This window comes from Pedobacter steynii (assembly GCF_900103665.1).
Lineage (GTDB): Bacteria > Bacteroidota > Bacteroidia > Sphingobacteriales > Sphingobacteriaceae > Pedobacter > Pedobacter steynii.
The window spans coordinates 115,344-173,014 of record NZ_FNGY01000004.1 but is presented as its reverse complement, the minus strand read 5'-3'; the positions used below and the strand labels follow the sequence as shown (position 1 = coordinate 173,014).

Below are 57,671 nucleotides of genomic sequence, written 5' to 3'. Positions count from 1 at the left end.
TACTCATTCTGAAAACGCACACAGCTAAATTATGATTGTCGTCATCACGGCGACTCCTCCTGATAGTAGAAAATGAAAAGTTAATGATAGTTAATTAGTGTTAAATAAAGTTGCAACATAGTGGCTTATTGCGAGTAATTTATATATTCGCCTCATTGTTGCATTAAGTTGGTGCGACTCAAAAAACTCCTGGATGTATCCCGAAAAGGGGACATTCAACTAACATCTAAACTTTAAAAATGAAAAAACTATTCTCTCTTATGATCCTGGTTCTTGGATTACAATCCGTTAATGCGCAGGAAGTCCCGATATTAGATCGGGAGCTCTTTTTTGGAAATCCTAAGATCTCCGGAGGGCAGATCAGCCCCGACGGGAAGTACATCTCTTTTATGAAAGAGTACAACGGCATTATGAACATCTGGGTAAAATCCTTTAAAGAATCTTTCGAAAAGGCCCGCCCCCTAACCGATAGCAAAAGACCACTAGGCGGTTATTTCTGGACGAAGGACGGCAAGTACATCCTTTATACAAAAGATAAAGATGGCGATGAAAATTCAAATGTCTTCGCTGTAAACCCAATGGCGGGATCAACGACCGGTGTACCTGCATCAAGAAACCTTACTCCCCTTAAAGATGTAGCTGCACAGATCTATATGGTAAGCCGTAAAAACCCGGACTTGCTGATGATTGGCGTGAACGATAGGGACAAAGCATGGCATGATCTCTATTCTTTGCAAATTTCTACCGGTAAGCTGAGCAAAATTTATGAAAACAAGGAAAGGATTACAGGGTATGATTTCGACTGGGATGAAAAGCTAAGGATCCTTTACACGACTGACGAAAAAGGAAACACTCAGATTTTGTACAAGGAGGGCGACAAACTCACACCCATCTATGAAACATCGGTAACGGAGGGAGCTTCTATTCTGGACTGGAACGAAGACAATACGAAGTTTTATCTGGAGACCAATAAAGGGGAATTAAATCTTTCTACGCTTTTCCTCATGGATCCTGCGACGAAAAAGCTGACAAAAATTGAAAGTGATCCCAAAGGAAAAGTAGATTTCGGCGGTTTGTCCATAGACAGGAACACGCGTAAGATCATCTCAACTTCCTACACGGCTGATAAAACGGATATCTATTGGAAAGACAAGACCTGGGAAGCAAATTATAAATATTTGCAAAGTAAGTTCCCGGGAAGAGAAGTGAATTTTTCCAGCTCGACCAAAGACTATTCTAAATTTTTAATTGCCGTATGGGGTGACAAGTATGCTTCAGAGGTTTATTTCTTTGATACAAAAACAAAAGAACTGGTGCTTCAGTATACGCCGAATCCTGAACTTAAAAAGGTGGAAGCGCACCTGGCTTCCATGACGCCTGTTTCCTACAAGAGCAGCGATGGATTGGAAATTCCGGGCTACCTGACGATCCCTGCCGGTTCCAATGGCAAGAACCTGCCTTTAATCGTATTGGTACATGGAGGCCCTAAAGGTGTGAGGGAAAACTGGGGATATGATGCGGAAGTACAGTTTTTGGCCAATCGCGGATATGCCGTTTTGCAACCGAATTTCCGCGCGAGTGGTGGTTATGGAAAGCAGTTTCTCAATGCAGGTGATTTGCAATGGGGAAAACTGATGCAGGATGACGTTACCTGGGGTGTAAAAGATCTGATTGAAAAAGGTATCGCAGACAAAAGCCGCATTGTCATCATGGGCGGAAGTTATGGTGGCTATGCAACTCTCGCAGGATTGGCATTTACACCGGAACTGTATGCAGCTGGTGTAGATATCGTAGGTCCGAGCAATATCTTCACCTTACTGGAATCTATCCCGCCTTATTGGGAATCAGGAAGAGCCTTCTTGTATGGCATGGTTGGTGATCCTAAAACCGAAGCTGGAAAACAAAGAATTAAAGAAGCGAGTCCACTGTATAGTGTAGATAAAATCAATAAGCCACTGCTGATCATACAGGGCGCCAATGATCCAAGGGTAAAGCAGGCGGAAGCGGATCAAATTGTAGTTGCGCTTCGTGAAAAAGGTAAAAAAGTAAGTTATCTGTTAGCGGATGATGAAGGACACGGCTTCTATAAACCGATCAACAGAATGGCCATGTATGCCGAAACAGAAAAATTCCTGGCTGAAGTAATTGGAGGACGATATCAGAAAGATATGCCGGAAGCGGTTTCAAAACGTTTGAAAGAAATTACCAGGGATATCAATACGGTAACTCATAAACCTGCTGAGAAGTAGGAATGTAAAAAGAAGGTGTAGTGAGCGCTACACCTTCTTTTGCTAAATGCGTATAAATGATTGAGACCGCTTTATGAAGTATATTTCTTCCGTAAAACGGCGCGCTCTTTCTTACCGATACCCATTTCTTTTTCCATGAAATTCTCAATGCTGCCATATTTTTTTTCAATTGATTTGAAGAATATTTGCAGCAGCTCCGGACGCAGGTCCATTTTCTTTTTGATTTCTTCACTGCTCATTCCTGTAGCCTTAGCCATAGGCTCAAACATTTTTCCCATCATTGGCAACAGGTAAACATTAGAGGCGGTAAAATCAGCTTCAATGGTTTCCTGCGGAACGCCAAGTGTATAAAGAAATAAAGCGGTAGCCATACCGGTGCGGTCGCGACCACCGGTACAATGGTAAAGTAAAGCGGTGGTGTCTTTTAGCTGGAGCAGTTTCTGAAATACAGGTCTGTAACGTTCCCCAAAATAGCGGATTCCTCCATCCCCGTAAAAATTGTCCAGGAAATCACCTTTTTTAAGGTAAGCGATCATTTGGGTGTTAGAAGGAAGGCTGTCACTTCCGGCAGGGCTTAAGGTATAATCAGTACCTTTCAACAGGCGGTCTGGCGCTGCAGCTGATTCCTTGTTTCCCCGTAAATCAACTACGGTATAAATGTGTTTGTTACGGATCGTATCCATATCTGCATCTGTGAGCCCGGCTATAGAAGCACTACGGAAAACCCTGTTCCATTTCACCTGTTTCCCATCATTGGTTTTATAACCGCCTACATCGCGAAAGTTTAATGCACCTTGAAGGTGTACCAATCGTTTAGTGCTGTCTGCCAGTTGGGCCATACTCAGGGAGGGGATTAATAAAGCGATGAATAATGCTGTTCTTTTCATGAGAATATATTTGTTGTTTAATAGTTATGAATTACTTGATGATGTCCCATCTGATCCCTGCCTGTCCGCGACGACCATACCATTCACTCATGGTCAGTCTCCGGCTATCGCCCATATAGGTTTTTACAGGTGCGTTGCTTAAGTTGTTGAGTTCAACAAAAGCTTTCAGGTGTTTGTTGATGGTGTAAGTGGCAGAGGCGTCTATCGTGAAATTGGCCGCTGTCCAGATGTAAAAGTCTGGCCCCAGTTGCTGATTGATTGTTTCTACCGATGAACCACGGTAATTTCCAGCCAGTCTGACCATCATGCGGTCGCGTTCATAGAAAATAATGGCGTTAAATAAATGTTTGGATTGATTGGGCAGGCTCGTTTTGTCTAAGGTGATATTGTTGCCGGTACCTCTTGGCGCATTAACTTTGCTATTGATAAACGTATAATTGAATTCTGTTCCAAAGCCACTCCAGAAACCCTTCAGGAAATCAAAACGTTTATTGATGCCCGCCTCGAAACCAAATAAGGTGGAATTGTTAAGGTTTTTTGCCTGGGTAACCATAAAGTCGCTGCCATTGATGTTTTGCATGCTGGCGTTTGTGAATACGATATCGTTGATCTTTTTGTAGAAAGCCCCGCCGGAGATGATACCGATATTGTCGAAATAATATTCGGCCATCAGGTCAAAATTATTAGAAAAAGTAGGCTTCAGATCAGGGTTCCCCTGACTGATCGCCATTGGGTTTTTGGTATTGTCGACCGATGTTCCCGGTGTCATATCTCCGAAACTTGGTCTGATAAAGCTTCGGGTATAAGCTGCCCTTAAGTTAGATTTTTCATTCAGTGCATACTTCAGGTGAAGCATTGGCAGGAAGGCATTGTAGTTGTTGGTTACGGTGGATTCCGATATCGTTGTTACTGCGGGAGTGCCGGCGGTAACGGCTTTAGCTCCTTTTAATTCCATGCTGGTATATTCGTTTCTGACACCGGCAATGATTTTAAGCTGATCTGTGGCATCGATCTCGGCCATAGCATAAGCGGCAACGACCTCTTCTTTTCCAGTATATAATGCCGTCGGATTTGTTTTCGAGGTAACATTTGTAAAACCATTCGTAGTTAAAAAATCGTTGCTATACAGGTTAAATAACTGGTTTTTAGTTAATGGGTTCATGATGTATTCGTTGTGATTGCCCTCCATTGTACCGAAGAATTTTGATCCAGAAGGGAAATCTTTAGTTTCGAGTTGAGAGAGGCTAACGAGCGGAGGAGAAGAAGGTACACCAAGGGCTGCTCCCGGCATAAATACCATGCTGGACCCATAAGTGCTTTCCCGGTATTTATGTCTGTATTTACCACCCATTTTCAGGTTAATCTTGCTGCTGACATTTATTTTTGCATTCAACTGTGCATTGCGGTCGTGTTCACTGTTATCAAGCTGGGCAATGACCAGTTGTTGTAGCAGTAATTTGTCGGCACTCATGGTTTCTGCAGGGTTCTTCAAACCGGCATCGAAATGCATGGGATCTCCTCCAACACCATTTGGTGAATCAAAACCCCAGTAGCGTTTGCCATCGGAAGAAAGGTTATTGAAACCACCTGTAATTTTTTGTCTGAAGGTAGAAATGGGTAAGCCTTTTGTACCATAGGTAGGAGGGGTTTCCAGGTAATACTTGCTTTTGTAGTCGCTTATTGTCCAGTCTAATCTTAGCCTGCTGTTCAATTGATGTTCTCCGCCAAGTTCAGCTCCTTTTAAAGCCGTCTGGTAATGCGAGTAGCGATAATTGTATTGGTAGCGGCTATTGGTATAATCTACGTACGATTCATAAACAGGTCTGATGTCATTAAATTTATTCAGCATCCCTCTGAAAAACACTTTATTTGAAGCATCAAACTTATATTCAGTACCGAGGTTTACACCCATGGTCTGACGGCTCCCCATGTAGCGCTTGAACATAATCGTGTTAATTGATTTTTTCTGCTGAGGATCAGCGAGGCCGGTATTATAGGAAGCATCAAAAGAGTCGGCACCCCATTGCCTGTCCCATATTGCAGCTGATAGCATGACGCCGAGTTTGTCCTTGAAAAACCTGTCGCCATAGGCGAGGGAGGCATTGTAGGTGCCATTCTGGGAGAAGGTATTGTATCCGCCTGCAGCACTTACATTAAGTTGTCTGACAGTAGGAGCCGTTCTGGTGATAAAGTTAATGGAACCACCTATGGCATCTCCTTCCATGTCGGGAGTAATGGCTTTCGCTACCTGCACGTACTGGATCATTTCTGAAGGTACAGCATCCAATACCGATGAACGGTTGCCCATTACGTTTGAGCTGGGTAAACGGTTTCCATTAAATAGGGTCGATGTCCAGGCAAAAGGAGTTCCCCGTACGGTGGCCTGGTCAGCTTCACCATGGTACCTCGCAACAGCAACGCCTTGCATTCTCTGTACGGCTTCGGCAGCGTTACGGTCTGGCAGCTTTCCAATCGCATCTGCAGCCATCACATCCATAATCGCATTGGAATTCTTCTTAATGCTGTAAGCCTTTGCCTGAGATGGCGCCATACTGCCTGAGATGGTCACTTCGCTCAGGGAGTTTTTACGTTCTGCCATCAATTCAATGTTTCCCTGTGCGTTTACGCCGCTATTCAACTCCAGGTCAACTATCTTAGTCGCATAGCCAATATAGGAGATCGAGATTTTAGCTTTACCTGTTACCTGCGCATTTAGCGTAAACTCACCATTGAGATCAGAAGAAGTACTTAGTTTGAAAGTCAGCCCATGAATACTGGCCCCTGGAAGTGTTCCATCCTTGCTGGTGATCGTCCCTTTGATCACCTGGGCAAGTAAGCTTGTGGAGCTGAACAGGATCAACAATATCATGCCTGTCAGCTTTTTAAGATTTGTAAAAGTATGCATCATGTTTTTTATTTTCCGCAAAAGTCAACTAAGATGGGCAAGGGTTCGACTTAGCCCAACAGCAGGTACCGGTTTCAGGTGTCAGTCGTTGTGCTGAGACTATTTTCTATTGATATACAGTGCTTTATGTGGTGTTATCTAATTGTTATCAATATGTTTACTTACCATTTCTACGAGAAACGAGGCGTAACTTAATATTGTCTTAATATTTGATGACTAGTTTCGTATATCAATAGGGAACGTATAAATGCAGTACATTATAGCCATTGGCATATTTCAGGCGATGATTGTGATCGCGTTGTTGCTGAAGAGCAGATTACAGAGCAATGGTGATGGTTTGCTGATCCTTTTAGTAGCCTGTATCGCTTCACATCTTGCCATAAAGTTTTTCATTTTCAGTTCTGTTGATGATGTACATGTCCGCCAGCAGATGAACACCTTTATCGGTTTTTGTTATGGTCCTTTACTCTATTTATATGCGCTGAAAACGAGTAATAACGAATTTGTGCCTGCGTCCAGGTGGTACTTTTTTCTGCCCTTTATGTTGGGGGCGATCGCTTATTTTACCGTTGGGGGAGTCTTGTTTCTTTCAAAATCATCAGATTACCGCTTATTGACCTGGTATAATAACATCAGTACTTTTGCTTTACTGGCTTCTGAACTTTGTTTTGCCTTTCTGGCATTGCGTGTTGCCCGCAGGCATTTAGCGGAAAAAGTTAAAGAAAGAAAAATGGTGGAGCGCATTGCAGCCTGCTTTTTGTTCATTGCCATATTCAGTGTCCCATTTTTTGTGAGTCCTTACACCAATGATTTGGTACATCCCTTTTTCGTAAGAAGTGTGGTCTATGCGATACTTACCTTTTTATGTATTATGATTGGATATCACAGACTGTTTATCAGTAATCATCAGGATCGGAACAGTTTTGTGATGAAGGATTTTTCGGCAGATAAAGTTTTGGTGGTCAAAGAGCACACCCTGCAGCGAAAGTCTCCTTTAACCGCTCAGAAGCAACAGGAAATATGGGAAAGCCTTGAGAATCATTTAAGAGACCGTAAATTATTTGCAGATAGTGAGCTTAACCTCGATAAACTTGCCCAGGCAACCGGAATCAATAAGTACCACATTTCGGAAACGCTGAATACTTATGCAAAAAAGTCTTTTTATCAATACATCAACGAATACAGGATTCAATATGCCATCAACCAGATGCAGATTCTGCACCGTAAGGAAATCCCTGTAAATGTCTTGTCGTTGGCTTATGATGCCGGTTTTCGTGCCAAATCCTCTTTTAACAGATATTTTAAAGACATCACCGGATTTACGCCCACTGAGCATCTGAAATCTTTACAGTAAAAATTTAATCAGAAGCTATGTCAATTCTGTGATCGTTAATCCGATCCGTTCCAACATAAAAGAAGCGTTATAATTACGACACTCCCCGGGTTTTAAGGTATAGTCAAATGTCGCTTCTCCGTTGTCGATCGTCACATCAAAATAGTGGGTTCTTAAATAATCGGGATACTTGCTGACGAGGGTGGTCAGTTGATGATCGTGTGTGGCTATAATCCCAGCGCTTTTATCTTCGATAAGTCTGTGTATCATTGCCTTTGAGCCTCTGAACTTATCAAGGGAGTTCGTTCCCCTTAACATCTCATCAACTAAGAAATACACCTTTGTTTGCTGAATTAAATTAAGGAGGCTTTCTATGCGATCTATTTCCATTTTAAATGTAGAGGTGTTTTTTTGCAGGGAGTCTTTGATTCTCATATAGGTGAAAATTCTGAAATTTGAGATTTTCATACTTTCAGCACATACCGGTGCGCCACAAAATGCCAGCACTGCATTTATTCCCAATGTCCGTAAAAAAGTGCTTTTGCCAGCCATGTTAGAGCCGGTAATGATGTCTATTTTTCTTTCGTTAACCAAGGAGAATGAATTGGTTACCCTGTTGTTTTCCGGGATTAAGGGATGCGCCATTTTTACCACATCATAAGTATAACCTTCTTCATCTGTCAGCGTTGGTATTGCCCAGTCCGGATTGTTGAAATACAAAGTGGAGAGGCTTAAAAGCGCTTCTAACTGAGCTATGGTATCTAATGCCTGATCAACCAGCCCTAAATGTTCTTTTCTGATCTCTTCAGCCATATAGGTGTTTTTAAGATTCCAAAGAAAGAATCCATTTAAAATGATTGTTCCGAAAGGGTTCTCCGCTTTTAAAAATCTGCTGACCAGTTTGGATAAACGTTCAAAGCTGGAAGAAAAAGAGTCTGACTGCTTATCGGTAATGTTTTTCACCAGATCAATACAATATTTGGATTGAAAATTTTGAGTTTCAATCCTGCTAAACACCTTTTTGAATTGCATCAATGCTTGTTCCATACCGAGAATTTGCTGAGCTGTTTTCCTGATGAGTTTAGAATTTAGCATGTAAATCGTTGTGTTTACGATAAGTGTGATCAGGAGTAAGATTCTACCTGCCGGGAAGAATACCGCAGCAACTACCAGTGGGCCGATAAGGAGGGTAAGAAGGTTAATATAAATCAGATAGTTTTTGCTGATGAGGACAGGTGCTGCCTTTGAGTAACTTACTAATTTTGAAAAGTAGTCTTCGGTGGAATCCTTTGAGAAAAGCAGAAAGCTTTGAAAGTTTTGTCTGAATTCAACAAGAGATGACAATTCTTTCAGCGCCTTTTGCTTTTCCTTAACCTCATTTATTGCAATAGGTTCATTGTCCTTCATTATGCCAGCCAATCTTGCGTTTCCCTGCAAAGTGGAACATCTGTTTACCATGCTGTATAATGATTGCTCTCCAAACAGGTCTAAGTCTGAAGAATAATGGTGATGATCATCGATCCATTTACTTCCATCATTGTAGAAGTTTTGATTGCTCATGATCATCGTCAGCTCATTTTCGTTAATTCGTTTGAAGTCGAGAAAATGATCCCTTTTGGTGCTTTGCTTAGACTGGAGCATAATTAAAAATGCAAATAAAATGATCGTAGCGAAAATGGAAAAAAGCGTTAAAAAGACACTTCCGTAGCCGAGCGTCAGGTAGAATGCCACAGCTGCAACTAAAACAAATATTAACCGCAGTATGGATAGCCTGTTGATATTGGTTTCCAGTAACTTTATTTTAGCAGCGTAGTCGTTGATATTGCTTTGATAGAAGTTGATCCGTTCCTGTTTCTCTATATTCATTTTGTTCTCATAAGCTGTCTTCCTGACAGCGTTTAAGTAAGGTCATGTTTGGATAGAATCGAATAGGTTTTGTTTCAATAGAGATTAAAAAAAATCGGTAGAAGCTACATGCAACTACCGATTCGTAACGTAATACGCCCGTAAGGACTTATGACAGCACAAATATAAAATCAAACCAACCAATGCCGGGTTAACGAAAGTTAACCAGTGTTAAAGTTTAGTTAATGTTGAATTTTATAGCGATGATATAGACCTCTTTTCTTGCTTTCAACAAATGACGATTATGCACTTCTAAAAAAAAATGTATAGCTTTCCAGACCTTTACCAAACAAACCCTTGAAGACAAACGCTTATTACAGCAGCTTAAACGACAGTAATTTACTCGAATGTCTTTTAAAAGGGGATGAGTTGGCTTTTGCTGAAATCTATTCACGTTACAAAACAGTCCTTTTCTTACATGCCCGCCGGATGCTGCAGGATGACGAACAGGCCAGGGATGTGGTCCAGGAAATATTCACTGCCATCTGGATTAAAAAGGAAGAACTGCGTGTCAGCACTTCTCTGAAGTCCTACCTTTTCAGCTCCGTTAAACACAAGATTCTCAATTTACTGCTGCACCAGAAACATGTTGAAAAACATATGCAGGCAATGCTGGGTCTTTACAATGCAGGTAGCTTCGTTACCGATCTTGCCGTGCAGGAAAAGGAAATGGCCCGGCTGATTGAAGCGGAGATCCAGAACCTGCCTGCCCGTATGAGAGAAGTTTTTATTTTGAGCAGACGGGAAGAACTCTCGAACAAAGAAATCGCCCAAAGAATGGGCATTGCTGAAGAAACTGTTAAAAAACAAATCGTTTATGCCTTAAAGATTCTGAGGGTAAAACTTAAGGTGGTTTCCTTCCTGCTGATCCTCTGGAATCAGTCTTAAAAATAAATTTCATTCCGCTCTACCTCTTTCTGATTGGTCAAATGTCTTAGCCTTATATAAGCATCCCTATATGTCGGAAACAGAGCTATCCAAATTGATCGAAAAATATAAGAACGGAACACTTACAGAAGAAGAAAGTGCCTTTCTGAATGCATGGTATATCAAATATGCTGTTGAACAGGAATCCTCATTTGATCCTGCATACTTAGACCAAAATCTGGATCTGATGTGGAATGCTATTGAAGACAATGTAGCTCAGCATGGTTTCCGGACAGAACGTTTAAAACCAGTAGCCAAAACATCGCTCTGGCCACGTATCGCCGCTGCTGCCAGTGTGATCATGGTGATGGGAGCCGCTTTATATTTCTTTAATACAGACAAGACTAAAACACCAACGGCCATAAATATTGCTAAAACGGAGATCAGGCCCGGTGGTAACAGGGCTTTCCTGACACTGGCAGATGGTTCAAAAATCTCCCTGAATGATGCTGCAAATGGCCAACTAGCCAACCAGGCCGGCATCACCATTACCAAAACCAAAAATGGACAACTCATTTACACCATTGCAGATCAGCAATCTGCCAAACCTGGCAATCTATACAACACGATTGAAACACCGAGAGGCGGACAATATCAGATCAACCTTCCTGATGGATCAAAGGTTTGGCTAAATGCGGAGACTAAGCTGAAATTCCCGGTAACCTTTGCGAATAAAAAAGAAAGGAAAGTGGAGTTGAGGGGAGAGGCCTATTTTGAAGTCGCCAAATTGAAAACGGAAGGTATAAAGATGCCTTTCATCGTTGCCAGTACCGGACAGGAAGTTGAAGTATTGGGTACACATTTTAACGTGAACGCATACCCTGATGAGCAGGATACGAAAACTACTTTGCTGGAAGGGCTGGTCCGTGTTTCTGGATTGTTACGCCCCCGTAATGCCATTCTTAAACCCGGCCAGCAGTCCAGCTTAAGCCCAACAGGACTAAGTCTTAAAAACGTAGATACCGAACAGGCTGTTGCCTGGAAAAACGGTCAGTTTATGTTCAGCAATGAGCCGCTTACTCAGGTGATGAAAGAAGTATCCAGATGGTATAATGTAGAAGTGGAGTACAAAGGAGATTTCTCTAATGTAGTGATCGGTGGAAGTGTATCCAAGTTCACCAATATTAAAGAAGTATTGGATGTACTGGCCCTGGCCGGGAAAATCAACTTTAAAACAGTTGGCAATAAGGTGATCGTAAGCCCCTGATTAAACAAAGGAACACCTGATTAAACAAAGCATTAAACAAACCAATATATAAACCAAAAAACCTAACCAAATGAACGAACCACATCAGATCAGAAAAAGAAACTAAGTATCTGGAAAACCGGAACCAGCTGTTGCGCAACTGATCCCGGTTTACAGAGCATTGTCTATTAAACAATTAACGAGCTGTCCTGCAATCCTTGAAAATTCAGGGACAATCGTTTTAACCCTAACCAAATGTATGAACTTTTACTATCACTTAGTGCATGGGCTGAAAAGCTATGTACCCAAACTATTGCTGATTATGAAACTAGCCTTTGTTTTAATGATCACCGTCTTTTTGCAACTGTCGTTTGCAGCAAGGGCCCAGAAAGTTACCCTCCAGGAAAAAAATGCTTCATTAGAACAGGTATTTAAAAAGATCCGTCTGCAGACAGGTTATCATGTGATCTGGAACCAGTCTTTATTAAAAAGGGCTCAGCCGGTAAGCATTAGCCTTAAAGATGCAGATTTACAGCAGGCCATCGATAAAGTACTGGAAGGACAAGGTTTAAGTTTTGTGATTAAAAACAAAACCATCATTGTTCAGGAAAAAAATGAACCCATACCCCAGCTTCCTGTTAAAGAGCAGATCGAGATTAAGGGAAAGGTGACCGATGAAAAAGGCATGCCCATACCTGGTGCAACTGTTAAGGTAAAGTCAACAGGGAAAGTGGCCATCACCGATGGAAATGGAAATTACCTGATCCAGGCAGAAGGAGAGAGCGTATTGCTGTTTTCTTACATCGGCTTTAAGCCAATTGAAGAAGCGGTGAGCAACCGTAAACTCATTAACATTGTATTACTCGAAGACCTTGGTCAGCTGAAAGAAGTGGTCGTTACTGCCCTTGGAATCAGCAAGGACAATAAAAAGCTGGGATATGCGGTAACCAATGTAAACGGAAACCTGCTGAACCAGGCTAAAGAACCCAATGTGGCGAACAGCTTAACGGGTAGGGTAGCCGGTTTAAATGTGAGCGGGGTAAACAGCGGTCCCGGATCATCAGCCAGAATCCTGATCAGAGGGGTTTCTAACTTTTCTTCTGCTTCCAGTCCTTTATTTGTGATTGATGGTGTGCCGATGGACAATACCCAGAAGGGTTCTGCCGGGGTATATGGCGGTCAGGATATGGGAGATGGAATCTCGAGCATCAATCCGGACGACATTGAGACGGTAACGGTTTTGAACGGTTCTGCAGCTTCGGCTTTGTATGGAACCAGAGCCGCTAATGGTGTGGTTCAGATTACCACTAAAAACGGAAAAGGACAAAAAGGAATCGGCGTCGAATACAGTGGGAATGTTAGTTTAAACACCATTGTAGACAATACCGATTATCAAAAAGCATATGGGCAGGGCCTGAATGGAAAAATTCCATTGACAGGTGCGGATCTTGTTGCTGCCAGTTTGAACGGCTGGGGCGCAAAACTAACCGGAGAGCCGGCAATCGGACAGGATGGGCAGATGCACCCCTACGCTCCGGTGGAAAATCAACTGGGGAAATTTTACAGAGATGGCGCAGTATTTTCCAATACACTGGCCTTTTTAGGAGGCTGGGAAAAGGGCAATATGCGGATGTCTCTTTCACAATCCAACAACCAGTCGGTGATTCCGAATAGTGGTTTAAAGCGCTATTCAGGAAATTTGAACATCAACCAGGAGCTCATCAGCAAGTTAAAGCTTACCGCAATGATGAACTTTCTAAATGAAGATGTGAAGTTGAGGTCCAATCTCGGAGACATGAGCCGGAACCCGAATTTTACCATGGGACTATTGCCTGCAAATGTGAGTCCGGATTACCTGAAGCTCATTTATGATCCTGCTACCGGTAATGAAAATCACCTTGGAAATGGTGGTTATATCCCCAATCCCTGGTTTGTGGTTGATAAAGTAATTGCAAACACCCGGAGAAAACGCTTGATTTCTTCTACTGCATTGAGGTATGATTTTACTAAGGAGCTGTATCTACAGACCCGTTTGGGTTACGACTACACTGCTGATCATACGAGAAAGATAGAACCTACAGGAATCGGCTATAATCCGAACGGACAACTCGAGGAACTCTCGGACGCCACAACGACCGAATTGAACCTCGATGTATTGGCCGGATACACTAAAAAATTATTACCTGAGCTGAGCATGGACGCAGCAATAGGTGGAAACATCAGGAAGTTTAATTTTGAAAAGGTGGGTGTTTCGGGTTCACAATGGAAAATCCCAAACTTCTATGATCCTTCCAACCTGACGATTGTAAATCCTTTGTATCCTTCGCCAAACAGGTTGCAAACCAATTCGGCTTATTATACCCTGGATTTTACGTATAAAAACTTCCTGACCATCAGCAATACCGGAAGGTACGATCGTTTCAGTACGACCACAAAAGGCATTTTTACGCCATCGGTAAGTGGTAGTTTTATATTCAGCAACCTGGTTGAAATCCCAGGCTTGACTTTAGGGAAACTAAGATTGGCCTATGCGAAAACAAGCGGGGAGGCCTTGCCCTTTAAGAATGCAAAATATTATACCATTGCGAACGGAACCACTGAGGGTAAACCTTACGTAAACCTGGCAACTGAAATACTGCCGGAAAATCTGAATCCTTATACGATGCAGGAGCTGGAAGCAGGTTTGGAACTAAAAGGATTCGGCGGCAGACTCGGCTTGGTGGCTTCTTATTTCTCCCGAAAAACGAAAGATGAGCTGGTTTCTCAGCAGATCAGTCAGGCATCTGGTGGTTATTCATCTACTTATATCCCTCTGGGATCTACACAAAACAGAGGCCTGGAATTAACGCTGAATGGTACCCCAATTCAGCGTAGTGATTTTAACTGGGATGTTTCCTTTAACTTCTCCCTGGTCAAGAACAGACTACTTAACATTGATGGTGTAGCTACAAGGATCCAGAATGCAAATGAAGGACAGTACAGACCTACAGTAGGGCCATATTCTAATGGTTCTGGTGTGTATGGAGTGGTAGGTTTGCCTCTCGCCCAGATCATGTCTTATGATTATAAATATGACGCCAATGGCAATATTGTGGTCGGAATTGACGGCATCCCGGTAAGGGGAGATTTTAAGCCAATGGGCTCAGGATTACCTAAATATTACGGTGGTTTGAACAACAACTTTAGTTATAAGGCTTTCAACTTTTCCTTCCTGATCGATTATCGCTTTGGAAGCAAGGTGCTTTCGGCAACAGATTTCCTGAGCACGTACTATGGCTTAAACAAGAAGACACTGGAAGGCAGGGAAACGGGTATCGTAGTGAAAGGGGTAACGGAAGATGGAAAGGAAAATACCAAAGTAGTATCTGCGCAGGACTATTATCCTGGCCTGGTGAAAAATGTTTCTTCTGTTACAGTGTATGATGGCAGCTTTATAAAATTACGTCAGGTAGTGTTTGGTTATACATTGCCAGTCAGCTTGTTAAAGAACGGTCCTTTTGCGGCTGTGAACATCAGCTTTGCGGCGAGAAACCTGCTTACTTTAATGAAGCACACCAAAAACTTTGATCCTGAAGATACTTTCTCCTCACTAACAGGAAATGCAGGATTGGAAGGTGCCGGATTGCCACAGACCCGTAATTATGGACTGAGCCTGAACATTAAACTTAAATAGTATAACAGTTAAAAAATATTAAGGATGAAAAAGATAGCTTTTTATTTATGCCTGATGGCAATTCTAACCATTGGTTGTACTAAAGGTTTTGAGGAATTGAACCGGGATCCTACAAAAGCCAATGAAGGAAATATGGATCCGAACTACCTGCTGACCTCAGGGCAGCTGAACTATGGGAACATCACAGAATTTCAATTGTATGAACTGGCACCAATGATGCAGGTCCTGGCTTCGACGGCTACACAAACTTCGTATAGTGCAGGAGATAAGTACAGCTCCCAATTGTTCTCTTACAATGACCGCTTTTTTGCGGATGGACAGATTGCAGCGGGTTTATTTGCCGAAGCACAGGAGCTTGCAGAAAAGAAAGATCCGGTAAAATATGCCAACCTGATCCAGGTGAGTCGCATTATGCGGGTGATGGCGATGCAGCGCATGACCGATATTTATGGAGATATTCCTTATTCCCAAAAAAATGGTACGCTGTATCCGAAGTATGATTTGCAAGCCGACATTTATAAAGACATGCTGGCTACGCTGGAAGACGCAGCTGGGAAACTGGATAGAACTAAAGTAAAGATGACCGGAGATGTGTTTTATGACGGCGATATTGATAAATGGACCCGGTTTACCTATTCTTTAATGCTGAGGGTAGCGATGCGCCTGACCAAAGCACATCCGGAGATGGCACGTGCCTATGCAGAGAAAACCAAGGATAAAACTTTTAAAGATTTTACAGACAATGCGATCCTGAGGTTTAACGGAACAGCGGAAGAACGCAAAAACAAATCGGGGAATTCCTGGTTTGGGGATGCGGTGACCTTCGGACAGGTGAGGTGGTCTAAGACCTTTATCGATTTCCTCAAAAACAACAATGACCCAAGGTTATATGTGATCACCGAAAAGTCGGATACCGGAATGGTGTTCAACAACGACTTAACCAGACCTGCGATTGGATATACGCAAACCAAACCAGCACCTCCGGGAAAAGTCAATGAAGTACCAATGGGCATGCCAAATGGTTATGACATCAATGGGGTAAGAAGCATAGAAACGGCACCGGGATATCCGGGAGCAACAGGTAAAGGCAACAATGCTTCGCCTTTAGGGAACTACGCAAGGCCATTGAGTAAAGTATTTGCGCAACCAACTTTCCCTGCATTTGTAATGACTTACGCAGAAACGGAATTGTTGCTGGCTGAAGCAAAAGCAAGGGGTTGGGATGTAGGTGGAGTTTCCGCAAAAGACCATTACCGGAATGGGCTGGTATCTGCGATGAAATCTTTGGAGCAGCTGAACGGGATGTTGACGATGGGAACAGAGGTGGAAACCTTTGCCACCGCACATCCTTTGGATGAAAGTACCCTGGAGAAATCTCTGGAGATGATCAATATGCAATATTGGGTAGCCACGCTGTTTAATTTCCCTGAAACATGGGCCAATTACCGGCGCAGTGGATATCCGGTATTGACACCGGTAAACTATCCGGGCAACCGGACCAATGGAGTAATTCCAAGGCGTTTGAATTATCCGAACAGGGAAGCTTCCTACAATGCGGCGAATTATAATGAAGCAGTAGCCAGGTTGGGCGGAAACGACCTTGACCTGAGCAAAAGAGTGTGGTGGGATAAATAACAATGCTTAAAATATAGAGTTATGAAAAATATATATATAGTTGCTTTTTTACTATTGATCGCGGTATCATCGTGTCGCAAAGTAAAAACAGAACAGGAATTCCCGGATATCAAGAATAAACCGGAAACTCAACAGGATGGCTGGACAGCGGAGCGAATTGAACAGATTGCCAAACAGAAAAAAGATTCCATCGAGCTTGCAAAATTGCTTTCCGGCAATAAAGACGATAAGAATTCCCTGGCCGGCAAAAAGAACCTGCTCATTGCCTACGTAGAGGTAAACAACAGGGCCTTTAAAAACGTGACCTGCTTTTTAAATGACGAAGGAAAGCCGGTAATTGACCTGGCCTGGGTATTTGCACCAAACATCAATATAGACCCTTCAACAAAAAAGGTAAAGATCACTTATAACAGACAAGTGCAGGGGCTAATTAACAAAGGTTACATTAGGTATGTGCAAGGCAAGGGGATTAAAGTCGGGATGACCTTACTTGGCAATCATGACGCTGCGGGCTTCCGGAATTTCAGGAACCTACAGGAGGCGACCGAATTTGCACAGCATGTGGCCATAGAAATACGCCGTTTAGGACTGGATGCCATAGATTTTGATGATGAATATTCTGAGAGTCCTGCCTACGCCAATAACGAGTCTTTTGTGATGGTGGTTTCTGAAGTGAAACGCCTGTTACCGGATAAGTTTGTGCATTGTTACATCTATGGGGGTGCTACCTCGTCTTCATATCTTGGCAAACGCATGGGCGATGTAGCCGATGCCGGTTCTTCTGCCTATTATCCGGAAACCCCATCTCCAGGATCAGCAGGTTTTCCTGTAGAAAAACTTATCCCAAGCACCAAGCCTTTTTCGGGAGGTGGATATGATGAGGCAACACTCAGGGCGAGGATGCAGCAAGGCTATAAAGGGATCATGATGTTTGATTTCAATATGTTTCCAAATGATTACCTGAATAGGCTTAAGGGCTATGTAAAAGGGGTGAAGGAGCAAAACGTGGTAGAAATACCTGGCTGTGTAGACCGCAGGGAAAATGACGATGTCAACATGTAATATCTTATACTTTTAACTTATTTATCATGAATATAAAATTCATAAGGATTTTCTTTTTGCTGGCGCTTTTGCTGCCGGCGAAAGTAATCATGGCACAAAAAAATATATTCCGGGCGGGCGATGTAACGATTACTGCATCGGCAGCCCTTTCTTCGGGTACTTTTAGTAATTTTAATGATGAGAATCTTTCTAATTTTTCCTATTTCTCAAAGCCGGCATCAGACCAGATTGACATTACATTTCAGTGCCTGACGCCTCAAAAGCTTAGTGAATATTCAATTGTTTTTTTTGCGCCTTCTTACTCGGCTAAAACAGTGGTATTATCTGGTTCTGCTGATGGAACGGCATGGACAGTTTTGGATACCAAAACTGGTTCAGCAACCGCAATCAATGCAGCAACAACCCATACTGCAAGTTATATGTATTACAAGTTTACTTTCAAAGGGTTGGAAGGCAGTCTGTTGGTGATTAACGAAATATCAGCCTATGGTGATGGGCTTAGTGCACCAACACTTACCGCTACGGCAGGCAGTGTTGGCAATTTAGCCAATCTTTCATGGACAAAGGAGATCAGAGGTGTAGGGAGTTATGAACTGGAACGCTCTACAGACCGGGTCAACTTTACCTTGCTTAAAACTATGGACGAATTAGTGCTGACTTATGCGGAGGAAACTTTACAGCGTAACACCGCTTACTGGTACAGGATCAGAGCGAAAAAAGGAGAGGTGTATTCGGCATACTCTGTGGTAAAAGAAATTATTACGGCCAATGACGTGATTGTCGCAGCACCCTCATTGACCGCAACCGCATCGACAACCTTAAGCTCAACGGCAAATTTATCATGGGCTTTACCTATTGGTGGTCCGGGTACTTTTGAACTGGAAAGGTCATCGAATGGTACTGATTTTACGCTTTTGCAAAGTGTAAGTAAAGCAGTAACGACCTATGTAGATGCCACGTTAGCCCACAATACGGCTTATTGGTATAGGATAAGAGGGAAAAATGACATCTCGACCTCGCCATATTCTACGGTTCGTAAAATCACCACAATCAATGATGCACTCCTGACTGCCCCTGTATTGCAGGTGACAGCACCTACAGGAACGCAGGCGATGCTGTCATGGACACTGGCTTTCAACACCGAAGGTGGTTTTGAACTGGAAAAGTCAATTGATGGAACGAATTTCACGCCAATGGGTAAGGTCAATAAGTCGGTCTCGGCTTATACTGAAGAATCCTTAACGCCAAATACTGCTTACTGGTATCGTGTAAGGGCTTATAATTATACAGGAACTTCGCCTTATTCTGCGGTCGTAAAAGTAACAACGAATAGCATTAAGGGGCTTCCGGCCGATATTACCGATGATGGTGGAAAGCTGACCGTCAGTGCGGAGAATACTGGCGGCGCAAATGGCGGGGAAGGCTCTTCCAAATTTATCGACAATAACATTGCTACCAAATGGCTGATCTTTGCGGCGCAGACAGGACAAAATTTATCGGCAGTATACGAGCCTAAGGGCGCATATGTGGTAACTGGTTATACGTTGAGCACGGCAAACGATGCTTCGGGGAGAGATCCTAAGAACTGGAGATTTGAAGGTTCAGACGATAACGCAGCATGGACGGTATTGGATACGAGAACCAACCAGCTTGGCGCAGCTGCGGAAAGGATCACCACCTACAGCTACCAGTTAAGCAGTCCCGGAACAAAGGCTTTTAAGTTTTATCGCATCGCCTTTACCTCAAATAACGGCTCTTCGGATATTGTACGTTACCAGATGTCGGAATGGCAGATCATGGGGCTGGATCCGGGCTCTCCGGACATTCCTGCTAATTTAGCGGTTACGGGAAGTACTATAAATACGATCAGCCTGAGCTGGACACAAGATAAAACGATACCAGTAAAAGAACTGATTTTACAGCGTTCACAGGATGGACTGTTTTATGAAGCGATTGATACGCTCGAGAGCACCGTCGCAAGTTTTACAGACCAGCATCTGTACGACGGTGCTACTTATTATTACCGTTTAAAGGCAGTAGGGGAAAGAGCAACTGCAGTATCCGGATGGTCGAATGTAGCCACAGGTAAAACACAGGCTACCGCTGGCTTGCCATTGATTCCGGCAGATTTAATCGCCACTGCGATAAAAGATACAGAGATCAGCTTGCAATGGAAAGACCGCTCCGAAGATGAAACGGGCTTCTTGCTGGAAAGATCCAGAGATCAAGTTTTGTTTGAGGAAGTCAAAACGTTAGCAGCCAATACCAGTACATATATTGATCAGACGGTATGGCCGGGAACGTATTTCTACTATAGAGTCGCTGCGCTGAAAGACAAAACGAAATCTGCTTATTCCAATGTGTTAAAAGTATTGACAACAGGGATCAATACCGCGCCGTTAACAACTTCCCCGCTTATTCCACGTAAAATTTGCACAGGAACAGGGGAATATAGTCTGGCCTTTAATGGCGTTTCACCTGGTCCTGCTTTTGAAAAGATTCAGAAACTGACGGTAACCGGGGTTAAGGCGGGTGATGAGGAGAGTAAGAAATTCTTTTCTGCGTATTCCTTTAATCCGGTGGTAACGAATGGCATCGTCAATTATAAAGTAACGACAACCGGACTGGCTGTTCCTGGTGATTCGGCTCTGGTTATGGTTACTGTTAAAGATGACGGAGGGACGGTAGGATTTGCGTCAGACAGTACAGAGTTCCTGGTGAAGGTTTATTTTACGCCATTTACCGTTAAAATAGCCTCCGATAAAGGCACGGGTAACTTGTCCAGATACACCTCGGTGAATTTAACGGCAAGTACTGATTTTCCTGATCAGACGCGGTACGAATGGGCGGATGCAGATGGAATTGATGGGGCAAGAAACGGGATTAAATTGTTGGTAAGGCCTAAACGCACAACCACTTATACCGTGACTGCAACGACACCAACAGGATGTACAGCAACTGCCAGTATCGTGTTATCGCCACAGGATTCTTTGGTGGTCGCAAACGTGCTTACGCCAAACCGGGATGGCAAGAACGATACCTGGATGATCTGGGGAATCGAAAAATTAGCAGATAATGAAGTAAAGGTAATGGACCGTCAGGGGCGTCTGGTATTTAGCAGAAAGAACTATAACAACGATTGGGATGGCAGTTACAACGGTGCTGCTTTACCGCAGGGCGGATATTATTATGTGATTGAAACAAATGACGGCAATAAGCCAAAAACTGGTGTGTTAACGATCATTAAATAAGAATGGAAATGAAAAATCAAATTCAAACTATATTATTCCTGTTATTGCTGCTGGCCATGGCTTTTTGTGTGCCGATAGCAGCCTATGCCCAGACCAGCAGTTTTGGGACAGGATATTTTCAAAATCAATACCTTCTTAATCCTGCAATGGCGGGGTTAAGGTCAACTGAACTCAACATCAATACGGCATATAACAGGGAATCAACCTCGGTAAGCAATGGGGCTAAAACCATGTCCTTTACCGCTGATTATGGGCTGAGCGATGCCGTTGGAGTTGGATTCAATTTATCACTGGATAAGATTGGGGCCTTAAGCACGACGAGAATCATGGGGAGTTATGCCTATCAGGTAAAACTAAATCAGGAAAATCAAAGCCTTCATTTTGGGATCTCAGCAGGGGGGATTCAGGAACGGTTTAATGCCAACCAGATTATCGGTGATCCTTCGGATGAAATGCTTTACAACTTTAATGACCGTAAAATGCAGTTCGAAGCAGACTTCGGCGTTGCTTTTCAGTACGATGGTTTAACGCTTCAGGCGGTAAGCCCGAATTTGGTTTCTACGTTAAGGGATAAGGAAAAAACGGTATTGAGTCAGGGTACTTTTATTGCTTCTGCGGCTTATAAATTGGGCTTCGGTAATGCCAGCGATCCTGTTCATCTGGAACCTAAAGTTGCCTTTCGTAGTTTTAAAGGAATGAAAAGCATTATCGATGCGGGTGCAAATGTAGATTTTGTGCAGCATACGATTAATATCTATGGCTTGTACCATTCCAATAAAAGTGTAACCGCAGGAATTGGCTTTAAGGTGCTGGATGCTTTTCAGATTTCCGGCGCTTACAATTCAGGGAGTGATGGTTTTAGCGGAGGTACGCTGGGCAGCTCGTTTGAACTGGGGCTAAGGTTTTTTACGTCCAGGCGCTAGAAATTCAGTTTAATGTTTTAAAGGGCGTATCCTGATTTAGGGTACGCCCTTTTTTACTAAAGCGCTATTACATTTTCATAAACTCCCCCAAATATGCCCAGGCCATTGTTGATATTGCTTTGCAGGCCGATATAGGAATTCGCCCCATTGGAGTTATTGTTTTTCAGGTATTCGTAATCATAAAGGTATTTGTAATAGACCGGTTCCACAGATTTGACATGTACCCTGAATTTTCTCAATCCATTTTGATATTCGGGAGAGAAGACCAACTGTTTGATTGTTGTTTTGGCAGGGAGAAAAAGCTTTGAATAAGGTGCAGGCAATTCCTGGTACCGAATATTGTCTGTTGCTGCATCTTTACATTTCATGTTCACCTTTTCCCAGTTACTCAGGTAAACGATATTTGTGCCTTCCATGCGGTAAGTCCTGGCTTCCATGGTAAGGACAAGTGGGCTGAGGTTGGGTACAGGCAACTGAAGTGTGATGGTGCTTTCGTTCTGATCATCACTCCGTTCGGCACTCGTTGTAAATGAGGAGGGAACTGTACATACCGCGTTAACTTCCCGGTTTTTTGTTTTTACATTTAGCTGATAGGTTTTACCCGGTTGCGCCTGGAAACGTTCATTTTTCCAATATCCATCGCTCAGCGGCAAACAGGAAAATATTTCTTTAGTCTGCACATCCTGAATAGATACTTCCGCATTTTCAATCGTTTTTGGGCTTTCCTGTTTGTTGATGTTATTTATTTCAACTATATGCAATACAGGAGCTTGTCCTGAAGTAAGTTGAGCTGTTACGGCTATTTTGCTTTCTTCCGGAAGCTTCGGCGTGATGGTTTCTTCACAGCTCATAAGAAATACTGATATCAACAGTAATAAAACCGGCCATTTAAAAAGAATACGAGTAGCCCACATATGGTAATAATTTAAAGGGTATGATCTGCGTGACATTTATTTTGTTGTTTTCCAGGCTTGCATTCACTTGAAAAGGCCGGGGTTTTCCTAAAATATTATTGATTCCAAAATGTAATCTTCCTTGTTGTCTTGCCCGGAATTTGGTTTGGTATACTGCGCCAATGTTCAGGCCGTAATTTGCCGGAAGCCTATAATTATTTGGTTCGGTAGCATACAAATAGGTTGGGGCATCTTTTGCTGTTCCGGAGAGTACATGGTCGAGGTCAGGCAAGGCGTATCCGGGTAGGGTAATCAGCATTCCGCTGCTATACGTAAATAGCGTTGAGCAGCTCCATTTAGAACTTAAATTTACCGTAATTGCCGTGTTGAACTGGTTCCGGATGTCGTGTGGCGCTTTAAATGCTTTTCCATTGTTGACCTGATCAAAAATAAACATCGTTTTAAAGAGTGTATAGGAGGCCTGAACAGAAAGCCATTTAAAGTCCTGGGCATATTCAATCTCGACGCCCTGACTATGACCTTTTCCACTGATCAGGCGGTCTCTCCAATTACCGGCCAGTTGCCCTTCTAATGCATTTTGTTGTGGCCTGTACATCAGGAGGTTGGAAAAATCTTTTCTGTAGAACTGGATACCGATTCGTCCTGAAGAAGGGAGATGGTTCAGGTATCCTATTTCATAGATCGCCGATTGCTGAGGTGGCAGTTCGGCAGTACTTGGCGCCCTGAATTCGTTTGGAAGAGAGAGGGCATTGATCGTAATCTGGTGATAGAACTGCGCCATGATCGCGTATGATGCGTAAAATTGATGCTGATCATTGGCGGTATAGGTTAATTTTGTGCGGGGCTGAAAAGAATGGTAGGTTTTTCCGCTGGTGATGAAAGCAGTATAATGTAAGCCGGCCCTTAGTTTGAGTTGAGGCAAAATATCGACATCGTTGTCTGTATAGGCTTGTAGATGTACAGAGTGTTGGTCCTCTATATCGGACTGGAGTTCAGCGTCTGGTGCCGACTGAAACCGGGTCAGTTTTGCCTTGATTCCGAAATAGCTTTTTACGGTATTGTTCCAGCTATAACTCAGGTCGTTGTCTATGCCGATGTCAGTTATTTTGTTGAACTGACGATCTCCATTCTGATCCTGATCTTCCAGCTGATTTTTGAATTCGCTATAGGAGAGTGTGCTGTTGTGAAACAACCTGGGGCTATGTACTTTATTCCACCTGAAGGAAAGCAATTGATTACTCCAGTTTAAGCCGATCGCTGATGTTTTATCATCAGAGAGATTCAGCCTGAACCGGTCGCTGCCCTTGTAGGCACTCAGATAAATACGGCTGGTCGAATCAATCCAGTAATTGATTTTGAGGTTCGCATCGTACAGGTAATATTTTAGCCCATTGTCTCCTTTGGTCAAAAGATAGGTAAGGCCATCAACCCAGCTTCTTCTGAAACTGGCTAAGAAAGAGATCTTATTTTTGATTAATGGTCCTTCAATCATGGCAGAGCTGGTCAATAAACCGATATTCACGGCACCATGGTATTTTTGCATATCTCCGTCTTTGGTCTTTACATCGATTACCGATGATAAACGGCCTTCGTAACGGGAAGGAAAGGCTCCTTTATAAAAGTCAATGTGTTTTACGGCGTCGTTATTGAAGATAGACAGGAGCCCGGTGAAATGGTTGTAATTATAAACAGGTATGCCGTCCAGGAGCACAAGATTTTGATCCGGACTTCCGCCACGTACGTACATATTTCCTCCTGCTAATCCGCCGGTTACGCCAGCTTTTAACTGGATTGCTTTCAGTGGGTCCGTTTCTCCCAATGCCATGGGCAAATCACCGACGGTCTTCAGGTTGATCGTTTGCAGCTCTGTTGCTCCTTCAGTAAGTTTAGGCGCGCTAATCTTCACTTCGGCCAGGAATAATCCGGGTTGAAGACTGAAGTTGAGGACTTTTGACCCGCTGATCTTAATGGTATCCCTGAGGGTACGATATCCTGAATAACTCAGCTGCAGATAATTGATGCCTGTTGGCAGTTCGATCGTATAAAAGCCGTATTCATTGCTTTGCGTTCCAAGATTTGTTCCGGAAATTCTTATTGATGCGTAGGGCAATGCTTCCATGCTATCGCCGGAATAAATGAAACCACTAAGGGTATGGGAGCTTGCGGCTTGTGGCTGTGGAACATAGAGGATGATCTTATCGCGTTCTGTTTTGATTTCCACTGGATAAGTGGACAATAAGAGACGCAGTAGCTGAGCTGCCTTGTAAACGCCCTTGTTTAATTTGATTTTGTCGGCCAGCGGGAGTTGGTTACTGCTGTAGGATAGATTTACACCCTGGGCGACAATCGCATTCAGGTATTGCCCGAGTGTGCCTTCACTTATCGTTATCCTGATTTCCTGATCAGCGAGGCCTTTCTTTTCCTGGGCATATATTTTTTTATGTCCCGAAATGAGAAAAAGAAAAAGGAATAAACAGGATAAATATTTAAGCATTTTAGCGGCATGTTATTGCTGAAATACTAACTGTATTGCCCTTCGTTTTGTGGTTAAATCCGAAAAGTAGTTCCAGTTCTTTTAGCACATCTTCCAATGTTTCATTTTTAAATTTGGTGGTTACTTTACAGTTCGATGGATGAGTACCATCTGTGGTAATCCTGACATGATAGTAGTTCTCCAGTGTGCGGAAGACTTCCGCTAACGGAATATCAGTAAAGGAAAGTTCCTTTGTTTTCCAGGCGAGGTAGTTCTCATCGCGGAGGGTTTGTTTTTGCAGGGCTCCGGATACCAGCTGTGCGCCTTCGCCTCCAAGTAGTGTGAGCTGATCTTTGCTCCCTATATTTTTTACAGCGACCTTACCGCTTTTGACATTAACGATTATGGTGTTTTCAATACTTTTCACCAAAAAGGAAGTACCTAGCACATTCACAAGGAACTGTTTGGTTTGGACTTTAAAAGGCCTTTTTACATCGTGTTTCACATCAAAAAATGCTTCCCCTTCGAGTTCAATATTTCTTTTTGAGAAGAAATAACGGGGATAGCTGAGGCGTGAATTTTCATTTAAGGTTACCGTGGTTCCATCACTTAAAGTAATGTTTTTAATTTCAGCCAGTTGGGTGCTTAGGGTAACAGAAGAAGTTGCGTAAAAGAAAAGGGCAACGGATATGATGGCAATTATCGAAGCTGCAGCGAGCCAATAACCAGTCTTTTTGCGTTTAACTAAAGGCAGAGCCGATTGCTCACCGAAGCCGATTTGGCCGGCTACTTTTCCCCAGCTTTTATCTGCTGAGAATAGTTGTGGATGCTGCGCAACATGGCTATCGGCCCAAAGGATTTTTAGGGAGAGGTATTCCTCAGGATTGGATTTGATCCATTCCAGGACAATCAGCTCTTCTGCAGTGTCTGTTTCCTTCGCGAAATGTTTTGCCAACAAGCTGTTGATTTCTTCTGTTTCCATATTGCTACTCATTAGTTAAACCCCGATCGACTAAAAACCCCTATGAAATTAATGAACAATTTGATCAATACTGCTACAACAAGTGAAAGGAGTGGATTCTGACTAATGAAATTACGCATGTGCTTTATCGCTTTTCCCATTTGATTTTCTACTGTTTTAATAGAAATGTTCAATTGGGCTGCAATCTGCTGATAGGTTAAATTTCCCATGCGGCTTAGTTTGAAAACTTCCGCGCATTTGGGTGATAAGTGCTCAAAAGCACGTTCAACAAGATGATCTACGTCTAGTTCAGGCTTTTCTGTATAAACGGTATCCGCAATCTCAATTTCATTCTCTTCGGTCGACAGCATGTAGACCTTTTTGCGCAGCACATTGATACATCTGTTGCGGACTGCTGTTAACAGGTAGTATTTCGCTGCAGGATCATGAACCATTTCTTTTTTGAGCTCCCAAAACCTGATCATTACGTCCTGGACGATATCTTCACTCTCATCCCGGTCGCCAAGGTATTTAAATGCATGATTACACAATTGCTGGTAATCCCTGTAATATAACTCCTTAAATCCTGTATGGTCTCTCTGCATTCCTTCCTGGTAAGAATGGTCCAAACTTACAAACTAAAAAAATATTTTAAGGCATAGGGGTATTTATTCTTTCTGCGTATTAGAATTGAAACCTGGGTAATACAGGTGTCTATTGAAAAAAACAAAGATTCAAATGAAACATCAAATTTTAAAAACAATGAAAAAATCAATTGTCGTTTTGACCTTAATGATCTCAGCATTTGCCGCAACTGCGCAGGAAACAGAAAAACATGAAATACGTGCCGGAATTAGTGATGCAGCAGGTATAACTATTGGAGAGGGACTTGTAAATGCGTTTTCGAATGCAATCGTTAGCGGATTGACTGGTGTTAAGATTAAAGACACCAAAAGTAAGTCGCTCGGCATGTTTGAGCTTGGATACCGATACCGCCTTTCTGATCGTGTAAAAGTTGGTGCAGACCTCAGCTACCTGCAAATGGATAGAAATTATCAGACAACGATTGCTGAAACAACGACAAAATATACTAGAAGGGGAGAATACCTGTTGGTCTTACCCACAGCAGAATTTGCCTATATAAAAACACCTTTGCTTACTTTTTATGGTACTGCTGCTGCGGGTGTATTAGTTGCCAGAGATAAAGAGCTGTCTCCTGGCAAACGCTATGGCGACAATTCCCTGTCATTTGCCTTCCAGGTGAATCCGATTGGATTAAGGGTAGGGAAAAAAATTGGCGCATTTGCGGAGTTGGGTTATGGTTATAAAGGCATTGCCACAGCGGGGATCAGTTTCAGATTTTAAATCATAATTTTGCCGGTCGATTTAAAAATCATTATTGAAATCGTCAAAAAGAACTGCATAATGAAAAGGAGTATAATGAAGAGGGTGTTTATGATTGTATTCACTTGTGTATTTTCTTATGCTACCGGATTCGTCATATTTCCCTATTCCTATTGGCAGGAGTATGTGGCGATGCCAACCTCAAGGATCCTCTCGGACATTCTGGTAAACCTGTTGTTTTACGCGGCCATAGTGGAGTTGAACCTCTTCATAGACAAGGGATTGAATAAGCGGATTTCCTGGATGGTAAGCCCCTTAAAACGCTTACTGATCCAGGCGTTGTACCAAACCCTGGGCGTGTTGTTTATTATCATATGCCTGGTTATTGTCTTTCTGATATTTGCGGATTTTTTGGCCATGCCTTCACCCTATGTAGGTTTAAGAGAAGGAGCATACACCCTGATTTTAATCCTGCTTTGGGGTTTGATGATCTCTGCACTAAACACGGGTGATTTTCTATTGAAGAATTGGAAAACCGAGGCCCTGAAGTCGGCCGAATTTGAGATAAAAGCTGCTCAAAGCAAGCAATTGGCGGCCGAAATAGAGTTGCAGGCCCTTAAGTTGCAGCTTGATCCACATTTTGTTTTCAATAACCTGAGTGTACTTTCGGAATTGATATTAAAGGACCAGCAACTGGGATATGAGTATACCTGGAATTTTGCAAAAGTGTATAGGTACCTGCTGATCAATTCCAAAAAAAAACTGATCAGCCTGCGTGAAGAACTCAGATTTTTAGAAGCCTACCTTTTTTTGATCCGCAATAGAATGGGGGCTGGTACCGACTTTAGGATTGAGATTGAAGAATCCAGGCTCGATATGATGATCCCGCCGGTTACGCTTCAGCTGTTCATTGAAAATGCCATAAAGTATAACCGTACGGAAGAAGAAGATCCTTTGGTGATCAGCATTTATTCAAGCGATGATGAACTGGTCGTATCCAACAACTTATTGCCTTTGATAAAAATGCCCGGTTCTACAGGGCTGGGCTTAACAAATATCATCAGTCGTTATGCCTTATTAAGCGATAGAAAGCCTGTCGTAGAAAAAGACGACAAAACATTTACCATAAAAGTACCACTCATCAAATGAATGGCATAAAGAAAATATTGATTTTGGAAGATGAGCAGCTCAATTCAGACCGTATACAAAGGCTGATGCTCAAAATAAGACCTGATATTGAAATTGCAGGTGTTTTGCCCAGTGTTAAAAAAACGGTCGACTGGTTTGACAAAAACGAAGCGCCCGATCTGATCCTGATGGACATACAACTGGCTGATGGGCTAAGTTTCAACGTCTTCGACCTTGCGGATGTAAAATGCCCGGTGATTTTTACCACGGCATATGATGAATATGCAGTTAAGGCATTTAAATACAATAGCATAGATTATCTGCTTAAACCGATTGAAGAGGTAGAACTGGAGACTGCGATGATAAAGTTTGAAAATTCTCTACAGAAATCCTATCAGCAATCCCCCCTGATCGAGGAGCTCATCCGCCATATGCAGCCAAAAGAATACCGGACCCGTTTCTTCTTGCCATACAGGGATAGCTATAGAAAAATCAATGTGGAGGATATTGCCTTTTTTTATGCTCATCTGAACGTTACTTATGCAAGCCTGATGAATGGAGAACAAATTGTGGTACCACAGACCATGGAAATATTGGAAAAGGAGTTGGAACCCAAAAATTTCTTTAGGGCAAACCGTCAGTATATCTTACATGTCAACACTATTGAAAAGGTCCATAATTTTTTCAATGGTAAGTTGAAACTCAAACTGAAAAATCAGGAAGAAGAGGAGGTGATCGTCAGCAGGGCAAAGGCACCTTTATTTAAAATCTGGTTGGATTATTAATTTCAAAATCGTTTCAATACAGCCCATCTACATTTCACTTGTCATTTTCGTTGTTTCGCTCAGGATTCAATTTTTAACAGCCTGAGTTCATTATAATTTTGCGCTATCAAAGTCATAACAAACAACATAGAAAAATGAAAAACACAAACACAAAGAAGTTTGAAGGAGAAGGTAGTATGATAAAGAGTTTATTTGCTCTTTTTGTTCTGGTGGCGTCCACACTCAGCGTTTCTGCCCAAAAAACAGCAGTATTGGATGCCTTTTCTAAACACGGTATTGATGCTACTATCCTCAATCCCAACAATGTTCAGGAACCGGATGATTACGCCTTCGACTTCAGGCAAACGACAATAGCCGGAGGGAAAACGAATGTGACCGTTGCAAAGTTTGATCCAGACCTTCCAAAAGAAGCACAGTGGACCGTAGTTTCTATGGATGGAAAATCTCCATCAAATGGAGACATTAAAACCTTTCGCAAAGGAAAAGTTAAACCGGAATCGTCAAACAAGGCTGATGAGGCGAGCTACAGAATTGAAAATGAGTCTGCAGAATGTCTGGTGGTTAGTTATAAACCAGATGCCCTTTCTCTTCCGAAGGATGCTGCTTTTATGAAAGACTGCAGGTTATACATGACCATTAATCTCAAAAGCAAGAAACTGGAGCAGGTGCAGGCACTGAATGAAAAGCCACTGAAAATTAAAATTCTCAATGCTGAAAAGTTAGAGATGACGACCAAATACACACGGAATGAGGAGACGAAACGTTACTTTCCGGTAAACGAGGACCTTAATATTCAAGCTAAATTTATTGGACAGGCATTAACTGTTCAGACCATCACAGAATACTCAAACTACAGGAAAAAGTAGGAAATGTCTTTCTAATCGTTAAAAATTTAGTGTAGTGGAGAAGGGGCGTACATCTGGTACGCCCTTTTTATCGTTTTAAAGACTGGCGCTGATGGATGCTGTAACTTGTTCCAGTATTTCGAAAGCAGTTTCAGCCATTTTGTTTCCTTTGTTGTCCAGCAATGGGTTCACCTCCACAATTTCAAGACACAAGACCTTTCCTGAAGAAATGATGGCTTGAATAATGGCAATGACCTCTTGCGGATCAAATCCTTTGGAAACCGGGGTACCCGTACCTAGTGAAATCAGATCACAGTCCATACTGTCGACATCAAAGGAAATGTAAATCATCTCACAGTCGCCCAGTTTTTCTAATGCCTCTTTTACACATAGTTCCAGGCCTCTGAAACGTACTTCTTCTACTTTATAATTTTTGATCCCTAAACTTTGAATGAGTTGGTCTTCCTGTTCTTCCGTATCACGGACACCAAAATAGATCAGGTGTTCGGGTTTCAGTTTAGGTTGAGGAGTGCCGATGGTTTTCAAATTATTCCAGAACCCTACTGTGTCTCCCGCAATTTGGTTCTGCTGACAATTCAGATTATCGTTGGCCAGGGCTGCAGCTAAAGGCATGCCATGTATATTTCCGGAGGGAGAGGTATAGGGCGAATGCAGGTCTGCATGGGCATCTATCCAAATCACACCGAGCATCTTATCCGGGTATGCGGTTTTTATGCCACTAATTGTGCCCAGCGCCGAGGAATGGTCCCCTGAAAATACAAGTGGAAAGTGGTTTGCTGACAAACTATATTCCACCGCATTGGCCAGCCGTGTACATTGCTGCAGCACATGTTCGATTCTTATGGCAAAAGTATTTCTGTCTTTATTATAGATCGTTTCGTTATGCGTCTCGACATCCAGCGTACGGAAATTGTTAAAGTACTCGCTGCCCTTGTTAATTGCAGCAATTTCTATGGCATCTATTCCCATATCAGATCCCCGGGTTCCGGCACCGATATCAGATCTGTTTTTTACCAGATTTATCGTTCTTTTCATAAAGTATTAAGCAACGCTTAACAGTGACCGCTCGATAATGTCCAGACTTTCGATAATTTGTGCTTCAGTAATCACCAATGGGGGAGCGAAGCGGATCTTATTTCCGTGAGTAGGCTTAGCAAGCAAACCATTCTCTTTAAATTTCATGCAGATGTCCCAGGCCATATCAGATTCTTCCGGACAATTGATCACAATTGCATTCAGTAATCCTTTACCTCTGACCGATTGGATCAGGTCCGTTTTTGTAGCAATTTTTTCTAGTCCTGCCCTGAATATTTTCCCGAGTTTCTGTGCATTTTCGGCCAGATTCTCATCAATAACGACTTGTATCGCTTCTCTCGCCACGGCACAGGCCAAAGGATTTCCTCCATAGGTTGAACCATGTTCTCCCGGTTTAATGGTCAGCATGATCTCGTCATTGGCGAGTACTGCTGAAACGGGCAATACGCCACCAGAAATTGCTTTTCCTAAGATCAGAATGTCAGGTTGGTTGCTTTTCTCTTCCGAATCGACTTCGTAGGAAGCCAACATGCTGCCTGTACGGGCAATTCCGGTTTGAATTTCATCTGCAATGAATAACACATTGTAAGCCTGACAAAGCGCTTTAATACGCGCCAGGTAATCCGCGTCTGGTACAACTACACCAGCCTCACCCTGAATGGGTTCCACGATGAAGCCTGCTATATTTTTATCTGTTTTTAAAAGTGCTTCAAAAGCATCTGCATCGTTATAGGGAACATGGGTGATTCCACCTACAAAGGGACCAAAGTCTTTCCTTGCACTTTCATCATTGGACGCAGAGATTACAGAAATGGTTCTGCCGTGGAAATTTCCTTCGGCAAAGACGATTTTAGCCTGATCAGGGCTGATGCCTTTGATTTGATAGGCCCATTTTCTACAAAGTTTCATGGCTGTTTCCACCGCTTCCACGCCTGAATTCATAATCAGGGATTTGTCATAACCAAAGAGGTTACAGACAAATTCTTCAAAATCACCAAGTTTGTCATTATAAAATGCCCTGGAGCTCAGGGTGAGTTCTTCTGCCTGATCTTTTAGCGCTTTAATAATCCTCGGGTGACCGTGTCCCTGGTTCACCGCTGAATAGGCAGAAAGAAAGTCATAATACCTCATTTCTTCAACATCCCAAACGAAGACGCCTTTTCCTTTTTTCAGTACGACAGGTAGCGGGTGATAATTATGTGCACCATATCGTTCTTCTTTTTCTATTAGCTCCTCGCTTTTACTTATTTTTGTTGAAATATTCATAATTGACTGTTTATTAGGGCAAAGATAATAAAATTTATTATTTTGTGTTCTATATAGAGTTAATTTGACTTTATTATGGGTTTTAAAAGTGCATTTAACACTGATGAACCGGTTTAGCAGAATAAATAATTAAATACAGGTATGGACCACATTGATGAATTTGACATTCAAATATTAAAACAGCTGGAAATAGACGGACGAATGGCCTATTCGGCGATTGCTGCTACATTGGGCATTTCCAATACGATGGTTCATCAGCGGATATCCAGGTTAACCGAACAAGGGATATTAACAGGCATCAAACCGGTGTTGGATGAAAAAAAGATTGGTTACGACTGGGGCGCCTTTACCGGGATCACCCTCGAAAAAGACCATGACTCCAACCGGATCATTGAAGAGCTAAAGAAAATTCCGGAGGTGACCGAGTGTTATTATATCAGTGGCGGATATACCTTATATCTAAAAATTATTGCCAAAAATCATGAACACATGAGGCAGATCCTTTATGAAAAAATCGACAATATCTCGGGTATTGCTAAAACAGATTCTATTATGGAACTGGGATGTGCTTTTAAAAGGAATATTATCCTGTAAAGTGTTTGATCGGTCTGAAGGTTGAAATACTTATATTTACAGTAAGCATGAAAACGATCTTCTTATTAGGCAGAAAAGTATGACGGTTAAAGAAATTCTTACAAAACTAAAAGGCCTTGGCAACGAGTCCGTAAGTACGCGTAATCTAAAGTACGGTTCCGGTGATGACCAGTTTGGTGTAAAAATGGGAGATCTCCGGACCATCGCAAAAAAGATAAAGACCGACCATGAGTTAGCGAAAGACTTATGGAAAACCGGGAATCTGGAGGCAAGACTATTAGCTACATTAATTGTGGTCCCGAAAAAGCTCAGTGCTATGGAATTGGAAGAGATGGTCAGCGTTGCAAAATTTTACCAGTTGGCGGATTGGCTCAATTCCTATGTGGTAAAGGAGTACCCGGATAAAGAAGCGCTCCGTCAGAAGTGGATGATATCTGAGGGCATCATGACTGGACGTTCAGCCTGGAGCCTGACCGCCGGAAGGGTAGCCCGAAGTCCTGAAGGTTTAGACCTTACCGCACTGCTGGATCGGATTGAATCTGAAATGTCAGGTGCAGCTCCTGAAGTCCAATGGACAATGAATACCACACTGGCACAAATTGGAATCTGCTTTCCGGAACATCGGGACAGGGCACTGGCGATAGGAGAAAAATTAGGTATTTATCGTGATTATCCGGTGTCTAAGGGATGTACTTCACCATTTGCACCGATATGGATTAACGAAATGGTAAGCAGGCAGGGATAAAATTAAAAATACATTCTGATGAAACCATCATAAGCATACCGCTTACAAAAAGCAATGAATAAGCTTATGATAGCTTCATAACCGATAAAAATCAAATTATATTCCAATGAAAATAGCGACATATAATGTAAACGGGGTAAATGGCCGTTTGCCGGTACTGCTCCGCTGGTTAAAGGAAGCAAAACCAGATGTAGTATGCTTACAGGAGCTGAAAGCGCCACAGGAAAAGTTTCCGCTGGCCGAAATTAATGAGGCCGGTTATCAGGCGATCTGGCATGGACAGAAAAGCTGGAATGGGGTTGCTATCCTTTCTGCAGGGGCGGAGCTAAAAGAAGTTCACCGTGTGTTGCCCGGTGATCCGGAAGATCTGCAAAGCAGGTATATAGAAGCGATCGTCAATGATATCGTAATCGGCTGCCTTTATCTGCCCAATGGCAATCCTTATCCTGGTCCGAAATTCGATTACAAACTGGGTTGGCTCAAACGCTTCTCGGCGCATGCTAGACAGCTGTTGGATAAGGGTGTTCCGGCCATCCTTACCGGCGATTTTAATGTGATCCCTACAGAAAAAGATGTGTATAAACCGGAACGCTGGATAAACGATGCATTGTTCAGGGAAGAAGTACGTGAGGCTTTCAAAACCCTTGTAGATCAGGGATGGACAGACGCGATCCGGAAACTATACCCGGAAGAGACCATTTATACTTTTTGGGATTACTTCCGTAACGCCTATGGCCGTGATGCCGGACTGCGCATCGATCACTTTCTTTTGAGCCCTCAGATTGATAAACGGTTGATCGGAGCAGGAGTAAACCGGGAAGTGAGGGGATGGGAAAAGACGAGTGACCACGGACCAGTTTGGATAGAGATTAAGTAAGAAATAGCTTTTAACTATTTCATATAGATATATTCGATAGTAATTATTGGATTCAATATCATAAATTTATAATGCCTGACAATTAGCGACACCTAAATAAAAATCATTATATAAATTAAGATATGGAAAGAGAATCAAATGACATCAGTAAATGCCCCTTTCATAATGGCACTATGAAGCACAATGTTGGAGGTGGCGGCACGCGGAACAACGATTGGTGGCCTAACCAGTTAAAGCTGAGTATCCTGCGTCAGCATTCCTCTTTGTCAGACCCGATGGGTGAAGATTTTAATTATGCCAAAGCTTTTAATAGCCTTGATCTAGCAGCGGTAAAAACAGACCTTAATGCACTGATGACCGATTCTCAGGATTGGTGGCCGGCAGACTTTGGTCACTATGGCGGTTTATTTATACGTATGGCATGGCACAGTGCAGGAACCTATCGTGTAGGTGACGGACGGGGCGGAGCGGGTGCAGGTTTGCAACGTTTTGCACCGCTGAACAGCTGGCCTGATAACGTCAGCCTGGATAAAGCACGCAGATTGCTTTGGCCGATTAAACAAAAATATGGCCGTAGTATTTCCTGGGCCGATCTGATGATCCTTGCGGGTAACGTGTCATTGGAATCTATGGGTTTCGAGACTTTTGGTTTTGCCGGTGGACGTGAAGATGTATGGGAAGCAGATGAATCTGTGTATTGGGGTTCTGAAGCAACCTGGCTGGGTGGCGATTTGCGTTATGCGCATGGATCACCCGGTGTAGAAGGTGATGGGGTACTGGTAACAGATGATAAAGCGAATGGTGATGCCCATTCCCGAAACCTGGAAAAACCACTTGCGGCAGTACAGATGGGCTTGATTTATGTAAATCCAGAAGGTCCGGATGGCAATCCAGATCCTATTGCTGCCGCCAAAGATATCCGCGATACATTTGGCCGCATGGCGATGGACGACGAGGAAACGGTAGCACTAATCGCAGGTGGTCATAGCTTTGGCAAAACCCATGGCGCGGCCTCTGCTGACAATGTTGGCAAAGAGCCGGAAGCGGTAGATCTGGAAATGCAGGGTTTAGGCTGGAGCAACAGCCATGGCTCGGGCAAAGGTGCAGATGCGATTACCAGCGGACTGGAAGTAATCTGGACAAAAACGCCTACGCAATGGAGTAATAATTTCTTTGAAAACCTGTTTGGTTTTGAATGGGAATTGTCTAAAAGCCCTGCTGGTGCCCACCAATGGGTAGCTAAAAATGCAGAAGCTTTCATTCCTGATGCTTTTGATGATTCAAAAAAACATCTTCCAACCATGCTTACGACCGATCTTTCTCTAAGATTTGATCCGGCTTATGAAAAAATATCACGTCGCTTTCTGGAAAACCAGGATGCTTTTGCAGACGCTTTTGCGCGTGCATGGTTTAAATTGACGCACAGGGATATGGGACCACGCGAACGTTACCTGGGTGCTGAGGTACCACAGGAAGTATTGCTGTGGCAGGATCCAATTCCTGCGGTCGACCATGCCCTGATTGATGAAAATGACATTACTGCATTGAAAGCAAAAGTATTGGAGTCTGGTTTTAACGTTTCTGAACTGGTTTCTACGGCATGGGCTTCGGCTTCTACCTTCCGTGGTTCTGACAAACGCGGTGGTGCCAATGGGGCACGTATCCGCCTTGCTCCACAAAAATACTGGCAGGTAAATAACAATTCACAATTACACAATGTATTGAGCGTATTGGAAGGCATTCAAAATGATTTTAACGGGGCACAGACCGGTGGTAAAAAAGTTTCGCTCGCGGATCTGATCGTACTTGCTGGTGCTGCAGGTGTAGAAAAAGCGGCGAAAGATGCAGGACATGCCATTACGGTTCCTTTTACGCCTGGTCGTATGGATGCTTCGCAGGAACAAACTGATGTTGAATCATTTGGCTATCTGGAGCCTGCGGCTGATGGTTTCCGGAACTACCGCAAATCAAAAATCCCGGTGTCTACTGAAGAGCTATTAATAGATAAAGCGCATTTACTTACACTTACCGCACCAGAATTAACGGTGTTGCTGGGTGGCTTACGTGTATTGAATGCCAATTTTGATGGTTCTAAAAATGGTGTTTTCACTTCACGCCCTGGTCAGCTAACCAACGATTTCTTTGTAAACCTGCTGGACATGAACACGGTATGGAAAGCGGTAGCCGCGGATAAGGAAGTTTATGAAGGTCGTGACAGAAATACTGGTGAAGTAAAATGGACCGGTACCCGTGCCGATCTTGTTTTTGGTTCCAATTCGGAACTAAGAGCAATTGCTGAAGTCTATGCAAGTTCGGATGCTCAGGGTAAATTTGCAAAAGATTTTGTGAAAGCCTGGGATAAAGTGATGAACCTGGACAGGTTTGATTTGAACTAATCTATATCATAAAAGGTATCTTTATTTATGCCCCGTTCATCGCTGAACGGGGCATTTTTTATACAAATGGATAGAGAATAATGTGTCAATTCTTAAAAGATAACTTTGGTCGCAGCATTGATAGCCCTTGTTTTGGGATTCTGAAGGAAGCCGATCAGTTCCCATCCATCGGTATTGAAATCTTTGGAAAGCGAAATGTTGACCTGGCCCTTTTTAGCGCTTTCCAAATCAAATGAATAAAGCTGTCTGACGATCTGCGCATGCGCTAATGTTCGTCCCTCGTTTTCTCCACGCTTTACCCTGCTGATCGCGTTTTTTTGTACTACTGCAATCACGAGTTCATCGTTGTCAGTATCTCCTGTTACCTGATAGTCTATTGCCATTTTACCGGATTGCAGACTTCCATGTAGGTTTACGGAGGACTTTGGACTGCCTTTTAAGGCGCTGTTGATCGCATAGTCTGTTGCGGATTCGTTGGAACCTACAAATTCAGTTTTGCCATTAACCACCAGTTGCGGGGTATAAACCTGGGCGTTGAGTTTGCTGGCATACTGATACTGGCGTTTCGAATAATCAGCATTGCTGAAGGTATCTTTCCATCCTAAACGGTCCCAGTAATCAACATGATAGGTCAAAACATATACCGGTCTGTTGCCTGCTTCTTTCTGGACTTTAGCCAAAAGCTCGTTTGCCGGCGGGCAGCTCGAGCAACCTTCGGAGGTAAACAGTTCAAGAACGGCAAAGCCATCTCCTTTAATGGTTCTTTCTATTGATGATTTTGAAGCAATGCTTCTGCTGGCTAAAATCGCGCTGAACAATAGGAGCGCAAGCAGCGCAGCTATCATCGAAATCTGGATTGGTTTCATAACTTTTGATTTTTTTACCTACCGGTTTTCCATCCAGGCGAGAAATAGCTGCGACTTTTCCTTATTGATGAGCAACTTGTCTGGCGTTTCAATCAGCAGCTTAACATACAATTTGCGTAAAAAATAATGCTCCACTTCCTTGATTGCCTTAAAGTTGACCAGGTACTGGCGGTTTACCCTGAAGAACTGTTTTGAGGAAACTGCAGCAGCAACCTGATCCAGGGCCTGGTTCAGTGCAAACTCCTGTCCGTCAAAACACATGATGGACGTGGAATCGTTGCGGATATAAAAAAATGCAATCTGTTCAATTTGTACCGTGGTATATTTCTGATGCTTGAATACCAGAAAACTTGTTTTTTCTGTAGGTTGAACAATGTTGATCAGCATTTCTGCCAAATCCGGAATTTGCTTTTGCTGGAAGAAATTTTTCAGCTCATCGACCTTTTTAAAAGAACCGGCAATGTCTTCTTTGGAGAAGGGCTTGAGTACATAATCCACTCCATTGGCCTTAAAAGCTTCGAGTGAATATTCGTCGAAGGCGGTACAGAATACTATCGGGCAGGTGATTTTTACAGATTTGAATATTTCAAAGCCGAGACCATCGGCCAATTGGATGTCCATAAAAATCAAATCGGGTTGAATGCCTTCTGATAACGCCGAAACCGATGCTTCTATACTTTGGTAGGGGCCGGTGATTTTGGCTTCCGGCCTGATTTCCCGGATGATATTTTCGAGAGATTTTGCTGTTCTTAGCTCATCCTCAATGATGATGATGTTCATAGATGATGGGGAGTTTAATTTGGAATGTGATGCTGTCGTTGATGATCTCTACCTGTTTGTCCAACAAATGGCTATACCTGAGTTCTATGTTTTTCAGGCCTACGCCGAGCGAACCTGCCTCACCGGTTTTTAGCTGTATCTGGTTTTCTACTACGATCTTTTCGCCTTCCTGGTATAGCCTGATTTTCAGGGGTCTTTGCAGGGAAACAATATTGTGCTTGAGGCAGTTTTCTACCAATAGTTGTAAAGTAAAAGGAGGGATGAGTGTCTCTAATGCTTTGCTGTCCAGTGTGCTATTGAATGTAAAGCCTTCGTCGAATCTGGCCTTTTGTAAAAAGAGGTAAGCCTCAAGGATTTCCATTTCTTCTTTGACATGGATCAGATCCAGCTTGCGGCTTTCCAGGGTATAGCGGTAGAAATTGGAAAGTTTCAGGATAAAATCCACGGATTGCTGATCCCCGGTTTCTACCATTGCTTTTAAGGTATTCAGGCTGTTGAATAGAAAATGAGGATTGACCTGCTGCTTGAGCAACTCATATTGTGCACCCAGGTTATCATTTCTGGTACGCTCCAGTTCCATATTTACATGCTGGTTCTCATAGTTCTGCTGAAGCAGGTTCAGGAACATGTAAAACACAAGGTTGATCAGGATTCCCCGAACCTCCACCATGAGCATGACCGGTCCGAAATCAATATGGGAAAGAATAAGCTGCTGCAGATAAGCCAGTCCTAACATGATGACCAGTCCAAAAAGTAAAGATTTGAGGAGTTTTCCGTAGGAGATAGTTTGCTTACGGGCTTTGTCGCCATTGCCTGAAAGCATGTAAATATTGAAATACCACATCATCACCGCAAAGACCGCAGTGATGCCGGCATTAACAGCCGCTTCTAAGCCGTTAAACTGACGTGAGGCCAGTTGTGGTACGGAAGACAGCAGTCCGAGGACGATTGAACTGGTCCAGATGATGGTATGAGAAATCTTAAAGCCTGTTTTCTTCATCAATAATGAGGTGGTTTAGTTCAATGTCAGGTTTGAAAATTAGTTTCATCTAATGTATTGATAAATATTTTGATCGTACGAGGGTCAGGACTGAATAAGCAGTTTAGGTCAGGTCTGAGCAGCAAAGAGAAGCCGACGATGGTCGGGGTTCTCTTTGCTGTTTTACGGAATGGCGATTAAATCGTAACACTGATCGCTACACCAATATTTCCACGTGTGGCTTTTGAATAGGGGCAGGTTTGATGAGCGGCTTCAACAACTGTTCTGGCTTGTTCTGCTGTGAGTCCAGGCAGATTGACCTCTAGCCTTGCCTGAAGGGCATAACCTTCGTCGCCACTTGCCAGATCTACCTCTGCATTCACCGAGGTTTCCACAGGTAGTGATATTTGTAATCTGGAAGCATTGAGCTTCATTGCCCCGATGAAACAGGCAGACCATCCTGCAGCAAACAACTGCTCGGGGTTGGTACCTATGCCTGAGGTTCCCGGACTGGAAAGGCTGATTTCCAAACGGCCATCTGAGCTTTTTGCTGCTCCTTCACGACCTCCGGTAACAAGTACTTTTCCGGTGTATAAAACTTTACTGATTGTTGCAGCACCAGCTGCAGTGATTACTGTTTGAGATTCCATTGTATTTAAAATTTATGAGTTTGATTTGATTATTTTGTCCAGTTTGAAACTTCAATGATGGCATCGGCAAAGGCTTGCGGAGCTTCCTGCGGAAGGTTATGTCCAATACCTCCACTAAGGTTACGATGACTATACCGGGCTTTGAACTTTAGCGCATAAGCGGAGGGATTCGGATGTGGGGCAGCATTGGCATCTCCTTCAAGCGTGATTGCAGGAACATTGATGACAGGAGCAGTGGCCAGTTGTTTTTCAAGCACATCGTATTGCGGTTCTCCTTCCGCAAGGCCTAGTCGCCAGCGGTAATTATGGATCACAATTGCTACATGGTCCGGATGGTCGAGTGATGCCGCTGAACGTTCAAATATGGCATCTTCAAATTGCCATTTCGGCGAAGCAGTTTGCCAGATTAACTTTGCAAAATCATGCCAGTTCGCTTCATAACCCATACGACCACGCTCGGTAGCAAAATAGAACTGGTACCACCAGGCTTGTTCTGCTTTAGGCGATAACGGCATCTCGTTGGCCTTTTGGCTGCCAATCAGATAACCACTTACGGATACCAGCGCTTGAACACGTTCCGGCCATAGGGCGGCCACAATACAGGCCGTGCGAGCTCCCCAGTCAAAACCTCCGATAATGGCTTTACTGATTTTTAAGGCGTCCATCAATGCAATCACATCCAGTGCTAAGGCAGATTGCTGACCGTTGCGGGGGCTTTCTGAAGACAGGAATGTGGTACTGCCATGGCCACGCAGGTGTGGTACAATGACCCTGAAACCCTTTGTTGCCAATATAGCTGCAGATTCAGTAAAACTATGGATGTCGTATGGCCAGCCATGAAGCAGAATAACGGTACGACCGCTCTGAGGTCCAACTTCGGCGTAGCCTATATCAAGTATACCTGCTTTTACCTGTTTGATCTTGTCAAAGCGGGGCAGCGCTTGAATTCCATTTCTGTTTAAGGTCGCTTTGGTTTCTGTCCGGGCAGCTTTTAAAATGCTGGTATTGCCAAGTCCGGCAGCTGCAAAAGTGATGGACGCGATGCTCAGAAAGCGACGGCGGCCTAAGTTTGGGTGATATTCCATGGTTCTCTATTTTTATAATTCTGTAATCTTTTTTAATCATTTGCTGAAACAAAACTACCTTTCAGGATGCCGGAGAGAAACCAATACCGGGTTGAAGCAGACAGTGTCAGGTCTCAACCGGACATCTCGCTATCTGAAAATTCAAAAGCCTTTGATCGGTTCCTTACGGCCATTTAACCAGATTCTTTATTTTTTTTAATGCTCATCACGATCATTCCACAACTTTGGGGATTTTGCTCGAACCTGGCCGTTGCAATGGAAATTGTGGATGCAAAAGTCATCAGCGCGGCTAGCAATTGTTTTCTGATCACAGTCTGGAGATTTTTCATGGCCTTATTTTTAGGTAAGTGCTATTTTGCACCTGACGTTAAAACTAGTCGTTACAATGACCTGGTTCAATGCGTTTAGCCTTGAAGTGGACAGATTGACCCGTCAGACCGCACAATGAAAAGAGGCATAGGTTTTGATCGGAAGTTCCATTCACCTATTGGGCGGTATGAAAAAATGAAAAACGAGACCTCTGCAAACCTGAACTGTGTTTATAATACCATTAGTCTTATTGAAAAAAACTACGACCAGGTGATTTCCATTGAGGAGCTGGAGGAGGTATCTCATTATTCCTACAGGAATATTCAGCGGATATTTAAATATACCTGCGGAGAAACGGTAGGTGCTTATCAGAAAAGGCTGAGGGTAGAGAACGCCTATAAGATGATGCTTTATACCAGTGATAATATTTCAGTTATTGCGCTAAAAGTAGGATTTGCAAATCTTGCTTCATTCTCAAAGGCTTTTAAACAACATTTTGGTATCGCTCCAACAGAAGCTAAACTTCAAAAGAGCCCATTGTTAGCTAAAGCTGAAATTTTTCCAGTGGAAGCATCAGCAGTGCTGAAACCGGAAATTGTCTATCTCCGCCCGGTAACCGTCTATTATGGAACTGCTTTTATCAGCTATGTAGATGAAGAAGTAGAAGCATTATGGGATAAGTTTATGCAAAATGAATTTCCGGAATATGGGAATGAATTTTATGGGATCATTGCCGATGAGCCTTTGATACGGGAGAACCTGAAGTGCAGATATGATACCTGTTCTTCGATGCAGGCAAAGCATACGCGTCTGCCTGCAAAAACAATAGGAGGAGGGAAGTATGCGCAGTTTACCCATTTGGGGGCATACGAAACGATCGAAGAAACCTATACAAAGATCTATTCAGGCTGGATTTTGGGAACCGTACTTGAATTCGGGCCTGCGCCTGTGATCGAAAAATACATCAAACATCCGGGCAATACGAGCTCAGCGGCCGAACAGCTGACCTATATCTACCTGCCATTGAGCTGAAAGATACGATTGTCAATTTTGGACAATAGTTCGTGTTTTGGTCTTGATAGTTTTGCAGTGTCAAATCTTAAACATCAATCATGAACAAAATGTCAGTTTCACTAATGATCTTAACAACATTATTTTTATCCTGTGCCAAGGAAGGTGCAGAGAATGGTACAGATATCGGGCCCGGTTCTACCGCCGATTCTACTGTATTGTACAGTATGCCGGAGGAGTCTGCTCCCCATGAAGGTACCTGGTTACAATGGCCACACGAATATCAGTATGGCAGAACTTATCGAAATCGCCTGGATGAGACCTGGGTAGCGATGACCAAAGCACTGGTGCAGGGCGAAAAGGTCCACCTTGTCGTCTACGATCAAACCGAAAAGCTAAGGGTGACCGAGCTGCTGAGCAGTTTCCAGGTCCCACTTGCAAATGTAGACTTTGTGATCAGCCCGACAGATGATGTATGGGTGCGTGACAATGGCCCGATCTATGTAAAGGACAAAAACGGAAAGTTGTTAATCCAGGATTGGGGCTTTAACGGTTGGGGCAGAAAAGCAGGCTATGAAAGCTGTGATAAAGTGCCTTCGAAAATAGCACTGGATAGAAATACGCAGAGAATAGACCTTAACAACGTGATGATCAACGAAGGGGGAAGTGTGGAGATTGATGGGAACGGCGTGTTAATGGCCTGCAAAAGCTCCATATTAAATGAGAACCGGAATCCGGGAATGACGCAGCAACAGGCGGAAGCCATATTCACGAAGTATCTGGGTGTAACTAAATTCATCTGGTTAGCGGGAAAAGCGGGTCTTGACATCACAGATATGCACATCGACGGTTTTGCGAGATTTGCCAACAGTTCAAGCATCGTAACCATGTCTGAAGACGATTTAGCTTATTGGCAGGTGCCTCAGAACGATATCAATACGCTATATGCTGCCGCAAATAAGAATGCTGCGCCTTATAACTTTGTGAAAGTTCCATTGACCAGAAATAATGTGATCACGAAGTATGGTAAAAACGTAGGGAAAGGTTCTTATGTTAACTATTATATTGGAAATAATGTAGTGCTTGTGCCGAACTATAACGATCCGAATGATGCCGTTGCCAATGGTATTATTCAGCAGCTTTATCCTGGAAGACAGGTGATCGGTATCGATTGCCGCAACTTATTCGCCAATGGCGGAATGGTTCACTGTGTAACACAGCAACAGCCGAAATAACCACCAGCAGCAATCATTTTTCTGAGCCCATGTTTGCAGTTTAACTGTGGACATGGGTTTTTTATTGTCCGTTAAATTCAAGGCCCAAAATGTCTGACTCAGCATTTGCTTAGTCTAACTTAGCCATTTGCTGGTCGGTTAAAGATGAAGCAGCGGGTACTTTTGGATTAGTAATCAAAACAATTACAAACCCTAAAAGCTAAAACAATGAAAAATAACAAATCTATCCTGGCTAGCCTGATTATTACCGCTGGAGTAACGCTATTTGGAACATCCGGTTTCGCACAAAGCGGAACTGAGGCCAAAACATCAACCTTCATTCGTCCATTTCATATTGAAGTTTCGGAAGGGGCAATAAAAGACCTCCGCCAGCGCATCCTGGCCACCAGATGGCCGGACAAAGAAACCGTAAGCGATCAGAGTCAGGGTGTAAAACTGGAGAAGTTTCAGAAACTGGTGGCTTATTGGGGACAGGAGTATGACTGGAGGAAAGCGGAGGCCAAACTGAATGCATTACCACAGTTTATAACCACTATTGATGGTCTGGATATCCAGTTTGTGCACATTCGCTCTAAACATCCAAATGCCATGCCGCTGATCATTACTCATGGCTGGCCTGGCTCTATCTTTGAACTGCTGAAAATTGTTGGCCCTTTAACTGATCCAACAGCTTTTGGTGGAAAGGCAGAAGATGCTTTTGATCTGGTGCTGCCTTCGATGCCAGGTTATGGTTTTTCTGGTAAACCGACTGCTACTGGCTGGGATGCGGATCATATTGCAAGGGCATGGGATGTGTTGATGAAACGTCTGGGCTACAAGCGCTATGTATCGCAAGGTGGAGATTGGGGTTCGGTTGTTGCGGATAAAATGGCGTTTCAAAAACCGGAAGGTTTACTGGGGATCCATGTCAACATGCCGGCCACAGTACCTGCAGAGATTGCCAAAGCATTGAAAAATGGGGAGCCGGCACCGGAAGGTTTATCCGGTGAGGAGCAAAAAGCCTTCAAATCTCTAAATCATTTATATACCAAAGGTGGAGGATATGCCGGAATGATGGTCACACGCCCACAGACCCTGGGTTATGGGTTATCAGATTCCCCTGCAGGTCTGGCTGCTTTTTTCTACGACAAAATGAACGAATGGACTTATAGTGGCGGAGATGCTGAAAAATCCTTAACGAGAGATGAAATACTCGACGACATTTCATTGTATTGGCTTACGAATACTGCAGTTTCCTCAGCACAGCTTTATTGGGAAAACAATGCCAATAATTTCAATGCCGTAGACATTTCGATTCCGGCAGCGATAACTGTGTTCCCGGGAGAGATCTATCAGGCACCAAAAAGCTGGGCCGGACGTGCCTATAAGAACCTGATCTATTTTAACGAAGTTAAAAAAGGGGGTCACTTTGCTTCATGGGAAGAACCACAATTGTTCGCAGAGGAACTTCGTGCGGCTTTCAAATCATTACGCTAAACCATTCGGGAGCTGAGTTTCGATGACATTGTTGTTTTAATGTTTCGTTTATTAAGCCAGGCGTTCAGCATTGTACAGCAAGTGTGCGGTATCGGACATGTGCTGTACAATGCTTGTTCGTAATTAATTGCTGTTCATTTGTTTATGTTTTTTATTGTTCATGGCACAAAAGCTGGAAGATGCTTGGTCAGTTGCCATAACTTTTAAAAAAAAACATGAAGAATTCGCCTTTAACATCAAAAATAAAGTGTGTCATATTTAACCTTGATGAATTAATTCAGTCGGCTGGAGTGAAAGAGGTACTCATAAGCTTGGATTTACCTTATTGTGTCGTTTCAATCAGATCCAAAGCGAGTATGGAGCATCTGTTGAAGATAGCCGGTTTACTTACTTTTTTTGGAGAAGACCGCATCTTTAGTAATTCAGATCCGCTGATTTTCTTTGATACTGCCAGGTCCATCGGCTTTGAGCCTGCTGAATGTGCAGTTGTTGATCGCAGCGATATTGGTCTTGATTTAGCCAGGAAGGGAGATTTCTGCGTCCTGGGAATGGATGATGGTACCAATAGAACTAAACTTGAAAATAAGGGGATTCTGGTGTTTAATGAATTTCCTGATCTGATCGAACTTATTGATTTGTTTAACGCGGAAGTCGAATTGGAAATTAAGCGATATTAATTTCTTGATCAAGAGTTGGATTTCATGTGTTCCAGAAGACCAAATCCTTTAGTTGTCTGCACTTGACTTCTATTTCGGTATTGGGGTTTCTAATCAAAAAATCACCTCTCTTCACATCATCATCCAGGCCGTTTTTATATTGGCTGAATCCTTCCCTGCTTTGATCGATATCCACGATTATAAACTTCTTCTGTGTTGCCTGTTCTTTGAATAAATTTTCCGTTTTGATCCCCAGCCTATAGTGATGGTTCACATATTTCTGAGCGTGAGGATCTTCCAATAGAAGCTTTGGACATTGAGATTCAGGTGCTTCATAAATTATTGCCGCTTCGGTGATGTCGTCTATATAGGCGAACGCTCTGATGTCTTCAACATAATGATGAGCTATTCCGGCAGACTGAGGTATAATTACATGATATCCCATAGGTTTATCTTTACTTGCTTGGTAATTATTTTGTAATTATCTGATGAAAAATATAATTTTTTAAGAGAATGAGAACAAATAAAGTTAAATAAATCCTGTTAATTATACACTGTTTAGCTGAGAAATAATTTATCCGATAGTTATGGCCGAACGCTGCTACGTCCATTTTTTCTGCGGAATCGAAATCTGTTTTTAAATTTCAGTAAAAAAGGGCCTTTAACAATAGGTGACCATGAAAAAAGAACGAAATGATTTAGAGTAGCAGCCGATGCTTGCTTTTTTGTTTAATTAATAATTCTGTATATTTATTTCGCATTAACACTCACATATTTATAAACGCTCTTAATCTCATAAGATTTATGGAAAATTACCTGCATGGTTTGCTGGATGAGGACAATGATCCGATCATCCAGGAATACCTGAAATTTATTGACAACGGTATCCCAACAACCCGAAACCCCAAAAACGTCTTAATCATTGGTGCCGGAATGGCCGGTATGGTAGCCGCAAGTATGTTAAAACAAGCTGGTCACCAGGTGACCATTGTCGAATCGAATACCCGGGTAGGCGGGAGGATCAAAACATTCAGAAATACAGAGGACAAGAAATATTTTGAAAGCGACAAGGTCTATGCGGAAGCAGGGGCGATGCGTATTCCCACCATTCACCAAATGGTATTGAAATATATTGATCAGCTGAAGCTGAAAACGCAGCCTTTTTATTACCTCGCCGTTGATAAAGACGAAGCCATCGCTCACCAAAAGGACCCTGAAAGTCCCTTCCCGAAAATCACCAGAAATTCACTTTTGTATGTGAATTATAGAAGGGTGGTTCAGAATGTCTATTTTAAAGACAAGGCCAACATTAATGAATTGCTGGATTATCATCTCGAGACGAGCGAACAGAATCTCTATGAAAACCAGCGTGCCGATGTTTTACTGGCCAATATGATGAATCCTTTGAAAGCATTTATCGCTCAGGATCCGGAGAAAAACTGGCCATTGCTGATCGAACGTTTCGGAGAGTATTCGATGCGTCGCTTTTTGGTAGAGCAAACCCTGTACTCCGACAATGCCATTGAAATGATTGGCGTGTTGCAAAACCTGGAATCGAGAATGGCCTATGATTTTATTCAAAGTTTTATTGAATCCAATATCATTAAAGACAGTACCCGTTTTGTCGAAATTGTAGGAGGTTCAGACCTGTTGCCAACCGAGTTTTTCAAGGCGCATCAGCTGGAAGACAATACTTATTTCGACTGTAGGGTGACCTCGCTGAAGCAGATTCCGGAAACGGGTAAAATCAAAATAGGCGTAGATATTGAAACAGTAAGAGATCACGCTTTCTATGAAAAGATAGGGTTCAAAGCTTTAAAAACCCCGGTTACGGAACTGGAGTTTGACGAAGTGATTGTCACCATACCTTTTTCGGCATTAAGACATGTATACGTTACCCCTGGATTTTCACAATTGAAACGGAAGGCGATCAGGGAACTTCATTATGATTCTGCAACTAAAATATTGCTCGAATTCAGGGAGAAATGGTGGCAAAAGGCACCTTATCATATTGTAGGTGGAGGAAGCATTACCGACTTTTCTAACCGCTTTGTATACTACCCAAGTCAGGATATCGCAGATGAAGAACATGGGGTCATCCTGGCCTCTTATTGCTGGTCGGATGAGGCGAGCCGCTGGGACTCTATGGATGATGATGACCGGTACTTTTATGCCCTTAAAAACCTGGCGATCATGCACAGCGACGATGAAGAGGAGCAGAAGCGGATCATCAATCTGGCCGTCATTACTTCATCAATTAAAAAAGACGCAAGTAGCAGAATTGGTGCAGCTACCCAAAGCTGGATGCGTGATCCCTATGCCTATGGTGAAGCCGCGATTTTCAATCCTGGCCAATTGCATTTGTTGCAGAAACATATCATCTCCACCGAATGGAATGGAAAAGCACATTTTGCAGGAGAACATACTTCGCTTAAACATGCCTGGATCGAGGGCGCAATTGAGTCGGGGATTCGCGCAGCGCTTGAAGTAAATGAAGATATGGCCAGTTTAAATAATCCGCGCTAAGATGGAAGAGACACAAATAACTGTCGCCAAATATCTGCAGATCAGATTGGAACAAATGGGACTCCGCCATTTGTTTGGCATAGCGGGTAATTATACTGCTCCATTTTTAAATACCATTCTGGAGGATAAACAGGCAAAAATTCAGGTCATAAATGATACCAATGAAATCAATGCAGGCCATTGTACAGATGCTTATGCCAGGCTGAATGGTTTTGCTGCTGTTGCGGTTACCTATGGTGTAGGTGCTTTTACCTTACTCAATTCTGTAGCTGGTTCTTATGTGGAACATTGCCCGGTACTGGTGATCAATGGGGCACCAACCAATAGCGATCAACTCAAGAATATTGCACAGGGAATGTTGTCTTCACACATGACGGGCGATATGTACAGCAATATCAATGTCTACCGGAATGTCACTGTAGCGGCAGAACAGGTGACCAGTTCCGCAGATGCGCCTTACAAGATAGATGCGATATTGAATGCCTGTATATTGTATGGAAAGCCGGTTTATCTGGAGGTTTTTGAGGATGTATGGCGGATGAAATGCCATGCACCTGTGGCTACTTTAATCAAAGAATCTTTTAAAGGATGTAAGGAAAACGCACATAAAGCGGCTCAAAGTGTGGCGGCATTGGCGGCCGGAAAGAAGATCATCTTTTGGGGAGGGATTGAGATCCAGCGTTATGGCCTGCAAAAAGAATTCCTGGAATTAATTGAAGCGACAGATACTGAATTTGTAACCTCAATCCTGGGGAAATCAATTGTTTCTGAAGACCATCCCAAGTTTAAAGGTGTTTTTAATGGGAATGCTTCTCCAAAGGATGTGAAAGAGCGGTTTGAAAAGGCAGAAGTAAAAATCGGACTTGGGGTATGGACGACAGGGAAAAATCTGGGTGGCTTTGATGTATGGAAAGATGATACGGTGCTCGCAAATCACAGCGGGGTAAGAATCGGGCCATCTTATGAGCCAAACGTATCGCTCAAGGACTTTATATACCATTTGAAAGAAGAGCTGACGAAAGTGAAATTTGAAGCCTATCAGATGTATGGGCCGGCGCTGTTGTCTGATTCTTTTTTCCTGGCGGATATTGCGGAAACGAAACCGGAAAAAGAAGAGATTACCTATGACCGTTTCTTTGTCAGAATGAACGATTTTATCAACAGCAGCCATATTGTGGTGGCAGATGCGGGCTTCCCTTTATTGGGCTGTCAGGGCATTCATATTGCCGAAGCAAATGGCTTTGTTGCACAGGCTTCCTGGTTATCGATCGGCTATTCAGTGCCTGCGGCCACGGGTGTGAAATGTGCAAGGCCAGATAAACGAGCCGTTGTGTTTGTGGGAGATGGCGCTTTTCAGGAGACCTGTCAGGCGATATCTACTCAAAACAAATTGAAGCACAATACCATTGTTTTTGTGCTGGATAATGAGATTTATGGTATTGAACAACTATTGGTAAACCCGAACCCTTTCCGTGGTAAAGACAAAATCGACTATAGTTTACCGGATCTAAATGAGGTTTATGCCTATAACGAAATGCATCCATGGAAGTATGCAAAACTGGTTGATGTTTTTGGCGGACAAGGATTTGAAGTCGCTGATATGGATGCGCTGGAAAGTGTTTTAGGCCAGCTGGATGACATTAAAGAGAATACCATCGTACATGTTCATATCCCTAAAACATCGATCCCGGAAGCGATTACTTATAAAAACCGGAAACCTGGTGAGGATGAGTTTTTGAATAAAGACTGGAGTTTATGCTAGTAGCATAAGGTTATGCTAATGGAATAAGTTTATACCAATTGAAGAATAGGAAAAAGCGCATTGAAAAATGCGCTTTTTTTGTGCTCCTAAAAACTTAATAAATACTGTTAGTCCTGGAACCTAAGTGCATTCAATGGCCTGACTTTGTAAAATACAAACAAGCATATGGCGGTTCCTGCCGTATAAGCAGCCATGTCGCTCCAGAGAAAGCCACGGCCAAGTACCAATGCTCCAGGTGTCGTATTTCTGATCTGCTCCATCCATAGCGCAGTATAAAGCTGTCCAAATTCGATAAGATAACATATCGATAAACTGATCAATGCGATATTTCTAAAGCTGAACCGGATAAACAGAAAGCAAATGATCAGGAACATCATTACCGCATAAAGTGCATCGCCAACGATGAGCGGTACCAGGGTTGTTTTTCTGGAAAGGAGGCCTAAAGCGATGACTATGAGTACGAATAAGGCATAAATCAACCTGATCCTGATCTTGCTGTTTTGTAATTTCATGTGATTGGTAAAGCGCAGAATGAGTCTGAATACCGTAAATATAACCAGCATCAACCACTTAAACAGTTAGACGATTAAATAAAGTTAATATTATTTAGATTGATTCCAGTTAATTGTTAGCTTTGGAAAAAATTGATCAAGTGCCTCCATCTTATTCAAATCAGGATCAACAGCCTCACTTAGCTATCCAGGACATGGATGGGCAATACTTTGAACAAATTTATCAGAGTTGCTGGAAAAACGTATTTGGAATTATCTATAATTATACCCGGGACGAAGAAATTGCAGAAGAGATCAGTCAGGATTTGTTTGCCTCTCTCTGGGAGCGCAGAAAGAAAATTGTGATCAGGACTACTGTTGAGCAATATTTGAACCGGGCCGCAAAACTCGAGGCTTTTGATTATTTACGTACCAGCAACAGCCATCGCGAGCACATCAACTGCGCCTTACAAAACCTATGCGATTCGAAGAACTGCACCGAGGAACAGGTCTTGTTTAATGAACTGAACGGAAATCTGACCCTGTTATTGGACGAATTGCCATGTCGCTGCCGGGAAGTCTATGGATTGAGCCAGGAACAGGGCATGAACAATAAAGCCATTGCGGCCAAATTGATGATCTCGGAAAAAACGGTAGAGTATCACCTGTACAAAGCCCTCAGTTTTTTAAGAATTAATTTGCAGGAATACAGGTAGTTGTAAAATAATCTCATTTTTTTATGAAAACTGACCTAGGGAAAATCCCTGGTTATCCGGCTTTAAGGTATATGGGCAACCAGGGAAGCCCGATACTTATGAAGATTAATAAAGAAAACATTGAGCGTTATCATCAGGGGAGATGTAGCCTTGAAGAGCAGCGTATTGTTCAACAATGGCTTGATTCGGAAGAGGCGGAAATGAGCTTTCCTGAAAATTCCGATTTAAACGCAATTGGGGATAGGGGCTGGAAGCGGATTTCGGGTCGCTACCACATCGATGCGCAGCCTAAACCTGCTGCAGGTTTCAAATTACGTAATTATCGCATGATTTGGCAACTTGCCGCCTGTATAGCCTTGCTTCTTGGCGGCGCGACTTTCTACTATTTAAATACAGATTGGAAAAACAGTCAGCACAACACATTCGCTTACAAGGAGATTAAAACGCTCAAAGGGCAGAAGCTGAGCGTAACTTTACCCGATGGGACCATTGTTTGGTTAAATTCGGAGAGTGTTTTACGTTTTCCTGAAAATTTTAAAGGCCAGCTAAGGGAGTTGGAATTTAGTGGTGAGGCCTATTTCAGCGTAGCCAAAGATGCCTCGAAGCCGTTTATCATCTCTACAGAAAAAACAAAAATACAGGTGCTGGGCACAAAGTTTAATTTAAGGGCGATGGCAACCGAAACCGCGACAACAGTAGTCGTTGAAGAAGGTAAAATCCGGTTTTCAGGAGATTCAAATCAGCTACAGTTGATGCTAACGGCCAATAAACGCGGTGTTTTTGAAACAAAGGGCGCCATACCATCCATGCAAACAGACGAGGTATATGCCCCTAAATATATGGCCTGGAAAAACGGCGAACTGCTGATGGACAATCTAACCATCGAAGAGGTAGCCGAAATGCTGGAACGCTGGTACAATGTGAAAATCAAGATTAACAGGCCAGCATTATCCGGGGAACGGTACACGGGTAGCTTTAAAAATCCCAGTCTGCAGAAAGTCCTGGAAAGCATGAGCTTCGCTGTAAAGTTTAGCTACAAGCAAAACGGACAGACATTTATACTCTATTGATCATCTCCAACCAATTATAAAAAGAAACCCGGTTTCGGTCTGCAAACTTCAATCCGGGCTATTGAAAAATCAATTCATCATTAATTTAACAACAAGTAAAAGTATGTACAAAAGATGTACCCAAAGGAAACAATTCGTAAAATTCCTGTTTTTAATATGCAGTATTTTATATCTGCCCTACAGCAGTTACGGACAGCAAAATCAGGTATTAGAAAAAACGTTGAGCCTCCAATTGAAGAATGTAGCATTGGGAGATGCATTAAAGGCGCTTGGAGATAAAGCAGGCGTACAGTTTTCGTACAGCAGTACTCAATTAAATACACAAAGAAAAGTGAGTGTGGATTTCAGCGCACAATCGCTAAGAGCGGCACTATCCGATTTGTTGGGTCAGGAGCTTAAAGGCCTTAGCGTGAGTGGAACGCAGATCACCATACAGACTTCCGGAGGAAAGGGCAGCATTAAAGGAACGGTTAAAACGAGCGACGGAAAAGCTGCAGAATTTGTTACCGTTGGCATTAAAGGCTTAAAAAGCGCCCAGGTAGATGCGAAAGGAAATTACCTGCTGAAAGATCTTGAAGCCGGTAAGTACACGCTGATCGCCAGTTTTGTTGGCCTGGGTGTTCAGAAAAAAGAAGTAACAGTAGTTGCAGGAGAAACGGTTTCCCAAAACTTTGTACTGGTTGAAAGTAATGATCAACTGGAAGAAGTAGTGATCAATGGTGGAAGCACGAACAAGTTCTCTGTGAAGAAAACCACCACTTCTGCCAAGATGCCGCTCGGTAACCTGGAAAACCCGCAGGTATATACCACGATTCCAAAGACTTTATTGACAGAGCAAATGGTAACGGAGTTCAGTATGGCTTTGAAAAACAGTCCGGGTGTATATAAAGTTCAGGGCAGCAGAGGGATCAACAGTGAAGGTGCTTCTTATTACAGTATGCGCGGCTTTAGATCAGAGGCTGCATTGATGGATGGTGTGCCTTCTCAAACCAATGGTGAGGTTGAACCTGCAAACATCGAGCGTGTCGAGCTGATCAAAGGGCCTTCCGGTACTTTGTTTGGAGGCGCAGTAGTTTCATTTGGCGGTCTGATCAATATTGTGACCAAAAAACCAGTGGATACGCTGGGTGGAGAAGTAAGCTTTACTACAGGTAGTTATGGCTTGAGACGCCTTAGTGCCGATGTGTATGGTCCTGCAGATCAGGTAGATAAAGATAAGAAGCTATTGTTCAGGATGAATGCAGCTTATCAGGATCAAAAATCATTTCAGGATGCCGGTTTTAGAAAATCGATATTTTTCGCTCCATCATTGGAATACCGTGCGAGCAAAAGATTGAACATCAGTGTAAATGCAGGATTTTATCAATTGGAAGGTACAAGTCCTTCGGTCATCTTTTTGAACAGGACACGTAATTATATAGCGAAAGTACCAGGCGATCTGAATTTTGACTGGAACAGGTCTTATACCAATAACGAGCTGACCATGAAAAATCCAACCCTGAATTTTAGAGGACAGGTGACTTACAAACTTTCCGGTCAGTGGACTTCACAAACGATCTATTCGATCAATAGCCGTAAGTCTGATGGCTTTTACCAATACCAGTTTATCCGTGGGGCAAAAGACAATATGATGGAACGCACCATCTCAAAGCAATATTCTGTGAATACATCCAGAGACTTACAACAGAATTTTACAGGCGACTTTAACCTGTTTGGCTTGCGCAACAGGATGGTGATAGGTTTCGATTATTTGAACCAAACGGTTCGCAACAACAGTTCGCCTTATATTGTGTTTGATAGTGTAGACGGGACAAATCCTGCAGATGCAAATTACGGAAAGATCAACCGTTCGGCGGTAGAGGCAGGATTGGCGAAAAGCACGGGGCTCCGTACCTGGAACAATGGAGAAAACAACATTTATGGTGCTTATGCCTCCAATGTGCTGAACCTGAGCGACAGGTTAATGGCGATGTTGAGCTTAAGGGTAGACCGTTTCCAGAATAAAGGTTCTTTTAACCTTAGTAACAACCAGCGTACAGGTCAGTATTTGCAAACCGCAGTATCTCCAAAGCTCGGTTTGGTTTACCAGGTGTTGAAAGACCGGATTTCATTATTTGGAAATTATATGAATGGATTTAGTAACGTGGCACCGGTAACACAGCCGGAAGGTTCAGGGGCTTCTTCAACGTTCAAACCACAACAATCCAATCAGTTTGAAGGAGGTGCCAAAATGGACCTGTTCCAGGGTAAATTAAGTTTTACCGCCAGCGTGTATGATATTGAAGTGAACAATATGACCTGGAGAGAAGACATTACTGTGAATGGTAAAAACTATCCGGTTACGCTACAAGGTGGTACTCAAAAAAGTAGAGGAGTAGAACTTGAACTGATTGCTAATCCGGTTCAGGGATTAAACATCATCGCGGGTTATGCGTATAACGATAGCAAGCTGATCGAAGGAACCCCTGCACTTGAAGGCAGACGCCCTGCTTTTGCCGGACCCTCAGTTTTGATCAACTCCTGGATCAGCTATGCCATTCCAGGTGGTTACCTGAAAGGCCTGGGCCTGGGTACCGGCGTAAATTACATCGGTAAACATATCACAGGTAATTCCGCGATCACAGGTGTGTTTACCTTACCTTCGTATGTGATGGCAACAGCTACCGTATTTTATGATAAACCGAAATACAGATTGGGCTTTAAAGTTGACAACTTAACAGACGAACTATATTTTACCGGAATAGGGGTGTTAAGCCCACAAGTACCAAGAACTTTTGCTGCAAATGCTACTTTCAAATTTTAAGAAAACCATACATTTTTTACACCTCTGGCTCGGATTATTCTCCGGGCTGGTGGTGTTTATACTGGGACTTACCGGTGCAATTTATGCCTTTACTGACGAAATCAAAGAATGGGTCTATAAAGACAGGTTGTATGTGGAAGTTCCCGCAGGTGCTTTGCGCTTGCCTTTGAGCCAGTTGCTGCCGATTGCGGAGCAGGCGATGGGGAAGGACCATAAAATTTCACGTGGGCAGCTTTCACAGGCTAAGGACCGTACGTATATGTTCCGGGCCTTGAAGGTAGACAAGAAATCGTTCGGCTACTGGAATTATTACGAATACTATTATAAAGTTTATCTGAATCCCTATACCGGACAGGTGGTCTATAAAGAAAATGCCAAAAGGGAATTTTTTACCGTGGTACTGGCTTTGCACATGAACCTGTTGCTGGGCGACAATGTTGGACATTTCATTATACGCTGGTCGGTGGTTTGCTTTGTGTTTTTACTGCTTTCAGGTCTGGTTTTGTGGTGGCCCAAAAAGTGGAAACGCAAACAGCTGAAACAAAGATTCAAAGTGAAATGGAATGCAAAGTTTAAAAGGCTAAACTATGATTTACATAATGTATTTGGCTTTTATAGTTGTCTGATTTTATTGGTAATCGCATTGACAGGGTTGATGTGGTCTTTTGAGCTGACAACCGAAAAAAAGTCAAAGGTTTTATCCGATACCACCCAAGTTACTGATGTGATGCCCGCAGACCGGATTTTAGATCAGGCATTAAAAGCATCCCCGGAAACGGCTTATTTTCTCTATAATTTTCCTTCTGCTAAAAGCGGAACAGTGAATGTCTCCGCTTATCAGAGCGACATGAACTTATATGATCGGGTACAATATCGGTTTGACAGGTATAGCGGAGCATTGCTGCAAAAAGGAACAGAATTTAACAAGCAGACGATAGGAGCACAGCTCATCGCGATGAATTATGATCTTCATACAGGGAGCGCACTTGGGCTCACAGGGAAGGTCCTGGCTTTCTTTGCCGGCCTGATTGCTATGGGCTTACCCGTTACCGGGTTTTTGATTTGGTGGAAAAGAGGAAAGAAGCCATTAAGCTAACACGTTTGGACTGGTCAAAGCGAGCATTTTCTTTTTGCGTTTTCTTCGGAAACCAATGAAAAAAACTGAGCAGAGGCTGAGGAGAATGATCGCGGAAATTGACCAAATAACAAGCCTGAGCAAATACCTGTGGTAAGAAACGTATTTTCTCAATATATAATCTGACATTGGTTTTAGTTTTTTAAGTGTATCGATGGGATGGACGCCACTATCAGTAAAAAAAATTGGATTTCCCCATTTGAAAGGTTTTAGGTACCATACTTTATTTATAGAATTTTTTGTGAGTGTATCAGGTAAAGTTATTTTTTTAAAATGGCTTAACTTTCTGGTATCTAAAGATACAATCGGGATATCGTCTATTTTCTCATTACAGTCAACGGGCTCATAATGATCAGTTGCCCAGTACATACATTTCTTAGTTACGGAAGAATCCATCTTAGCTTTCCAAACAAAGAAAATACAACCGATAACAAGTATAACAAACGTAGATACGATAATAATAACAGATGGCTTGAGAAACTTTAGTGGTTTATGTGGTTTTGGTTTATTATCTGGTGGGACGGGGCGGCTGATATATACTGCAAAAGGTCTGTGATTGAAATTTATTAACCAAGCTAAAAGCTCTATATACTTTCTATTGGGACTACTGATGTCCCGTTTGAGAATTTTTGGCATTTGTTTATATTGAACTGCCTTGGAATTTTCAATATTTCTAGCAAATCCCATCTCGTTATCTGCCGCACCAAAGAACAATCTTAATGCTTCATCGTCACTACTGAGCGGCCTTTCACTAAAAACAGTGATGCATTCACTTCTAAAATTTCCAGGTGTCGGATGCGA

General features: G+C 42.9%; 45 protein-coding genes (1 of these 45 only partly in view). 27 read left to right on the top strand and 18 right to left on the bottom strand.

Features of this window, described 5'->3' with window-relative positions; all coding sequences use genetic code 11:
* Positions 1 to 239: 239 nt before the first annotated feature.
* Positions 240 to 2,249, top strand: a complete 2,010-nt coding sequence (locus BLQ87_RS12975; RefSeq protein ID WP_074607300.1) for a S9 family peptidase — start codon at positions 240 to 242, stop codon at positions 2,247 to 2,249.
* Positions 2,250 to 2,320: 71 nt separating this feature from the next.
* On the opposite strand, the gene BLQ87_RS12970 is transcribed toward BLQ87_RS12975, so the two are convergent.
* Together BLQ87_RS12970 and BLQ87_RS12965 are read right to left on the bottom strand one after the other, a co-directional pair.
* Entirely contained in the window at positions 2,321 to 3,136 is an 816-nt protein-coding gene (locus tag BLQ87_RS12970; RefSeq protein ID WP_074607299.1) for a tyrosine-protein phosphatase, read from the bottom strand.
* A 31-nt stretch (positions 3,137 to 3,167) separates the two neighbouring features.
* Entirely contained in the window at positions 3,168 to 6,044 is a 2,877-nt protein-coding gene (locus BLQ87_RS12965) for a TonB-dependent receptor (RefSeq protein ID WP_074607298.1), read from the bottom strand.
* 244 nt (positions 6,045 to 6,288) lie between these two features.
* Here BLQ87_RS12965 and BLQ87_RS12960 point away from each other — a divergent pair, with 244 nt between their 5' ends.
* The gene (locus BLQ87_RS12960; protein ID WP_074607291.1) at positions 6,289 to 7,395 is read left to right on the top strand and encodes a helix-turn-helix domain-containing protein; all 1,107 of its coding nucleotides are present in this window, start codon (positions 6,289 to 6,291) and stop codon (positions 7,393 to 7,395) included.
* A 15-nt stretch (positions 7,396 to 7,410) separates the two neighbouring features.
* On the opposite strand, the gene BLQ87_RS12955 is transcribed toward BLQ87_RS12960, so the two are convergent.
* Positions 7,411 to 9,240 (bottom strand): MutS-related protein, encoded by a 1,830-nt coding sequence (locus BLQ87_RS12955; RefSeq protein WP_074607289.1) that lies wholly within the window; start codon positions 9,238 to 9,240, stop codon positions 7,411 to 7,413.
* A gap of 336 nt (positions 9,241 to 9,576) precedes the next feature.
* Here BLQ87_RS12955 and BLQ87_RS12950 point away from each other — a divergent pair, with 336 nt between their 5' ends.
* From BLQ87_RS12950 to BLQ87_RS12920, 7 genes are all read left to right on the top strand, one after another.
* Positions 9,577 to 10,167: an RNA polymerase sigma factor gene (locus BLQ87_RS12950; protein WP_074607283.1), complete on the top strand. Its 591-nt coding sequence runs from the start codon at positions 9,577 to 9,579 to the stop codon at positions 10,165 to 10,167.
* A 70-nt stretch (positions 10,168 to 10,237) separates the two neighbouring features.
* Positions 10,238 to 11,413, top strand: a complete 1,176-nt coding sequence (locus BLQ87_RS12945) for a FecR family protein (protein ID WP_074607278.1) — start codon at positions 10,238 to 10,240, stop codon at positions 11,411 to 11,413.
* Positions 11,414 to 11,714: 301 nt separating this feature from the next.
* Entirely contained in the window at positions 11,715 to 15,065 is a 3,351-nt protein-coding gene (locus BLQ87_RS12940) for a SusC/RagA family TonB-linked outer membrane protein (RefSeq protein WP_172664904.1), read from the top strand.
* Between the two features lie 24 nt (positions 15,066 to 15,089).
* The gene (locus tag BLQ87_RS12935) at positions 15,090 to 16,700 is read left to right on the top strand and encodes a SusD/RagB family nutrient-binding outer membrane lipoprotein (protein WP_074607276.1); all 1,611 of its coding nucleotides are present in this window, start codon (positions 15,090 to 15,092) and stop codon (positions 16,698 to 16,700) included.
* 21 nt (positions 16,701 to 16,721) lie between these two features.
* Positions 16,722 to 17,762: a glycoside hydrolase family 18 protein gene (locus tag BLQ87_RS12930; protein WP_074607269.1), complete on the top strand. Its 1,041-nt coding sequence runs from the start codon at positions 16,722 to 16,724 to the stop codon at positions 17,760 to 17,762.
* Positions 17,763 to 17,788: 26 nt separating this feature from the next.
* On the top strand, positions 17,789 to 21,013 hold the full coding sequence (locus BLQ87_RS12925; protein ID WP_074607264.1) for a T9SS type B sorting domain-containing protein: 3,225 nt from the start codon (positions 17,789 to 17,791) through the stop codon (positions 21,011 to 21,013).
* An 8-nt stretch (positions 21,014 to 21,021) separates the two neighbouring features.
* Positions 21,022 to 21,936: a PorP/SprF family type IX secretion system membrane protein gene (locus BLQ87_RS12920; RefSeq protein WP_172664903.1), complete on the top strand. Its 915-nt coding sequence runs from the start codon at positions 21,022 to 21,024 to the stop codon at positions 21,934 to 21,936.
* Positions 21,937 to 21,992: 56 nt separating this feature from the next.
* On the opposite strand, the gene BLQ87_RS12915 is transcribed toward BLQ87_RS12920, so the two are convergent.
* From BLQ87_RS12915 to BLQ87_RS12900, 4 genes are read right to left on the bottom strand one after another with little or no spacing between them, the layout of a single operon-like run.
* Positions 21,993 to 22,787 carry a DUF4249 family protein gene (locus BLQ87_RS12915; protein WP_074607262.1) on the bottom strand — a complete coding sequence of 265 codons (795 nt, stop codon included), beginning with the start codon at positions 22,785 to 22,787 and terminating at the stop codon, positions 21,993 to 21,995.
* A 37-nt stretch (positions 22,788 to 22,824) separates the two neighbouring features.
* Positions 22,825 to 25,344, bottom strand: a complete 2,520-nt coding sequence (locus BLQ87_RS12910; RefSeq protein WP_074607261.1) for a TonB-dependent receptor — start codon at positions 25,342 to 25,344, stop codon at positions 22,825 to 22,827.
* Between the two features lies 1 nt (position 25,345).
* Positions 25,346 to 26,305: a FecR family protein gene (locus BLQ87_RS12905; protein ID WP_172664902.1), complete on the bottom strand. Its 960-nt coding sequence runs from the start codon at positions 26,303 to 26,305 to the stop codon at positions 25,346 to 25,348.
* 11 nt (positions 26,306 to 26,316) lie between these two features.
* Entirely contained in the window at positions 26,317 to 26,889 is a 573-nt protein-coding gene (locus tag BLQ87_RS12900) for an RNA polymerase sigma-70 factor (RefSeq protein WP_143010430.1), read from the bottom strand.
* Positions 26,890 to 27,046: 157 nt separating this feature from the next.
* Here BLQ87_RS12900 and BLQ87_RS12895 point away from each other — a divergent pair, with 157 nt between their 5' ends.
* From BLQ87_RS12895 to BLQ87_RS12880, 4 genes are all read left to right on the top strand, one after another.
* Positions 27,047 to 27,649 carry an outer membrane beta-barrel protein gene (locus tag BLQ87_RS12895; protein WP_172664901.1) on the top strand — a complete coding sequence of 201 codons (603 nt, stop codon included), beginning with the start codon at positions 27,047 to 27,049 and terminating at the stop codon, positions 27,647 to 27,649.
* A 60-nt stretch (positions 27,650 to 27,709) separates the two neighbouring features.
* On the top strand, positions 27,710 to 28,777 hold the full coding sequence (locus tag BLQ87_RS12890; RefSeq protein ID WP_083361835.1) for a sensor histidine kinase: 1,068 nt from the start codon (positions 27,710 to 27,712) through the stop codon (positions 28,775 to 28,777).
* Entirely contained in the window at positions 28,774 to 29,541 is a 768-nt protein-coding gene (locus BLQ87_RS12885; RefSeq protein WP_074607254.1) for a LytR/AlgR family response regulator transcription factor, read from the top strand. Before BLQ87_RS12890 ends, BLQ87_RS12885 begins: the two co-directional genes overlap by 4 nt.
* Before the next feature lie 134 nt (positions 29,542 to 29,675).
* Entirely contained in the window at positions 29,676 to 30,407 is a 732-nt protein-coding gene (locus BLQ87_RS12880; RefSeq protein ID WP_074607252.1) for a hypothetical protein, read from the top strand.
* 75 nt (positions 30,408 to 30,482) lie between these two features.
* Here BLQ87_RS12880 and BLQ87_RS12875 read toward each other — a convergent pair whose 3' ends face one another.
* A complete protein-coding gene (locus BLQ87_RS12875) occupies positions 30,483 to 31,442 on the bottom strand; it encodes an arginase (RefSeq protein ID WP_074607250.1) in 960 nt (319 codons plus the stop codon).
* A 6-nt stretch (positions 31,443 to 31,448) separates the two neighbouring features.
* Entirely contained in the window at positions 31,449 to 32,708 is a 1,260-nt protein-coding gene (gene rocD, locus BLQ87_RS12870; RefSeq protein ID WP_074607248.1) for an ornithine--oxo-acid transaminase, read from the bottom strand.
* Between the two features lie 141 nt (positions 32,709 to 32,849).
* Here rocD and BLQ87_RS12865 point away from each other — a divergent pair, with 141 nt between their 5' ends.
* The 4 genes from BLQ87_RS12865 (at position 32,850) to katG (ending at position 37,320) form a co-directional block, all read left to right on the top strand.
* The gene (locus BLQ87_RS12865) at positions 32,850 to 33,302 is read left to right on the top strand and encodes an Lrp/AsnC family transcriptional regulator (protein WP_074607245.1); all 453 of its coding nucleotides are present in this window, start codon (positions 32,850 to 32,852) and stop codon (positions 33,300 to 33,302) included.
* Between the two features lie 79 nt (positions 33,303 to 33,381).
* Complete coding sequence (locus tag BLQ87_RS12860; protein WP_074607242.1) at positions 33,382 to 34,047, top strand: DNA alkylation repair protein; 666 nt, start codon at positions 33,382 to 33,384, stop codon at positions 34,045 to 34,047.
* A 106-nt stretch (positions 34,048 to 34,153) separates the two neighbouring features.
* The gene (gene xth, locus BLQ87_RS12855) at positions 34,154 to 34,924 is read left to right on the top strand and encodes an exodeoxyribonuclease III (RefSeq protein WP_074607240.1); all 771 of its coding nucleotides are present in this window, start codon (positions 34,154 to 34,156) and stop codon (positions 34,922 to 34,924) included.
* A 122-nt stretch (positions 34,925 to 35,046) separates the two neighbouring features.
* On the top strand, positions 35,047 to 37,320 hold the full coding sequence (katG, locus tag BLQ87_RS12850) for a catalase/peroxidase HPI (protein ID WP_074607238.1): 2,274 nt from the start codon (positions 35,047 to 35,049) through the stop codon (positions 37,318 to 37,320).
* A 92-nt stretch (positions 37,321 to 37,412) separates the two neighbouring features.
* Here the strand turns inward: katG and BLQ87_RS12845 are convergent, their stop codons facing one another.
* From BLQ87_RS12845 to BLQ87_RS33760, 6 genes are all read right to left on the bottom strand, one after another.
* The gene (locus BLQ87_RS12845) at positions 37,413 to 38,186 is read right to left on the bottom strand and encodes a DUF1223 domain-containing protein (RefSeq protein ID WP_074607236.1); all 774 of its coding nucleotides are present in this window, start codon (positions 38,184 to 38,186) and stop codon (positions 37,413 to 37,415) included.
* 18 nt (positions 38,187 to 38,204) lie between these two features.
* Positions 38,205 to 38,966 carry a LytR/AlgR family response regulator transcription factor gene (locus BLQ87_RS12840; RefSeq protein ID WP_074607233.1) on the bottom strand — a complete coding sequence of 254 codons (762 nt, stop codon included), beginning with the start codon at positions 38,964 to 38,966 and terminating at the stop codon, positions 38,205 to 38,207.
* A complete protein-coding gene (locus BLQ87_RS12835; protein WP_074607230.1) occupies positions 38,947 to 39,966 on the bottom strand; it encodes a sensor histidine kinase in 1,020 nt (339 codons plus the stop codon). The genes BLQ87_RS12840 and BLQ87_RS12835 overlap by 20 nt, the downstream gene beginning before the upstream one ends.
* Positions 39,967 to 40,142: 176 nt before the next feature.
* Positions 40,143 to 40,595 carry an organic hydroperoxide resistance protein gene (locus tag BLQ87_RS12830; RefSeq protein ID WP_074607227.1) on the bottom strand — a complete coding sequence of 151 codons (453 nt, stop codon included), beginning with the start codon at positions 40,593 to 40,595 and terminating at the stop codon, positions 40,143 to 40,145.
* Between the two features lie 29 nt (positions 40,596 to 40,624).
* A complete protein-coding gene (locus BLQ87_RS12825; RefSeq protein WP_074607225.1) occupies positions 40,625 to 41,680 on the bottom strand; it encodes an alpha/beta fold hydrolase in 1,056 nt (351 codons plus the stop codon).
* A gap of 173 nt (positions 41,681 to 41,853) precedes the next feature.
* Positions 41,854 to 42,009 (bottom strand): hypothetical protein, encoded by a 156-nt coding sequence (locus BLQ87_RS33760; RefSeq protein ID WP_172664900.1) that lies wholly within the window; start codon positions 42,007 to 42,009, stop codon positions 41,854 to 41,856.
* Between the two features lie 175 nt (positions 42,010 to 42,184).
* On the opposite strand from BLQ87_RS33760, the gene BLQ87_RS12810 reads away from it, so the two are divergent.
* From BLQ87_RS12810 to BLQ87_RS12795, 4 genes are all read left to right on the top strand, one after another.
* The gene (locus tag BLQ87_RS12810) at positions 42,185 to 43,021 is read left to right on the top strand and encodes an AraC family transcriptional regulator (protein WP_074607875.1); all 837 of its coding nucleotides are present in this window, start codon (positions 42,185 to 42,187) and stop codon (positions 43,019 to 43,021) included.
* Between the two features lie 89 nt (positions 43,022 to 43,110).
* Positions 43,111 to 44,235: an agmatine deiminase family protein gene (locus BLQ87_RS12805; protein ID WP_245723850.1), complete on the top strand. Its 1,125-nt coding sequence runs from the start codon at positions 43,111 to 43,113 to the stop codon at positions 44,233 to 44,235.
* A gap of 207 nt (positions 44,236 to 44,442) precedes the next feature.
* Entirely contained in the window at positions 44,443 to 45,711 is a 1,269-nt protein-coding gene (locus BLQ87_RS12800) for an epoxide hydrolase family protein (protein WP_074607215.1), read from the top strand.
* A gap of 356 nt (positions 45,712 to 46,067) precedes the next feature.
* The gene (locus BLQ87_RS12795; RefSeq protein WP_074607213.1) at positions 46,068 to 46,388 is read left to right on the top strand and encodes an HAD family hydrolase; all 321 of its coding nucleotides are present in this window, start codon (positions 46,068 to 46,070) and stop codon (positions 46,386 to 46,388) included.
* Between the two features lie 22 nt (positions 46,389 to 46,410).
* Here BLQ87_RS12795 and BLQ87_RS12790 read toward each other — a convergent pair whose 3' ends face one another.
* On the bottom strand, positions 46,411 to 46,812 hold the full coding sequence (locus BLQ87_RS12790) for a hypothetical protein (protein WP_074607211.1): 402 nt from the start codon (positions 46,810 to 46,812) through the stop codon (positions 46,411 to 46,413).
* Between the two features lie 359 nt (positions 46,813 to 47,171).
* Here BLQ87_RS12790 and BLQ87_RS12785 point away from each other — a divergent pair, with 359 nt between their 5' ends.
* The gene (locus tag BLQ87_RS12785) at positions 47,172 to 48,893 is read left to right on the top strand and encodes a flavin monoamine oxidase family protein (protein WP_074607209.1); all 1,722 of its coding nucleotides are present in this window, start codon (positions 47,172 to 47,174) and stop codon (positions 48,891 to 48,893) included.
* A 1-nt stretch (position 48,894) separates the two neighbouring features.
* Complete coding sequence (locus BLQ87_RS12780; protein WP_074607207.1) at positions 48,895 to 50,655, top strand: alpha-keto acid decarboxylase family protein; 1,761 nt, start codon at positions 48,895 to 48,897, stop codon at positions 50,653 to 50,655.
* A gap of 107 nt (positions 50,656 to 50,762) precedes the next feature.
* Here the strand turns inward: BLQ87_RS12780 and BLQ87_RS12775 are convergent, their stop codons facing one another.
* Positions 50,763 to 51,218 (bottom strand): ribosomal maturation YjgA family protein, encoded by a 456-nt coding sequence (locus BLQ87_RS12775; protein ID WP_245723849.1) that lies wholly within the window; start codon positions 51,216 to 51,218, stop codon positions 50,763 to 50,765.
* A gap of 71 nt (positions 51,219 to 51,289) precedes the next feature.
* Between BLQ87_RS12775 and BLQ87_RS12770 the strand changes: the two genes are divergently transcribed.
* The 4 genes from BLQ87_RS12770 (at position 51,290) to BLQ87_RS12755 (ending at position 56,831) form a co-directional block, all read left to right on the top strand.
* Complete coding sequence (locus BLQ87_RS12770) at positions 51,290 to 51,862, top strand: RNA polymerase sigma-70 factor (protein ID WP_143010428.1); 573 nt, start codon at positions 51,290 to 51,292, stop codon at positions 51,860 to 51,862.
* 23 nt (positions 51,863 to 51,885) lie between these two features.
* Complete coding sequence (locus BLQ87_RS12765; protein ID WP_074607205.1) at positions 51,886 to 52,932, top strand: FecR family protein; 1,047 nt, start codon at positions 51,886 to 51,888, stop codon at positions 52,930 to 52,932.
* Between the two features lie 103 nt (positions 52,933 to 53,035).
* Positions 53,036 to 55,735 (top strand): TonB-dependent receptor, encoded by a 2,700-nt coding sequence (locus tag BLQ87_RS12760; RefSeq protein ID WP_074607203.1) that lies wholly within the window; start codon positions 53,036 to 53,038, stop codon positions 55,733 to 55,735.
* Positions 55,716 to 56,831 (top strand): PepSY-associated TM helix domain-containing protein, encoded by a 1,116-nt coding sequence (locus BLQ87_RS12755; protein ID WP_074607201.1) that lies wholly within the window; start codon positions 55,716 to 55,718, stop codon positions 56,829 to 56,831. The genes BLQ87_RS12760 and BLQ87_RS12755 overlap by 20 nt, the downstream gene beginning before the upstream one ends.
* On the opposite strand, the gene BLQ87_RS12750 is transcribed toward BLQ87_RS12755, so the two are convergent.
* Positions 56,823 to 57,671, bottom strand: the 3' portion of a protein-coding gene (locus BLQ87_RS12750; RefSeq protein ID WP_074607199.1) for a hypothetical protein. 78 nt of this gene lie beyond the right edge of the window; 849 of the gene's 927 nt are visible here — the last part of the coding sequence; its start codon lies off the right edge, out of view; it ends in the stop codon at positions 56,823 to 56,825. The genes BLQ87_RS12755 and BLQ87_RS12750 overlap by 9 nt on opposite strands.

Excerpts from the sequence above, each read along its gene's own strand:
- BLQ87_RS12975 (WP_074607300.1), top strand. The coding sequence starts at position 240 with ATGAAAAAACTATTCTCTCTTATGATCCTGGTTCTTGGATTACAATCC.
- BLQ87_RS12970 (WP_074607299.1), bottom strand. The coding sequence starts at position 3,136 with ATGAAAAGAACAGCATTATTCATCGCTTTATTAATCCCCTCCCTGAGT.
- BLQ87_RS12965 (WP_074607298.1), bottom strand. The coding sequence starts at position 6,044 with ATGATGCATACTTTTACAAATCTTAAAAAGCTGACAGGCATGATATTG.
- BLQ87_RS12960 (WP_074607291.1), top strand. The coding sequence starts at position 6,289 with ATGCAGTACATTATAGCCATTGGCATATTTCAGGCGATGATTGTGATC.
- BLQ87_RS12955 (WP_074607289.1), bottom strand. The coding sequence starts at position 9,240 with ATGAATATAGAGAAACAGGAACGGATCAACTTCTATCAAAGCAATATC.
- BLQ87_RS12945 (WP_074607278.1), top strand. The coding sequence starts at position 10,238 with ATGTCGGAAACAGAGCTATCCAAATTGATCGAAAAATATAAGAACGGA.
- BLQ87_RS12940 (WP_172664904.1), top strand. The coding sequence starts at position 11,715 with ATGAAACTAGCCTTTGTTTTAATGATCACCGTCTTTTTGCAACTGTCG.
- BLQ87_RS12935 (WP_074607276.1), top strand. The coding sequence starts at position 15,090 with ATGAAAAAGATAGCTTTTTATTTATGCCTGATGGCAATTCTAACCATT.
- BLQ87_RS12930 (WP_074607269.1), top strand. The coding sequence starts at position 16,722 with ATGAAAAATATATATATAGTTGCTTTTTTACTATTGATCGCGGTATCA.
- BLQ87_RS12925 (WP_074607264.1), top strand. The coding sequence starts at position 17,789 with ATGAATATAAAATTCATAAGGATTTTCTTTTTGCTGGCGCTTTTGCTG.
- BLQ87_RS12920 (WP_172664903.1), top strand. The coding sequence starts at position 21,022 with ATGAAAAATCAAATTCAAACTATATTATTCCTGTTATTGCTGCTGGCC.
- BLQ87_RS12915 (WP_074607262.1), bottom strand. The coding sequence starts at position 22,787 with ATGAGCTGTGAAGAAACCATCACGCCGAAGCTTCCGGAAGAAAGCAAA.
- BLQ87_RS12910 (WP_074607261.1), bottom strand. The coding sequence starts at position 25,344 with ATGCTTAAATATTTATCCTGTTTATTCCTTTTTCTTTTTCTCATTTCG.
- BLQ87_RS12905 (WP_172664902.1), bottom strand. The coding sequence starts at position 26,305 with ATGGAAACAGAAGAAATCAACAGCTTGTTGGCAAAACATTTCGCGAAG.
- BLQ87_RS12900 (WP_143010430.1), bottom strand. The coding sequence starts at position 26,889 with ATGCAGAGAGACCATACAGGATTTAAGGAGTTATATTACAGGGATTAC.
- BLQ87_RS12895 (WP_172664901.1), top strand. The coding sequence starts at position 27,047 with ATGAAAAAATCAATTGTCGTTTTGACCTTAATGATCTCAGCATTTGCC.
- BLQ87_RS12890 (WP_083361835.1), top strand. The coding sequence starts at position 27,710 with ATGAAAAGGAGTATAATGAAGAGGGTGTTTATGATTGTATTCACTTGT.
- BLQ87_RS12885 (WP_074607254.1), top strand. The coding sequence starts at position 28,774 with ATGAATGGCATAAAGAAAATATTGATTTTGGAAGATGAGCAGCTCAAT.
- BLQ87_RS12880 (WP_074607252.1), top strand. The coding sequence starts at position 29,676 with ATGAAAAACACAAACACAAAGAAGTTTGAAGGAGAAGGTAGTATGATA.
- BLQ87_RS12875 (WP_074607250.1), bottom strand. The coding sequence starts at position 31,442 with ATGAAAAGAACGATAAATCTGGTAAAAAACAGATCTGATATCGGTGCC.
- rocD (WP_074607248.1), bottom strand. The coding sequence starts at position 32,708 with ATGAATATTTCAACAAAAATAAGTAAAAGCGAGGAGCTAATAGAAAAA.
- BLQ87_RS12865 (WP_074607245.1), top strand. The coding sequence starts at position 32,850 with ATGGACCACATTGATGAATTTGACATTCAAATATTAAAACAGCTGGAA.
- BLQ87_RS12860 (WP_074607242.1), top strand. The coding sequence starts at position 33,382 with ATGACGGTTAAAGAAATTCTTACAAAACTAAAAGGCCTTGGCAACGAG.
- xth (WP_074607240.1), top strand. The coding sequence starts at position 34,154 with ATGAAAATAGCGACATATAATGTAAACGGGGTAAATGGCCGTTTGCCG.
- katG (WP_074607238.1), top strand. The coding sequence starts at position 35,047 with ATGGAAAGAGAATCAAATGACATCAGTAAATGCCCCTTTCATAATGGC.
- BLQ87_RS12845 (WP_074607236.1), bottom strand. The coding sequence starts at position 38,186 with ATGAAACCAATCCAGATTTCGATGATAGCTGCGCTGCTTGCGCTCCTA.
- BLQ87_RS12840 (WP_074607233.1), bottom strand. The coding sequence starts at position 38,966 with ATGAACATCATCATCATTGAGGATGAGCTAAGAACAGCAAAATCTCTC.
- BLQ87_RS12835 (WP_074607230.1), bottom strand. The coding sequence starts at position 39,966 with ATGAAGAAAACAGGCTTTAAGATTTCTCATACCATCATCTGGACCAGT.
- BLQ87_RS12830 (WP_074607227.1), bottom strand. The coding sequence starts at position 40,595 with ATGGAATCTCAAACAGTAATCACTGCAGCTGGTGCTGCAACAATCAGT.
- BLQ87_RS12825 (WP_074607225.1), bottom strand. The coding sequence starts at position 41,680 with ATGGAATATCACCCAAACTTAGGCCGCCGTCGCTTTCTGAGCATCGCG.
- BLQ87_RS33760 (WP_172664900.1), bottom strand. The coding sequence starts at position 42,009 with ATGAAAAATCTCCAGACTGTGATCAGAAAACAATTGCTAGCCGCGCTG.
- BLQ87_RS12810 (WP_074607875.1), top strand. The coding sequence starts at position 42,185 with ATGAAAAACGAGACCTCTGCAAACCTGAACTGTGTTTATAATACCATT.
- BLQ87_RS12805 (WP_245723850.1), top strand. The coding sequence starts at position 43,111 with ATGTCAGTTTCACTAATGATCTTAACAACATTATTTTTATCCTGTGCC.
- BLQ87_RS12800 (WP_074607215.1), top strand. The coding sequence starts at position 44,443 with ATGAAAAATAACAAATCTATCCTGGCTAGCCTGATTATTACCGCTGGA.
- BLQ87_RS12795 (WP_074607213.1), top strand. The coding sequence starts at position 46,068 with ATGGAGCATCTGTTGAAGATAGCCGGTTTACTTACTTTTTTTGGAGAA.
- BLQ87_RS12790 (WP_074607211.1), bottom strand. The coding sequence starts at position 46,812 with ATGGGATATCATGTAATTATACCTCAGTCTGCCGGAATAGCTCATCAT.
- BLQ87_RS12785 (WP_074607209.1), top strand. The coding sequence starts at position 47,172 with ATGGAAAATTACCTGCATGGTTTGCTGGATGAGGACAATGATCCGATC.
- BLQ87_RS12780 (WP_074607207.1), top strand. The coding sequence starts at position 48,895 with ATGGAAGAGACACAAATAACTGTCGCCAAATATCTGCAGATCAGATTG.
- BLQ87_RS12775 (WP_245723849.1), bottom strand. The coding sequence starts at position 51,218 with ATGCTGGTTATATTTACGGTATTCAGACTCATTCTGCGCTTTACCAAT.
- BLQ87_RS12765 (WP_074607205.1), top strand. The coding sequence starts at position 51,886 with ATGAAAACTGACCTAGGGAAAATCCCTGGTTATCCGGCTTTAAGGTAT.
- BLQ87_RS12760 (WP_074607203.1), top strand. The coding sequence starts at position 53,036 with ATGTACAAAAGATGTACCCAAAGGAAACAATTCGTAAAATTCCTGTTT.
- BLQ87_RS12755 (WP_074607201.1), top strand. The coding sequence starts at position 55,716 with ATGCTACTTTCAAATTTTAAGAAAACCATACATTTTTTACACCTCTGG.